The sequence below is a fragment of the Asticcacaulis sp. AC402 genome (assembly GCF_000495835.1).
In the GTDB taxonomy this organism is placed as follows: domain Bacteria; phylum Pseudomonadota; class Alphaproteobacteria; order Caulobacterales; family Caulobacteraceae; genus Asticcacaulis.
This window is the reverse complement of sequence record NZ_AWGC01000017.1, coordinates 1-56592: the sequence shown is the minus strand read 5'-3', so window position 1 is coordinate 56592 and position 56592 is coordinate 1. Positions and strand designations below refer to the sequence as shown.

The 56592-nt window shown below is 61.1% G+C and carries 52 protein-coding genes, 1 tRNA gene, 1 other RNA gene and 1 riboswitch (1 of these 55 only partly in view); of the genes, 25 read left to right on the top strand and 29 right to left on the bottom strand.

The features are described from left to right. Positions 1-1333, top strand: partial view of a serine hydrolase gene (locus tag ABAC402_RS31030; RefSeq protein ID WP_235079953.1) — the 3' portion only. The gene continues 1004 nt to the left of window position 1, outside the view; only the last 1333 of its 2337 coding nucleotides appear in the window; its start codon lies beyond the left edge, outside the window; the stop codon is at positions 1331-1333. Between the two features lie 25 nt (positions 1334-1358). On the opposite strand, the gene ABAC402_RS31025 is transcribed toward ABAC402_RS31030, so the two are convergent. The 6 genes from ABAC402_RS31025 to ABAC402_RS30995 all read right to left on the bottom strand — a co-directional run bounded on the left by ABAC402_RS31025 (position 1359) and on the right by ABAC402_RS30995 (position 6467). Then, positions 1359-1718, bottom strand: coding sequence for a RusA family crossover junction endodeoxyribonuclease (locus ABAC402_RS31025; RefSeq protein WP_023449673.1), 360 nt, complete (start codon positions 1716-1718; stop codon positions 1359-1361). Continuing rightward, the gene (locus ABAC402_RS31020; RefSeq protein WP_031235609.1) at positions 1715-2533 is read right to left on the bottom strand and encodes a peptidylprolyl isomerase; all 819 of its coding nucleotides are present in this window, start codon (positions 2531-2533) and stop codon (positions 1715-1717) included. The genes ABAC402_RS31025 and ABAC402_RS31020 overlap by 4 nt, the downstream gene beginning before the upstream one ends. Beyond that, positions 2530-4812: an ATP-dependent helicase gene (locus ABAC402_RS31015; protein WP_023449671.1), complete on the bottom strand. Its 2283-nt coding sequence runs from the start codon at positions 4810-4812 to the stop codon at positions 2530-2532. Before ABAC402_RS31015 ends, ABAC402_RS31020 begins: the two co-directional genes overlap by 4 nt. 508 nt (positions 4813-5320) lie before the next feature. Continuing rightward, entirely contained in the window at positions 5321-5737 is a 417-nt protein-coding gene (locus ABAC402_RS31005; RefSeq protein ID WP_155847379.1) for a hypothetical protein, read from the bottom strand. Between the two features lie 133 nt (positions 5738-5870). Continuing rightward, positions 5871-6107 (bottom strand): ribbon-helix-helix domain-containing protein, encoded by a 237-nt coding sequence (locus ABAC402_RS31000; protein ID WP_023449668.1) that lies wholly within the window; start codon positions 6105-6107, stop codon positions 5871-5873. A gap of 147 nt (positions 6108-6254) precedes the next feature. Then, positions 6255-6467: a DUF4169 family protein gene (locus ABAC402_RS30995; protein ID WP_023449667.1), complete on the bottom strand. Its 213-nt coding sequence runs from the start codon at positions 6465-6467 to the stop codon at positions 6255-6257. Between the two features lie 383 nt (positions 6468-6850). Between ABAC402_RS30995 and ABAC402_RS30990 the strand changes: the two genes are divergently transcribed. The 3 genes from ABAC402_RS30990 to ABAC402_RS30980 all read left to right on the top strand — a co-directional run bounded on the left by ABAC402_RS30990 (position 6851) and on the right by ABAC402_RS30980 (position 9454). Next, positions 6851-7249, top strand: a complete 399-nt coding sequence (locus tag ABAC402_RS30990; RefSeq protein ID WP_023449665.1) for a YccF domain-containing protein — start codon at positions 6851-6853, stop codon at positions 7247-7249. Between the two features lie 197 nt (positions 7250-7446). Continuing rightward, positions 7447-8493: a GIN domain-containing protein gene (locus ABAC402_RS30985; RefSeq protein ID WP_023449664.1), complete on the top strand. Its 1047-nt coding sequence runs from the start codon at positions 7447-7449 to the stop codon at positions 8491-8493. Between the two features lie 133 nt (positions 8494-8626). Next, positions 8627-9454, top strand: coding sequence for an SPFH domain-containing protein (locus tag ABAC402_RS30980; protein WP_023449663.1), 828 nt, complete (start codon positions 8627-8629; stop codon positions 9452-9454). Between the two features lie 412 nt (positions 9455-9866). Here ABAC402_RS30980 and uvrC read toward each other — a convergent pair whose 3' ends face one another. After that, positions 9867-11768 carry an excinuclease ABC subunit UvrC gene (uvrC, locus tag ABAC402_RS30975; protein ID WP_023449661.1) on the bottom strand — a complete coding sequence of 634 codons (1902 nt, stop codon included), beginning with the start codon at positions 11766-11768 and terminating at the stop codon, positions 9867-9869. Between the two features lie 261 nt (positions 11769-12029). Here uvrC and ABAC402_RS30970 point away from each other — a divergent pair, with 261 nt between their 5' ends. Then, positions 12030-13217, top strand: coding sequence for an acyltransferase (locus tag ABAC402_RS30970; RefSeq protein ID WP_023449660.1), 1188 nt, complete (start codon positions 12030-12032; stop codon positions 13215-13217). Between the two features lie 121 nt (positions 13218-13338). Here the strand turns inward: ABAC402_RS30970 and ABAC402_RS30965 are convergent, their stop codons facing one another. Next, a complete protein-coding gene (locus ABAC402_RS30965) occupies positions 13339-14598 on the bottom strand; it encodes an MFS transporter (protein ID WP_023449659.1) in 1260 nt (419 codons plus the stop codon). A 92-nt stretch (positions 14599-14690) separates the two neighbouring features. On the opposite strand from ABAC402_RS30965, the gene dapE reads away from it, so the two are divergent. After that, positions 14691-15860 (top strand): succinyl-diaminopimelate desuccinylase, encoded by a 1170-nt coding sequence (dapE, locus tag ABAC402_RS30960; RefSeq protein WP_023449658.1) that lies wholly within the window; start codon positions 14691-14693, stop codon positions 15858-15860. A 191-nt stretch (positions 15861-16051) separates the two neighbouring features. Here the strand turns inward: dapE and truA are convergent, their stop codons facing one another. From truA to ABAC402_RS30940, 4 genes are all read right to left on the bottom strand, one after another. Further along, positions 16052-16825 (bottom strand): tRNA pseudouridine(38-40) synthase TruA, encoded by a 774-nt coding sequence (gene truA, locus ABAC402_RS30955; RefSeq protein WP_023449657.1) that lies wholly within the window; start codon positions 16823-16825, stop codon positions 16052-16054. Between the two features lie 61 nt (positions 16826-16886). Then, positions 16887-17816, bottom strand: coding sequence for a methionyl-tRNA formyltransferase (gene fmt / locus ABAC402_RS30950; RefSeq protein WP_023449656.1), 930 nt, complete (start codon positions 17814-17816; stop codon positions 16887-16889). A gap of 63 nt (positions 17817-17879) precedes the next feature. Continuing rightward, positions 17880-18413 carry a peptide deformylase gene (gene def / locus ABAC402_RS30945; RefSeq protein WP_023449655.1) on the bottom strand — a complete coding sequence of 178 codons (534 nt, stop codon included), beginning with the start codon at positions 18411-18413 and terminating at the stop codon, positions 17880-17882. A gap of 344 nt (positions 18414-18757) precedes the next feature. Next, positions 18758-20050 (bottom strand): DNA recombination protein RmuC, encoded by a 1293-nt coding sequence (locus ABAC402_RS30940; RefSeq protein ID WP_031235607.1) that lies wholly within the window; start codon positions 20048-20050, stop codon positions 18758-18760. A 108-nt stretch (positions 20051-20158) separates the two neighbouring features. Here ABAC402_RS30940 and ABAC402_RS30935 point away from each other — a divergent pair, with 108 nt between their 5' ends. Further along, positions 20159-20713, top strand: coding sequence for a VUT family protein (locus ABAC402_RS30935; protein WP_023449653.1), 555 nt, complete (start codon positions 20159-20161; stop codon positions 20711-20713). Between the two features lie 46 nt (positions 20714-20759). On the opposite strand, the gene recR is transcribed toward ABAC402_RS30935, so the two are convergent. The 4 genes from recR to ffs form a co-directional block, all read right to left on the bottom strand. Beyond that, positions 20760-21362 (bottom strand): recombination mediator RecR, encoded by a 603-nt coding sequence (gene recR, locus ABAC402_RS30930; RefSeq protein ID WP_023449652.1) that lies wholly within the window; start codon positions 21360-21362, stop codon positions 20760-20762. A gap of 6 nt (positions 21363-21368) precedes the next feature. Then, positions 21369-21701, bottom strand: coding sequence for a YbaB/EbfC family nucleoid-associated protein (locus ABAC402_RS30925; protein WP_369751397.1), 333 nt, complete (start codon positions 21699-21701; stop codon positions 21369-21371). Next, entirely contained in the window at positions 21698-23512 is a 1815-nt protein-coding gene (locus ABAC402_RS30920) for a DNA polymerase III subunit gamma/tau (protein ID WP_023449650.1), read from the bottom strand. The genes ABAC402_RS30925 and ABAC402_RS30920 overlap by 4 nt, the downstream gene beginning before the upstream one ends. 101 nt (positions 23513-23613) lie before the next feature. Beyond that, an RNA gene (ffs, locus tag ABAC402_RS39710) (signal recognition particle sRNA small type) lies at positions 23614-23707 on the bottom strand. A 129-nt stretch (positions 23708-23836) separates the two neighbouring features. Between ffs and pelA the strand changes: the two genes are divergently transcribed. The 5 genes from pelA to ABAC402_RS30895 all read left to right on the top strand — a co-directional run bounded on the left by pelA (position 23837) and on the right by ABAC402_RS30895 (position 29005). Further along, positions 23837-25084, top strand: coding sequence for a pectate lyase (gene pelA / locus ABAC402_RS30915; protein WP_031235605.1), 1248 nt, complete (start codon positions 23837-23839; stop codon positions 25082-25084). Between the two features lie 173 nt (positions 25085-25257). Then, a complete protein-coding gene (locus ABAC402_RS30910) occupies positions 25258-26871 on the top strand; it encodes an alpha-glucosidase (RefSeq protein WP_023449648.1) in 1614 nt (537 codons plus the stop codon). Positions 26872-27006: 135 nt separating this feature from the next. Next, positions 27007-28017, top strand: a complete 1011-nt coding sequence (locus ABAC402_RS30905; protein ID WP_023449647.1) for a class I SAM-dependent methyltransferase — start codon at positions 27007-27009, stop codon at positions 28015-28017. Then, positions 28014-28715: a pseudouridine synthase gene (locus tag ABAC402_RS30900; RefSeq protein ID WP_023449646.1), complete on the top strand. Its 702-nt coding sequence runs from the start codon at positions 28014-28016 to the stop codon at positions 28713-28715. Before ABAC402_RS30905 ends, ABAC402_RS30900 begins: the two co-directional genes overlap by 4 nt. A gap of 2 nt (positions 28716-28717) precedes the next feature. Beyond that, positions 28718-29005 (top strand): hypothetical protein, encoded by a 288-nt coding sequence (locus tag ABAC402_RS30895; RefSeq protein WP_023449645.1) that lies wholly within the window; start codon positions 28718-28720, stop codon positions 29003-29005. Here the strand turns inward: ABAC402_RS30895 and ABAC402_RS30890 are convergent, their stop codons facing one another. The 6 genes from ABAC402_RS30890 to ABAC402_RS30865 all read right to left on the bottom strand — a co-directional run bounded on the left by ABAC402_RS30890 (position 29006) and on the right by ABAC402_RS30865 (position 36497). Next, the gene (locus ABAC402_RS30890; protein WP_023449644.1) at positions 29006-29467 is read right to left on the bottom strand and encodes a hypothetical protein; all 462 of its coding nucleotides are present in this window, start codon (positions 29465-29467) and stop codon (positions 29006-29008) included. A gap of 46 nt (positions 29468-29513) precedes the next feature. Continuing rightward, complete coding sequence (gene aguB, locus ABAC402_RS30885) at positions 29514-30395, bottom strand: N-carbamoylputrescine amidase (RefSeq protein WP_023449643.1); 882 nt, start codon at positions 30393-30395, stop codon at positions 29514-29516. A 56-nt stretch (positions 30396-30451) separates the two neighbouring features. Continuing rightward, a complete protein-coding gene (locus ABAC402_RS30880; protein ID WP_023449642.1) occupies positions 30452-30829 on the bottom strand; it encodes a GxxExxY protein in 378 nt (125 codons plus the stop codon). A 140-nt stretch (positions 30830-30969) separates the two neighbouring features. Continuing rightward, complete coding sequence (locus ABAC402_RS30875) at positions 30970-32001, bottom strand: agmatine deiminase family protein (RefSeq protein WP_031235604.1); 1032 nt, start codon at positions 31999-32001, stop codon at positions 30970-30972. A 130-nt stretch (positions 32002-32131) separates the two neighbouring features. Further along, positions 32132-34684: a TonB-dependent receptor gene (locus tag ABAC402_RS30870; protein ID WP_023449640.1), complete on the bottom strand. Its 2553-nt coding sequence runs from the start codon at positions 34682-34684 to the stop codon at positions 32132-32134. 547 nt (positions 34685-35231) lie between these two features. Continuing rightward, entirely contained in the window at positions 35232-36497 is a 1266-nt protein-coding gene (locus tag ABAC402_RS30865; protein WP_031235603.1) for an OmpA family protein, read from the bottom strand. Positions 36498-36915: 418 nt separating this feature from the next. Between ABAC402_RS30865 and ABAC402_RS30860 the strand changes: the two genes are divergently transcribed. After that, positions 36916-37005: transfer RNA gene (locus ABAC402_RS30860), tRNA-Ser, on the top strand. A gap of 339 nt (positions 37006-37344) precedes the next feature. Here ABAC402_RS30860 and ABAC402_RS30855 read toward each other — a convergent pair. The 3 genes from ABAC402_RS30855 to ABAC402_RS30845 all read right to left on the bottom strand — a co-directional run bounded on the left by ABAC402_RS30855 (position 37345) and on the right by ABAC402_RS30845 (position 41715). Then, positions 37345-38616, bottom strand: coding sequence for a hypothetical protein (locus tag ABAC402_RS30855; RefSeq protein ID WP_023449638.1), 1272 nt, complete (start codon positions 38614-38616; stop codon positions 37345-37347). After that, a complete protein-coding gene (locus tag ABAC402_RS30850; protein ID WP_023449637.1) occupies positions 38613-40982 on the bottom strand; it encodes an EAL domain-containing protein in 2370 nt (789 codons plus the stop codon). Before ABAC402_RS30850 ends, ABAC402_RS30855 begins: the two co-directional genes overlap by 4 nt. 106 nt (positions 40983-41088) lie before the next feature. Further along, positions 41089-41715 (bottom strand): hypothetical protein, encoded by a 627-nt coding sequence (locus ABAC402_RS30845; protein ID WP_023449636.1) that lies wholly within the window; start codon positions 41713-41715, stop codon positions 41089-41091. Positions 41716-41859: 144 nt separating this feature from the next. Between ABAC402_RS30845 and ABAC402_RS30840 the strand changes: the two genes are divergently transcribed. After that, complete coding sequence (locus ABAC402_RS30840; RefSeq protein ID WP_023449635.1) at positions 41860-42891, top strand: low specificity L-threonine aldolase; 1032 nt, start codon at positions 41860-41862, stop codon at positions 42889-42891. A 307-nt stretch (positions 42892-43198) separates the two neighbouring features. On the opposite strand, the gene ABAC402_RS30835 is transcribed toward ABAC402_RS30840, so the two are convergent. After that, on the bottom strand, positions 43199-44056 hold the full coding sequence (locus ABAC402_RS30835) for a 2-dehydropantoate 2-reductase (protein WP_023449634.1): 858 nt from the start codon (positions 44054-44056) through the stop codon (positions 43199-43201). 48 nt (positions 44057-44104) lie between these two features. Between ABAC402_RS30835 and ybaK the strand changes: the two genes are divergently transcribed. From ybaK to ABAC402_RS30805, 7 genes are all read left to right on the top strand, one after another. Then, positions 44105-44578, top strand: coding sequence for a Cys-tRNA(Pro) deacylase (gene ybaK / locus ABAC402_RS0120190; RefSeq protein ID WP_031235602.1), 474 nt, complete (start codon positions 44105-44107; stop codon positions 44576-44578). 97 nt (positions 44579-44675) lie between these two features. Further along, a complete protein-coding gene (locus tag ABAC402_RS30830; RefSeq protein ID WP_031235601.1) occupies positions 44676-45284 on the top strand; it encodes a YdeI family protein in 609 nt (202 codons plus the stop codon). Beyond that, on the top strand, positions 45277-46821 hold the full coding sequence (locus tag ABAC402_RS30825; RefSeq protein WP_031235600.1) for a cryptochrome/photolyase family protein: 1545 nt from the start codon (positions 45277-45279) through the stop codon (positions 46819-46821). Before ABAC402_RS30830 ends, ABAC402_RS30825 begins: the two co-directional genes overlap by 8 nt. Before the next feature lie 72 nt (positions 46822-46893). Beyond that, on the top strand, positions 46894-47400 hold the full coding sequence (locus ABAC402_RS30820) for a TspO/MBR family protein (protein ID WP_023449630.1): 507 nt from the start codon (positions 46894-46896) through the stop codon (positions 47398-47400). Positions 47401-47404: 4 nt separating this feature from the next. Next, positions 47405-48103: an SDR family NAD(P)-dependent oxidoreductase gene (locus ABAC402_RS30815; RefSeq protein WP_023449629.1), complete on the top strand. Its 699-nt coding sequence runs from the start codon at positions 47405-47407 to the stop codon at positions 48101-48103. A 324-nt stretch (positions 48104-48427) separates the two neighbouring features. Further along, positions 48428-49090 (top strand): maleylacetoacetate isomerase, encoded by a 663-nt coding sequence (gene maiA / locus ABAC402_RS30810; protein ID WP_023449628.1) that lies wholly within the window; start codon positions 48428-48430, stop codon positions 49088-49090. Next, on the top strand, positions 49087-49446 hold the full coding sequence (locus ABAC402_RS30805) for a Rieske (2Fe-2S) protein (protein WP_023449627.1): 360 nt from the start codon (positions 49087-49089) through the stop codon (positions 49444-49446). Before maiA ends, ABAC402_RS30805 begins: the two co-directional genes overlap by 4 nt. Positions 49447-49488: 42 nt before the next feature. Here the strand turns inward: ABAC402_RS30805 and ABAC402_RS30800 are convergent, their stop codons facing one another. Then, on the bottom strand, positions 49489-50364 hold the full coding sequence (locus ABAC402_RS30800) for a DMT family transporter (protein ID WP_023449626.1): 876 nt from the start codon (positions 50362-50364) through the stop codon (positions 49489-49491). A gap of 9 nt (positions 50365-50373) precedes the next feature. Continuing rightward, positions 50374-50443, bottom strand: a riboswitch (guanidine-III (ykkC-III) riboswitch). Positions 50444-50591: 148 nt separating this feature from the next. Here ABAC402_RS30800 and ABAC402_RS30795 point away from each other — a divergent pair. Continuing rightward, entirely contained in the window at positions 50592-51629 is a 1038-nt protein-coding gene (locus tag ABAC402_RS30795) for a glycosyl hydrolase family 18 protein (RefSeq protein ID WP_052025311.1), read from the top strand. 65 nt (positions 51630-51694) lie between these two features. Here ABAC402_RS30795 and ABAC402_RS40220 read toward each other — a convergent pair whose 3' ends face one another. Beyond that, on the bottom strand, positions 51695-52036 hold the full coding sequence (locus ABAC402_RS40220) for a hypothetical protein (protein ID WP_155847378.1): 342 nt from the start codon (positions 52034-52036) through the stop codon (positions 51695-51697). Between ABAC402_RS40220 and paaC the strand changes: the two genes are divergently transcribed. The 3 genes from paaC (at position 52035) to tdh (ending at position 55138) form a co-directional block, all read left to right on the top strand. Then, entirely contained in the window at positions 52035-52784 is a 750-nt protein-coding gene (gene paaC, locus ABAC402_RS30790) for a 1,2-phenylacetyl-CoA epoxidase subunit PaaC (RefSeq protein ID WP_023449624.1), read from the top strand. The two genes, ABAC402_RS40220 and paaC, sit on opposite strands and share 2 nt — an antisense overlap. 69 nt (positions 52785-52853) lie before the next feature. Then, a complete protein-coding gene (locus ABAC402_RS30785) occupies positions 52854-54050 on the top strand; it encodes a glycine C-acetyltransferase (RefSeq protein ID WP_023449623.1) in 1197 nt (398 codons plus the stop codon). 59 nt (positions 54051-54109) lie between these two features. Continuing rightward, positions 54110-55138 carry an L-threonine 3-dehydrogenase gene (gene tdh, locus ABAC402_RS30780; protein WP_200862131.1) on the top strand — a complete coding sequence of 343 codons (1029 nt, stop codon included), beginning with the start codon at positions 54110-54112 and terminating at the stop codon, positions 55136-55138. Between the two features lie 458 nt (positions 55139-55596). On the opposite strand, the gene ABAC402_RS30775 is transcribed toward tdh, so the two are convergent. Next, positions 55597-56517, bottom strand: a complete 921-nt coding sequence (locus ABAC402_RS30775) for an ornithine cyclodeaminase family protein (protein ID WP_023449621.1) — start codon at positions 56515-56517, stop codon at positions 55597-55599. Positions 56518-56592 lie beyond the last annotated feature (75 nt).

The following is a 56592-nucleotide window of genomic DNA, read 5'->3' as shown; positions in this document are numbered from 1 at the left end:
GCGTGAGCCCTATGTCATCGGTCCGGGTGACGTCCGCAACCTGCCGACGCCTCTGTCCCCCGCCCTGACCGATGCCCTGTCGTACGGCTACATCTGGGACGGTGCCACCTATCGAGCACGCGCCTTCGACCACGCCATAGCCATGTCCGGGGCCGTGGGCGGGTCAACAACGGCGCGCGATATGGCGCGGCTGATGTCGGTGATGCTGGCGGACGGTCAGGCTGACGGTATTTCGCTGTACAATGCCGACTCGGCGCGCGCCTTCCGCACGCCGATCCTGAAAATGCCCGAAGGCTATAACGGCTGGGCTTCGGGCCTGATGGTGCGCACGGCGCCGTCCGGCTTCGTTACCTATGGCCATAGCGGATCGACCTTGTGGTTCAATTCCAACCTCGTGATCGTGCCGAAAATGAACCTTGGTATCTTCATCACGACCAATACCCAGTCGGGCGCGGCCCTGGCGGAAGGCTTCCCCAACCTGCTGCTCGACCATCTCGAGGGCAACCTCGTGCGCGCCCCGCTGACGCCGACGCCCAACCAAGCCTTCGCTGGCAACAAACGCTACTACAACGCCATCCGCGGCCATTATGTTTCGACACGGCGGGCCTATGGTGGGCTGGAAGGGGCTGTCACCCGTCTCATCAACACGGCCGAGGTGACCATCGATCGCGATGGCCGACTGATCCTGGCGACCGAAGATGGCATTTCAGCCTTTGTCCCGGCCTCGGCACAGAACTTTTTCAACCCGCAGAACAGCGAAGGCAGCGGCCCTGCCGGTAAGCTGGGCGGCCTGCACTTCCTGATCCCCAAGGCGGGCAGCAAGGCCCAGGCGTTCGAAACGGCCAGCAACCAGATGCGGTTCGAGCGCGTCGGCTGGATCCATGAGCCGGGCACTTTGCGTTTTCTGACCATGATCATGATCGCCACCTGTATACTGGTGTGGATGGCCCAGGTCCGCGGCCTGACACGACACGAACGTCCGACCGAAGCCCAGGCGCGGGCATCGCTGATTTCAGCCGGCCTGTCCCTGGTCTGGCTGGTCGCCATCTTCACCTTCAATGCGTGGCAGTCGGGCCTGGCCGAAGATCCCGACCGGCTGTTCACAGCCTGGCCCAGCGGCCAGGTCCAGTTGGCATCGTGGCTGGCCATCCTCGGCGCAATAGGCACACTGACCCAGATCGGTATGTCCTGGTTCGTCTACAATGAGCCCCAGAGGTTCAGCGTCAGCGACGGCTGGGCTCTTTGGCAAAAGGTGGCGCACGGCTTGCTGCTGGCCTATTGGCTGTTCTACATCATCGTCCTGGCGTGGTGGGGCCTGTTGAAGCCGGTGTGAACGGCGCAGCAAACCCCATCTTGTGTCAGCGCTTCAACGGATAGACCTTGATCTTAATCTGCTCCCGCTCTCCCGGGAACCGTTCGACCAGCAGCCGCGCCACCTGGCTGTCGTCGTGAAACACGAACCCCTTGATGGCATCCAGCAGCGCCTTGGCCAGGTTGTCCAGATCCATCCAGGGCGGATCGCCGATATGTTCCATGCGGATATCGACCGCGTGGTCACCCCAGGCCGGCCGCGAACCGCGCCATTCCTTGCGGAAGAACTCATAGACCAAAGGCTTGTAGTACCGCCCCTGCGTCGTCAGGCCATCGATGACGATCTCCAGCCCCTCGGCCGTTTCCCGCGCCTTGACCTTGCCCGAGACCACCCAGTCGTCGCTCACGGCGTTATCCGGCCAGCTACCGGCACGTCGCACACCGAGAAATCCGCCCCGCGCGCCGTCCGCGTCGCAGCCACCTTCGCCGCAAACGCAGCCGCCGCCGTATCTTCGACCTCCAGCCGTCCGCCATCCCTGACATCCGCCAAAATCCGGACCGTCCGGATCACGTCCGGCGCCGCCGGCGGCTCGCCTTGCGGCAACCCGGCCAATATGTCCTGCCCCACCACCACCCGGCCAACCGGCGTGAACTCCCGGTCGATCCCGGGATAGGCGCCCGTCATGAAAAACACCTCGGCATTGGCCGAATCCCGCGCCGCATCGCGCCCCATCCCGACAACGCCGGTGCAGTAGCTGATCCAGGCTGAGCGGCTTCCGTCAGCCGCTTTCGGAGTCCCTGCCGAATTTTTCTCAACGGCGATGTACGGCATGGCGCCAATAAAGCCACTTTCCAGCCCCTGCGGCCGGGCGATTACCGTATGGGGCGCGTCCACGCCCAGCCGGAAACGGAATTCCGGCGGCAAATTCGGTAACTCGGTCTTGCCGCCCTCGACATTGCCGACATCGATCTGGACGACAAAGTTCGGCGCCACGCGCCAGAACTGCAAACCGTCATAGGTACCACGCCGGGTCAAAAGCTTGATGCGCTCGACCGCCTTGGGCGCCACTTCGGGATGGAGTTCGACGAAGATCCGCCCCTTGGCCGTATCGACCACCAGGACATTCTCCGGAGCAACAGTTTTCCATTGCGTGTCACCGGCCTGGGCCGCGCCCGCCGCCAGCGTCAAACCCAACACCCATGCCGTAGTTCTCATCCTCATGCCCGATCCACGAAACTGTCGATGACCTTCTTTTCGCCACTGGTCTCAAAATCCACAACCAGTTTGTTGCCTTCCACCTCGGTTATCCGGCCGTAGCCGAACTTGACGTGGAAGACCCGCTCGCCGACCTTCAAATTCTTGGCGTCCGGCTTGGCCGCCGCCGGCTGGCGATGCGGCACCGGCTTGCGTTCCAGGCGTGACATGTCGACCCCGCCGGGTTGCGACGGGTCGCGCTCGCGCCTGGCATGGTTCGGCTGATAGCCCGCACGGTCCCAGCGTGATTCCTGCGACGTCCAGCCGGCATTGCCATAGCCGGTTTGCGATGTTGCCTCGACATGCTCGATCGGCAATTCGTCGACGAAGCGCGACGGTATCTGGCTGGTCCAGCGGCCATAGACCTGGCGGTTAGCGACAAAACTCACCTTGACCTGTTCACGCGCCCGGGTCAGGCCGACATAGGCCAGCCGGCGCTCTTCTTCGAGGGATTTCAGACCGCCCTCGTCCATCGAGCGCTGAGAGGGGAAGATGCCTTCTTCCCAGCCCGGCAGGTAGACCACCGGGAACTCCAGCCCCTTGGCGGCGTGCAAGGTCATCAGCCGGACGCTATTGGCGCCGTTGTCGCGTTCCAGGTCCATCACCAGGGCGACATGCTCCAGGAAAGCCTGAAGGTTGTCGAAGGCGGCCATCGAATCGCCCAGTTCCTTCAGGTTGTCCAGCCGCGTCTGGCCCGAGGTCTTGTCGGCGCGCTGCATGTCGAAATAGCCGCTGTCGGTGAGGATGGTGTCCAGCACAGCCTCCGCCCGCGCCTCCCCGGCCATGGCGGCCCAGCGGTCATAGTCACGCAAAAACGCGATCAGCGGCGTCCTGGAGCGCCCCGGCAACTCGTCGGTAGTGACCAGATCGCGTACCGACGTCATGACGCTCTGACCCGACAGGCGCGCCTGTTGCAGCAGCTTTTGCACCGTAGCGTCGCCGATGCCACGCTTGGGGATATTGATGATGCGCTCGAAGGCAAGGTCGTCGTCCGGCGACTGAATCAGGCGCAAATAGGCGATGGCGTCGCGGATCTCAGCGCGTTCAAAGAACCGCGGCCCGCCAACAACGATGTAAGGAATCTGCAGCATGACGAAGCGCTCTTCGAACGCCCGCATCTGGAAAGACGCCCGCACCAGTATGGCCATGTCCGACCAGTTACGCCCGCCCTTCTTCAGCTTTTCCATATCTTCGGCGATGAACTGGGCCTCGGCGGCACCATCCCAAATCCCGTTGACGCGAACCTTGTCGCCGCCCTTCTGATCTGTGAACAGGGTCTTTCCCAGGCGCGCCGAATTGGCCTTGATCAGGCCCGACGCCGCGCCGAGGATATGCTGGGTCGAGCGGTAGTTGCGTTCCAGCCGGATGACCTTGGCACCGGGATAGTCGCGCTCGAACTTCAGGATGTTGTCGACCTCGGCGCCGCGCCAGCCATAGATCGACTGGTCGTCGTCACCGACGCAACACAGGTTGCGGTTCGCATTGGTCAGAAGGCGCAGCCAGAGATACTGGGCGATGTTGGTGTCCTGATACTCGTCGACCAGGACATATTTGAAGCGCTTGTGATAGTGCTCCAGAACGTCCTGATGCTGGGTCAGGATCGTCAGGTTGTGCAACAACAGGTCGCCGAAGTCGCAGGCGTTCAGGATGCGCAGCCGGTCCTGGTACATCTGGTAGAGCTTCTGCCCGCGGTTGCCGGCAAACTCGGTGCCATCGCCCTTTACCTTGTCCGGCGACAGCCCCTTGTTCTTCCATTGATCGAGGTGCCAGGCGAAAGATTTCGGCGTCCAGCGCTTCTGATCGATGCTCTCTGATTCGAAAATGCCCTTGATCAGCCGCACCTGATCGTCGTCGTCCAGAATGGTGAAGCTCGACTTCAAGCCCACCAGTTCGGCATGGCGGCGCAGTATCTGCGCGGCGATCGCGTGGAAGGTGCCCAGGTTCGACAAACCCTCCGCCGACAGACCAATCAGCCGCTCGGTCCGTTCGCGCATTTCGCGCGCCGCCTTGTTGGTAAAGGTGACACACAATATCTCCCACGGCCTGGCCAGACCCGTTTGCAGGATGTGGGCGATTCGGGTCGTGAGCACGCGCGTCTTGCCCGTGCCGGCGCCGGCCAGGACCAGAACCGGGCCTTCCGTGGCGCGGATGGCGGATTCCTGTTCGGGATTGAGGCCGGAAAACAGTTCCGGCCGGGCGGGTCGGACGGCGGCGAGGTCGCTGATGCGGGTGGTGACAGATTCCATCGGAACAATTTAGCAACCCCGGCGTCCAAGTCCAACCCCGAATACGTGATATCTACAGGCAGGCTTTTATAGGCAGCCAGCTTCGTGCGAGATGCCTTCTGCCTGGACCAGTCTGTCCGACGTGTCAAAAGCCACAAAAACGTTGAGGTCCTCGTTGCAGGCACCAACGACAAGGAGGGACCACGCCTCAGCCCCCGGAAAACCGAGAACAATTCTATCCTCTCGGCGATATCCCGCATGAGTCAGCTTCTGCTCGATGGCTTGGCGCGGCATTCCTCTCGCCAATGGCGCGTCCGTCAAAGTGGTTCGCTTCGCCAAAAGCATGTTTCGGGGTTGCCATCCCCCGCTACGCACAGCTTGAGATATCTCATCGCGCGGTGCATTCATCGCAGCAGTAGCTAATCCTGAACTCAGAGCCGGATCGAAGCTCTCGCAACCCGCGAGGACGAAAGCGACCAGCCCCAGAACCGCTGCATGAAAACAAAGAGTTCGCCTCTTCCGCATAAGCCTACAAACAGCCCGCATCTACCCACGACCCTTCTGCCGAGGCCAGCCTGTCGGCGGCGTCAAAATGGACGGTGATGTTGTAGCGTACCTGGCAGGGATCGACCTGATAGCCCTTGCCCATGCTCTTGCCATAGACGCCGAGACTGGGCTGACCGGGCTGCGGCGCGACGATGCCGGTGTTGAACCGGCTGTAGCCAGCCTTCGTCAACTGACCCTCGACATCGGCCTTGGCCGCACCCACGCGCAGCGGCGGGATAAGACCGACGCTGTCGCCTTCCGCCGATGCGGCGTCACGTAGGGTCGAGGTCAAGGCGTCGATATTGCCCTGACCGCCAACCGGCGCCATGGTTTGACAGGCGCCCAGGATGAGCGCCCCCAGGCCGAGAACCGGTAGGGAGCAGATTTTGGGAAAAGTCATAGCGTCGCCTCCATGTCGTTCCACCAGGATGGCGAAAAACATGGCCGAGTTAGGGCCGGCACGCTGCTGACATCGGCCCAACGCATAACATTGTTATGTGTTGGGCCGCAAAATTCCCCGGAAATTCGCTTCCTCAGGCCTTCTTTCGCTTGGCTATGCCCTTACCCTGAGCATAGGCCAAGGCGGACAGGCGGCAAAAGGAGGCAAGCAGACTTTCTCCCCGTTTCGAATCAAGCTCGGCAATCAAGGCCGCGAGGCTGATTCGACGTTCTTTGGCGATGGTTTCCAGCACCACCCAGAACTCGGGTTCAAGGGCAACCGAAGTGGCATGTCCCGCCAGGTTGACCGATCTTTTTTTTAGGCCAGGCATTTATTTTTCCTCCGGATCTTTGATGATCCGCGTTTGCAGTGTGCGCCGGTTTTGGCCGTCTCTCATACGCAACTGTAGCCCTTGTACTCTTCAGAACTCAGGTATTATCTAACCTTACACCCCCGATGGCTGGTAATCTGGGGTTTTTTATTGTTCCTCGTCAACAGATTTTTGATTTTCTACAGTTGTTGCCAGGCGGTGACCGTCCAGCCGCGCCGTCTGCTGGTCGCGGTTCAAACGGTCTGCCGCGCGCGCCTTGCCAGAAACGCCAAAACGAACGCGGTTTTCCGCTGCATTTTTCGCTTTGCTTTGTTTTAGCTTGGCTTTTCGTGCCTTGTTGAAATTGATAATGTCCGTCAATTGCAACGCCTTTCGTTCCGAGTCCGGCTGTTTTCAGCGCAGGTTCAGGTCGTGATCGCCCGGGCACAGCGACGAAAAAACCCGTCACAAATGCAAGTAGATAACGCGTGTTTTTTTAAGCTTCGACTGGACGCCCTCGCCCGTACTCAAGCAAAACGTTAAGCCGAAGCTGACCGCAACAGTTTTCGGTCAAGTATATACCCTGTTGCAACCGCCGTCCATCCTTGTGTCATAAAGCCGCAGTAACATCGGCCCGCAGTAACCTTGGCCCGCAGTCACCTCGGCCCACAGTGTGCGATCATCCGTCAAATAAATGAAAATTAAGGTGAAGCCGTTGTCGGGGCCCTTATAATGCCATTTCATCTGAAACGGACACCACAACCATGACCTTTCTGCTAAACATTCTCTGGCTGATTTTCGGCGGCTTTTTCTCAGGTTGCCTGTGGCTGTTGGGCGGCGCCATTCTGGCCGTGACCATTGTCGGCCTGCCCTGGACCATGGCGGCCTGGCGAATTGCCGGTTTCGTGTTCTGGCCTTTTGGTCGTGAGATTGTCGACCGCGCCGAGTACGAGGGCGGCCAGGACCTGGGTGGCGGGTGTGTCGGTACGGCTCTGAATATCATTTGGTTCGTCTTTGCAGGCTGGTACATTGCGCTCAGCCATGTCCTGATTGCCGCCGCCGAGGCCCTGACCATCATCGGCATTCCCTTTGCGTTCAAGGATATGCAACTGGCTGCCCTGGCCCTGGCGCCCATCGGCAAGAAAATTGTGGATAAACCATAGGGGGAGCCCCTGCGGCGAGCCCTGTGACGGTTAAGCCCACGAAAGAAACCAAAAATTCGACTCAGCCCTGTGTCGAATCCTTAGCGCGCGGCGGCGCGCCGCCGCCCCTGCGGCGTTCGAGCTCTAAACATAACTCGCTTGTAATTTGATTTCCCGGGTGTCAAGGGCCATTTTATAGCTGAGTTTCGGAGTGAGCTATGCGTAAGTCCTTGATCCCGTTTGCTGTCAGCGTCGCCGCCATTGCCATGGCCACAGGTGCCGCTGCGCAAATGCGCCTTATTTCCGACGGCCCGCAGATCGAACTGCGCGATCTGGCGGCGCGCGTTGTGGTGACGCCCGAGGATCGCAGCGATATCGACATCAAGGTCCGCTACGGCAAGGCCAAGGTTCCGGCCCTGATGATTTCCCAGCGCGGCAATGTTACTGTGCTCAACGGTCACCTGTCGGGCACCAGCCCGCGAACGTCGCTGACGATCCATTTCGATGAAGAAACTATCCAGAGCGGCCAGGTCTTTATTTCCGGCATGGGCAAGGTGAAGATCGACGATCTGCCGCTGGTTTTCGTGCGCGTGCCCAACAATGCTGTGGTTAAGGACAACGCCTATACCCTGGGCCACATGAAACCCAGCCGTAGCCTGGACATGATCATGCACGGCTCCGGTCAATGGACGGTCGAACCGGTATCGGGTCCGCTCAACATCATTAACAGCGGCGCCGGCGATATCAGCGTTTCTACGGCTGGCGACACGATCGTCGACAATATGGGTTCGGGCGATATCAACATTCAATCTGTGCGCCGGCTGAAACTGACCCAGACGGGTTCGGGCAGCTTCGCGGCGCAAAACGGTACCGATGTCGAGATCTTTAACCAGGGTTCGGGCGATGTCGGCCTGATCAACGCCCGCTCGGTCAAGGCCAAGATGAACGGTTCCGGCGATCTGTCACTCGGCAATGTCATGAATGGCCTGACCCTGGTCAATAATGGCTCAAGCGATGTGTCGGTGCAGAAAATTGCTGGCCCGGTGTCGCTCAGCCTGGCCGGATCGGGTGATGTCGACATTGCCGGTGGTCACATACCGGGCTTCGTCCTGAGGGGTTCGGGCTCTGGCGATGTCGCCTTTGGCGGTACCGCCGGCACGGTCAATATCGACGCCAATGGCCCCGGCGACATCAGCATCATGAAGGCCACGGGTCCCGTTATCACCAAGGTGAACGGTTCGGGCGAGATGTTTATAGGTCAATAGGATGTGGGGTCAATCAGATCTGGGTCATAAGATCTGGGGTCGTTAAGTTGCCGTCGAATGCCGTTGGCAAATGGTTAACGACAGTGTAGCCTGCACCGCAAACATCGCGCGCGCGGTTTGGAAGGGGGCTTTCATGGATCAGGTCATTTCGGTTTTCAACGCCATCGTTGGCGGAGTCGGCAGTGTCTGGGGCGCTTTGGGCGCCCTGGCCGTGCCAGTCCTTGTCGTGCTGATGGTCTTCGTCGCCATGGGCTTGAAGATCAATCAGGAATGGGAACGCGGCGTCGTCTACTTCCTTGGCCGTTATGCCTCGACACGTGGCCCCGGCCTGTACTGGATCATCCCGTTTATCGAGTATGTCAAACGGGTCGATGTCCGTATCCTGACCGTCAAGCTGGAGACCCAGGAAACCCTCAGCCGCGACGGCGTGGCGGTGCGGGTCAATGCCGTGGTCTGGTACAAGGTGATCGATCCGGCCAAGGCGCTGAATGCTGTCTTCGACCCGTACATGGCGGTGTTGCAGGCCTCGGAAACGGCCTTGCGCGACACGATCGGCCAGCATGGCCTGGACGAATTGCTCAAAAACCGCGAGATGGTCAATGCCAAGCTGATGGACATGCTGGAACGGTCAGCGTCCAAGTGGGGCGTCGACATCGACACGGTCGAGATGCGCGACCTCGACATTCCGGAACAGATGCAGCGTGCCCTGGCCCGTGAGGCCGAGGCGACGCGCGAAGCCAAGGCGCGCCTGATCAAGGCCCAGGGCGAGGCGGCGGCAGCAGAAACGCTGGTGGCGGCGGCGACGATGATTCAGAGCGCGCCGGCGGCGCTGGAACTGCGACGTTTGCAGACGCTGAGCGAAATCGGCACCGAGCAGAACACGACAATCGTCCTGGCTTTGCCGATGGAAATGACCCAGGCTGCATCCGGTCTGATCGATATGGTCAAGAACAGGACCTAAATGGTCGAGCGCAAGATTTAGGCAGCGAAATTCTGTGTTATACGAACGGCTTGAGGCTCTGACTCTTAAGGAAGAGCCCCGCCCGGCGCTTCGCGCCACCCTCCCCGTAAACGGGGTGGGCTAAAAAGGGTCAAGCCTAACCTCCATGGTATTATATGCCCCGGAAGGTTAGCTTGAAGTCTCCTTCAACGCACGTAATGCTATAAGAGTTGCCTCGGACGTCGATCACAAAGTTCCCACGGCATCGGGGGCACGTCTTTGCCGTGCTTCCGTTCTGCTCATATTCGGTGACTGCGGCGTCGGCAAAATCTGCTTCCGCTTCAGTGATTTTTGAATTTTTCGTATCTTTCATAATTTTGTTTCGCTCATGGGCCTTTCGGGCATAAGGATTGTATCAAGGTGAGATACATATCTACCCTTCCCCATGGAAGAAGTCGTAGATCTTCTGCGCCAGGGCGGCTGAGATGCCTTCAACCTTTTGCAATTCCTCGACCCGCGCACTGGCGACTTCGCGGCCTGAGCCAAAGGCCGCCAGCAAGGCGCGTTTGCGCCGGGCGCCGATGCCATCGATATCGTCCAGCGGATTCTGTGTGATCGCCTTGTCGCGCTTTTGCCGGTTGGCGCCGATGGCATAACGGTGGGCTTCGTCGCGCAGCCGTTGCAAATAGTACAAAACCGGCGACTTCGGCTCCATCATAAAGGGCAGCCGCCCCGGCATGAAGAAGCGCTCCAGGCCGGCGTCACGATCCGGCCCCTTGGCGACGCCGACAATGCGAACATCTGCCATACCCAACTCAGCCATCACGCCCAGCACCGCGTCCAATTGGCCCTGGCCGCCGTCGACCAGCACCAAATCAGGCTTGCCGAACGCCTTCTCGCCTTCCGGCAGATCCTTTTCCTTGATCAGACGCATAAAGCGGCGCCGGAACACCTCTGCCATCATGGCATAGTCGTCGCCCGGCTTGGTATCGAGATCGCGGATGGTAAACTTGCGGTACTGCCCCTTCATAAAGCCTTCCGGGCCGGCTACAACCATTCCTCCGACAGCATGGGTGCCGCCCAGGTGCGAATTGTCATAGACCTCGATGCGGATCGGGGGGGCGTCCAATCCAAACGCCTCCGCTACGCCCTGAAGCAGTTTCGACTGGGCCGAATGCTCGGCCAGCCGCCGGCCCAGCGCCGACTTGGCATTGTTCAGCGCGTGCTGGACGATCTCGCACTTGCCGCCCCGCATGGGCTTGCTGATCTGGACCTTGCGCCCGGCCTTGAGGCTTAACGCTTCCATCATGAGGTCGGGCTCATTCAGGTCATGCGACACCAGGATCAGCCGTGGCACCTGGCGGTCCTGATAGAATTGGCCAAGAAAGGCATCGAGGACAGTCCCTTCGGAATCCTCGCTGTCGACCCTCGGAAAATAGGCGCGATCGCCCCAGTTCTGGCCGGCACGGTAGAACACCGCCTGGACGCAGGCGCCCCCACCCTGGGCAAAGACCGAGAACACATCGGCCTCCTCTTCGTTCAGGTCCACCGAGGTTGACATGGCGACGTGGTTCAGTGCCCGCACCCGGTCGCGCAGGTGGGCGGCGCTTTCGAAATCCAAATTGTCGGAGGCCTGCATCATGTCTGTGCTCATGCGCTCGATGACCTTGCGACTCTTGCCGCGCAGGAAGTCATGGGCCTGGCCGACCAGGTTCTTGTAGTCCTCCAGCGAGATAACGCCCGTGCAGGGTGCGCTGCACCGCTTGATCTGATGCAGCATGCACGGCCGGGTGCGCGAGGCATAGACATTGTCGGTGCAGGTGCGCAGCAGAAAGGCCTTCTGCAGGGTATCGAGGGTGTTGTTGACGGCAAGGGTCGAGGCGAACGGGCCGAAATAATCGCCGGGGATCGAATGGGCGCCGCGGTGCTTGGTGATCTGGGGCGCCTCGTGGTCCTTGCGCACCAGGATCTCGGCGAACATCTTGTCATCGCGCAGCAGGACATTGTAGCGCGGCTTCAACGCCTTGATCAGGCGCGCTTCCAGCAGCAGCGCCTCGCCTTCGGTATCGGTGCGGATCAGCACCATTTCGCGCGTCAGAGCGACCATGCGCGCAATGCGCTGGGTGTGGAACCTTCCTTGCGCATATTGCAGCACGCGCTTTTTCAGCGACTTGGCCTTGCCGACATACAAGACCTCGCCGTCGTCGCCCAGCATGCGATAGACGCCTGGTTTGTCGGGCGCCAGCGCGGCCTCACGCCGGATCAGTTCCGCGCCCTTCAGCGGTTCTTCCGGTGCCGGACTGTCCGGCGTAGCGATGATGATCTCTTCGGTCATTTTACGTTCTGTGGCACGACTCAAACTTTACTCTGTCCCACGTCATTAAACGACAGGAGATAAGGTTTTGAAATCAGCATTCTTGGCTGATTTGGCAAGGGCGACTGCCCACCGCGCGTTCAGGAAGCGTTGAGCGAAGCGGCTTCCTGAACAGGTTGCGCGAGCCCGCGCGGCGCTTGAGCGCACATAATGTAACAATTCCTGTTCACGCGTCCGTGATATTGCACTTGCGAAAATCGGCGATTTTAGTATGCACGGTGTATGCGTTTTGTTTCGTCCGTTTTCCAGAGTCTGAAGACTGCTTCAGGGTCTTTCGCTGTTGCGCTGACAGCGGCAGCGCCGGGGTCGTCGCCGGCCGAGATCCGCTCGCTGACCGGCCTGCGCGGGCTGGCGGCGCTGTATGTTGTCCTGTTCCACGCCAATGGATTCTGGCGCTTTCCCGATCCGGTGCGGCCGTTCATCAATCACGGCTATATGGCGGTCGACCTGTTCTTCATTCTGAGCGGCTTTGTCATGGCCATGACCTACGCTCACATGTTCGAAGACGGCTTTTGCATCAAGAAATTCAAGCACTTCCTGCTGCTGCGCCTGGCGCGCATCTACCCGCTGTTTGCGCTGATGACGGTGCTGACCGCTATCCTGATCGTGACCGTCCTGGCGCCAACCTACCGTTTCGAAGACCTGCCCCTGGCCCTGCTGCCCAACTTCACCCTGACCCAGGTGTGGGGCCTTTCCAATTCGATTGTCCCGCCATCGTGGTCGATTTCCGCCGAGTGGGCGGCGTACCTGCTGTTCCCGCCCGGTGTATGGTTGGCCCTGAAAGTGTCGCGGCGCTGGACGCTGCTGGGTTTGCTGGTCAGTTTCGTGGTTCTGGCGGCCATCGCCTATGGCCCCCACTGGCTCGCCGAAAAGCCGTTGGGCCTGCGCCATGGTCCACTTGATATCGTCAGTTCCTACGCGCTCGGCACGACCCTGCGCTGTCTGGCCTCCTTCTATATCGGCCTGGTCGCCTGGCGATTCAAAGACCTGATCCCGGCGCGCGCCGCCGGCGTCCTGTTCGTGCTGGCCCTCGGCCTCCTGTGCGTCAAGGGTTCCGACATGTTCCTGATTGGCATCTTCGCCGTGATGATCATGGCTTTGAGCCACGACACCGGCTGGGTGGCGCGGCTGATGCAGGTGCGCTGGGTCTATTGGTTGGGCGGCATCTCCTTTGCCCTCTACCTGATCCACGACATCGTCCAGAAGATCATCTTCAAGGCCCTGCCCGCCTGGGGCCTGAGCGAAGGCCTGCCGAAATGGGGCTGGGTCATCGTCTCGGTCGCCGTATCGATCGCCCTGTCGGCGCTGTGCCACTACGGATTCGAACGGCCATCGCGAACCTGGTTCCGCGCTCTGATCAAGAACCCACCGCAGTCCAAGCCGCGCGAAGTCCTGACGCCGGCAGAATAAGAATTGACCACGAACCACACGAACAGACACGAACAATAGCTTTGAGGTTCGTGTCTGTTCGTGTGGTTCGTGGTCAAAAAAAACGACATTAAGGCTGCTTTGCGCATCAGATATACGCAGGCTACTCCAGCTTGTCCGCTTTGAAGAGCGCCGGGAAAAGCTTGATCCAGACGCCGGTAACCACCAACGAGCCGATCCCGCCGAACAGGGCCGCACCAACCGGGCCCAGTATGCGCGCGGCCACGCCGCTTTCGAATTCGCCCAGTTCGTTCGACGCCCCGATAAACAGGTAGGAAACAGACGCCACCCGGCCGCGCATATGGTCGGGCGTGACGATCTGGACCAGCGTGCCGCGAACATAGACGCTGATCATGTCGGCCGCGCCCAGCACGATCATGGCAAAAATCGACAACCAGACATTTTTCGACAAACCGAACACAATCGTTGCCAAGCCGAAGATGGCGACACCGCTGAACATCCACGGACCGGCGTGGCGGCGCAGGGGCCTGAACGACAGGTAAAACGACATCACCAGGGCGCCAATCGCCGGCGAGGCGCGCAGCAGGCCAAAGGCAATCGCCGCCGGCAACAAGGTATCCGCTACAATCACGTCACGGACGAACACCGGCATCAGCGCCGTTGCTCCCCCCAGCAGGACGGCGAACAAATCCAGCGAAATGGCGCCCAGGATGACCTTGTTGGTCCAGATGTAACGCCAGCCTTCCTTGATCATTTGAGTCTTGGAGGCGGTGACGGGCTCCGGCGCCGTCTTCGCCTTGATGGTGAAAACAAGGAGTGAGGCGACCGCCACAAGAACGGCGCAGAAGCCATAGGCGAGGTGGGTCGAGAACCCGATAAGTACCCCACCCAGGGCTGGTCCGACAATAAGTCCCGTCTGGAAGGCCATGGAGTTGACAGCTATTGCCTTGGGCAAGACGATTTTCGGCACCAACATCGGCCCTATCGCCGAACTGGCAGGGGCACTGAACGCCCGCAGCGCGCCCAGGAAGGCGCTCAGCGCAAAAAAGCCCCAGAACGGCGCAGCCGGCAGGAAGGAATACGTCAGAAACGCCAGCGACAGCAGTAATTGGCCCAACAGAACAAGGGAAATAATCTTCTTGCGATCGTAGCGGTCGGCGATGATCCCGGCCGGAATCGTAAAAGCGAACAGGGTAATGAACTGGGCCAGGCCAATCAGCCCGACATAGAGGGCGGACTCCAGCACATTCGATGTCTCACGCGCGATATCGTAGACCTGCCAGCCAATGGCGGCGCTTTGGGCCGATGTCCCCAAAACGCCGCACACACGCGAAAGCCAGAAGGCGCGGAAATCGGGAATCTGGAGAGGATGGCGCTCATCATCGGCCGGTTCAGGCGGCATCGGGGTCTCGCGTGGAGTCTTTGGCGTCACGGCAAAAGCCCTTGCACACAAATGAGTTGCAGGCACCCTATTTGAGTCTTACACCCGCCGCCATGCCGAATACAGAAAAAGACCCGCCAATAGATACCGTCGCCCTGACTCAAAGCCTGATACGGCGGGAGTCGGTCACGCCCGCCGACGGCGGCGCCATGGATGTGGTCCAGCGGGCTCTGGAAGGGCTGGGTTTCACCTGCACGCGCCTGAAGTTCGGCGAAATCGAAAACCTCTATGCCCGACGCGGGACAACGGGGCCGAACCTGTGTTTCGCCGGCCACACGGATGTCGTTCCCGGCGGGATGCGGTCGTTGTGGAAATACGATCCCTTCGGTGCCGAGATTCATGACGGCCAGATTATCGGCCGCGGCGCCGTCGATATGAAGGGCGCCCTTGCGGCCTGGATCGCCGCCGTGTCGCGGGTCGTGGAGGCCGACATTAGCCCGCGGGGCTCCCTTTCGTTTTTAATTACGGGTGACGAAGAAGGCGAAGCCACAAACGGCACGGTCCGCGTGGTCGAGTGGTTGCGTGAACGCGGTGAGGTCATCGACCATTGCGTCGTCGGTGAACCGTCCTCATCGCAAACCCTCGGCGACATGATCAAGGTCGGTCGGCGTGGTTCGATCAACGCGACCTTTACCGTTACTGGCAAGCAGGGCCATGTCGCCTATCCGCAGCGGGCGCGCAACCCGCTCCCCGTCCTTGTCGACCTGTTAGCGGCGTTGAAGTCCCGCCGTCTGGATGACGGCTATGAGGCGTTTCCGCCATCCAACCTGGAAATCACGACGATCGACACCGGCAATACGGCCACCAATGTCATCCCCCAATTGGCGACGGCGCGGGTCAATATCCGCTTCAATCCGAGCCATACGGGTGCGAGTTTGAAAGCCTGGTTCGAGCACCTGGCAGCGGAACATGCGCAAAGCTCGGGCGCAAAAATCGATGTCCGGATCATCATTTCGGGCGAGGCATTTCTTACCGAATCGGGGCCTTTCGTCGACCTGATCGCCGAGGTCGTTCGTGGCCAGTTCGGCATCGAGACCGATCGTTCGACATCCGGCGGGACGTCGGACGCGCGCTTTATCCGGGCCCTGTGTCCGGTTGTGGAATTTGGTCTGGTTGGCCAGGCCATGCACCAGATCAATGAGTGCGTGCCCGTGACGGAGCTGGAAGCCCTGACGGACGCCTATGCGGCTTTAATTGCAGCCTACTTCGCCCGTTTCAAATAGCGGTAAGGTCTTGTCCACAGATAAGCCAGATAAGCCAGATGAACAGTGGAGTTTGTAGGTAGCGGCGCTAACACGACAAAAAAATGACGAGCAAAGCTCGTCGAAAAACTATGTCTTTCAACAGATGTAGTGCAGTTAACGCTGTCCATCTGGCTTATCTGGCTTATCTGTGGACAACACCTTACGCGGGTTCAAATCGAGCTGTACCCGGCAAAATCAGGCTCGTCCTCATACGTCACCCGCGTCAGATACAAACCATCCGGTGGCGCAACCTGGCCACAGGCGGCGCGGTCACGCGCAGCAAGAGCATGCGCCACATCCGCAACATCCCACCGCCCGATGCCGGCTTCGACCAGGGTCCCGGTCATCGACCGGACTTGCCGATGCAGGAAAGATCTGGCCGCAAACACCAGGTGCACCTCGTCGCCGAAGCGTTTGACCCGGGCGATCTCGAGCGTCTTGACCGGCGACTTCGCCTGGCATTCGACATGGCGGAAGGTAGTAAAGTCATGTGAACCGACCAGCACCTTCGCCGCCTGCGCCATAACATCCGCATCCAGGGGCCGCCGGACATGCCAGACCCGGCCCCGGTCCAGCGCCGGCGGCGCCCGGCGGGTCAGGATACGGTACAGATACATCCGCCCGGTCGCCGAAAACCGGGCTGAAAAGTCGTCGCCGACCTCTTCGGCCGCCAGCACCACGATCGGCTCGCGCACCAGGCCGGCATTCAGGGCATCACGAACCGTGTCGGCGTTGAAAGCCTTGTGCAGGTCGAAGCTGATCACTTGGCCCGTCGCATGCACGCCGGTATCGGTGCGTCCCGCCGCGGTGATGCGCAGGGCTTCTCCGCTGAACGCCAGGATGGAGCGTTCGATTGCAGCCTGCACCGTTGCCAGCTTGCCCTGGGCCTGGAAACCCTTGTAGGGAAGGCCATCATATTCGATCAGGCAGCGGTAACGCGGCACAGGAGCACTTTCCGAAACGTGTGACGCACCTTTCGGTTAAAAAGTGCGAAAAAGCAAAAAATCAGATAAACCGGTCACCGGGCTGCAGATCCGTTCCGTTGAGGAAGTCCCACGCGTCCTGGACGGTCTTGCCTTCACGCTGCAACCGCAGAATCTGAACCACGCCTTCGCCCGTCGCCACCTTCAGACCGCCGAGCAGCAAGGTGCCCGGAGTCTCGACGGAGTGCTCGTCGGTCAGGCGTGACATCAGCATCTTGACTCGGACATCGCCCTTTTGGCCGGCCATGGTCGTCCAGGCACCGGGAAACGGCGAAAGGCCGCGAATATGACAGTCGAGTTCGCGCGCCGGCCGGTCCCAGTCGATACGGGCCTCTTCCGGCGTGATCTTGCGGGCATAGGTCGGCTCGCCGACCTGCGCCTGACCCTGGGCACCGCCACGCTCGATCGCCGCCAGGGCTATTGGCAGCAGCGATGCTCCCAGCGTCGCCAGCTTGTCGTGCACGCTCTGGGCGGTGTCGTCAGGCGTGATTTCGACCCGACCGGACAGGATGATCGGGCCTTCGTCCAGCCCTTCCGACATGCGCATCACCTCGACCCCGGTATGGCTGTCACCGGCCATGATGGCGCGCTGGATCGGCGCCGCACCGCGCCAGCGCGGCAGCAACGAAGCGTGCAGGTTGAAGCAGCCCAGCGGCGGGTGGTCCAGCACGGCCTTTTTCAGTATCTGGCCATAGGCGACGACAATACAGGCATCGATGTCCAGCGACTGGAATTCGGCAATGGCGTCGGCATCCTTCATCGATTTGGGCGTGCGTACCGGCAGGTCAAGGGACTCGGCGAAGGCGTGGACCGGCGACGGGCTCAGCACCTGGCCACGGCCTTTCGGTGCCGGCGGCTGGGAGTAGACGCAGACGATGTCATGGCCGGCAGCGACCAGCTCGGCCAGGGCCTTCACGGCGAATTCGGGGGTGCCCATAAAGGCCAGGCGCATGAAAAAGACCTCGCGACGGTTTCGCCGCGAGGTCTAATCATTATTGCCTGACGGGGCAAGCTGTTAAGCCGCGCGCGTCAGCTTCTTGACCTTGGTGATCGCGCGATCGCGTTTCAACTTCGACAGATGATCGATAAATAGCGTGCCTTCCAGATGGTCCATTTCATGCTGGATACAGACGGCGAACAGGCCATCGGCGTCTTCTTCGACTTCGTTGCCGTTGTAGTCGAGGTATTTCAGTCTCACCTTGGCCGGGCGCAAGACCTCGTCATAGATTTCCGGCACGCTGAGGCAGCCTTCTTCGTAGGGCGCCACCTCTTCCGACTTCCAGATGATCTCCGGATTGACGAAGTAGCGTGGCTTCTTGATGCCTTCGGCATCGGGCTCGGCGCCTTCGGGTTTCTCCTGCAAATCCATGACGATGACGCGGATCGGCTCACCGATCTGGACAGCCGCCAGGCCGATGCCCGGCGCGTCATACATGGTTTCCAGCATATCATCCATCAGGCGGCGCAGATCGTCGTCGACCTTGTCGACGGGCTTGGACACCTGTTTCAGGACGGGGTGGGGTACAGTCAGAATTTCACGAATAGCCATGGCGCAAATGTAGTCGTTTGCCCCGGAACAATCAAGATATACAAGAGCTTTGAACCACGGATGGACACGGATGAACGCGGATTTCCGGTTTATTCTGCCCCTGTCGCGCAGCGGCGTCTAACTTGATTTGAAACCGCGAATGGACGCGAATGAACGCGAATATCCAGGGTGATTTCAAACCACGGAATGTCTCAGACATTTTTTGAGCGCGCATGGCGCTCCCTCTATTCGCGTTCATTCGCGTCCATTCGCGGTTTCAATCCCCCAGATGCTTCCGCTGCGCACTTGTATCAGGCTTGATCGGAAATCCGTGTTTATCCGTGTCCATCTGTGGTTCAAAACCATTAAACCGTCTCGTCCTCGGCCGGTGAGAGGGCCTGGAGCTTGGTCGCAGCGCGCGGCTGGCTTTCGATCGACGGCAGGTCCGGGATCGACTTGCCCTGATGTTCCACCTGCAGATCCTCGAATCGACGCGCCTGGGTCAGCACCTTGGTTTCCAGCGATCCAACGAAAGCATTGTACTTGTCGACCGCGCGCGACAGGGATGAACCCAGGTCGCCGACATGCCCGCCCATCACCGACAGACGGCTGTAGAGTTCGCGCCCGAGATCGGCGATTTGGTTGGCGTTTTTCATCTGATCTTCAACCCGCCAGCCATAGGCCACCGCCTTGCACAGGGCGAACAGGGTGGTCGGCGTGACGATGATGACCTTGCGGTCCATAGCCTCGGTCATCAGGTTGGGCTCATGGTCCAGGGCTGTCGACAGCAGACCGTCGCCCGGAATAAACATGACGACGAAATCCGGCGAAACCTGATCCTTGAACTGATCCCAATAGGCTTTGGCCGACAGATCGCGAACGTGGGCGCGAAGGGCCTGGGCATGGCGTTTCAGATGCAGGTCGCGCGTGCCCTCGTCCCTCGCCTCGGCGGCTTCGAGATAGGCTGTCAGGTTGACCTTGGAATCGATGACGAACACCGCCTCGGCCGAGTTACCCGGCAGCTTCACCACCACATCGGGGCGGCGACGGCCTTCGTCGCTGTCCAGGCTTTGCTGTTCGATAAAGTCATAGCGCGCCGACAGACCAGCGGCCTGCAGTACGTTGCGCAGCACCTCCTCACCCCATCGCCCCTGAACCCCGGCGCCGCGGCGCAGGGCGCCGGCCAGTTTCTGGGTCACTTCGCGGGTCGCATTGGAGGCGGTCAAAAGGTCAGCGATCTGTTGCTTCAGGCCGCCGGTATCGCCCGCCCGCGCCTCTTCCATCGCCTTAACCTGGGCCTCGAAACGCGTCAGATGTTCGGCCACCGGCTTGAGGCTGGAGGTCATTTTTTCCATGGCCAGCTTTTCGCGGGCGACAAATGCCTCCTCTGCCCGCTTCAACAGCGAATCTGCCGAGGTCTGCATGGCTTGATGAGATACCAGTTGGAACTGCTCGCTCATGGTCGTCCGCGCCTCTTCCAGCGCCCGTGCCCGCTCGCGAAGTTGCGCCACCTCGACCTCGCTCCGGCGCAGGCTATCCGCCATTTCGTCCTTTTGGGCCCTGAGCCGGCGGCCTTCGGCAAAGGCCAGATACCAGGCGCCGGCGAAGACCAGGGCCAGGACAAGAAACCCGAGGGACATAGGGTCGAGTGCGTTCATGGATTGTTCTTTAGCGAGATTCCCCGAATATGGCCAGTCCAATCTCTCCCCTTGCGCGCACGCGCTTTCGCTGACAGTCTCAGCCTTGGCACGTTTCGGGGATATGCAATGAACGTCAGGACGTTGGCTGGCAAGGTGTTCACGGGCAAGACGCCGTGGACCTATCTCTACCTGTTCCTGATTCCGTTTATCAATTGGTGCTTCGCAGCCGTTCCGCAGATCGCCTTGCCCGACGGCGGGTCCTGGACGCCGATGGCGATTGTTACGGGCTTCGTTCTTGTTGTGCGTGACTTTGCCCAGCGCGAAATCAATCACTGGATTATCGGCGCCCTGGGTGTCGGCCTGGCTCTGTCGTTCCTGACGTCCGATCCGGCCGTCGCCCTGGCCAGCACCTGTGCCTTTGCCGTCAGCGAACTGATCGACTGGGCTGTCTACACGTTTATCCGGCGGCCCTTGTCACAACGCGTTGCCATTTCGACAGCGATCAGCGCCCCCCTGGACTCCGTGGTGTTTTACGCCATCGCGAGCACGTCTATTTCCGGGATCTTCAACATCTGGTCGCTGGCTTCGTCGGTCATTTCGAAGCTTATCGGTGTTCTGGTCGTCTACCTGATCCTGCGGCGCCGCGAACAACGAGCGGCCCTTGCTGAAAAAGCCATCTAGAGTGCAATTTTTCTAAAAACTGGCAGCCACTTTATCGGATTGCGCTCTACCGTCGGGTTTTCAGCGCGTGAGCAATCGTGCCGTCATCCAGCCAGTCGAGGTCACCACCGACCGGCACGCCGCGCGCCAGGTAGGTGACGGTTGCCTGATTTTGCAGTCCCTTAAGGCGATCGGCGATGTAATGCGCCGTGGTCTGGCCCTCGACCGTTGCCGGCAGGGCCATGATGATTTCGTGCACACCGCCGTCGCGGACGCGGGCAACCAGGCGATCCAGACGCAGGTCTTCCGGTCGCACCCCGTCCAGGGCCGAAAGCAGTCCGCCCAGGACATGATAGCGGCCGCCGTAGGTGCCAACACGCTCCATGGCCCACAAGGCGCCGTCTTCTTCGACGACGCAGATCATGGTGGTGTCGCGCGCCGGATCGGAACAGGTGGCGCAAGGGTTCCGTGTCGACAGGGCGCCGCAGACGCCGCAGGACACAACCTTGTCAGCAGCGTCCTGCATGGCGGCAGTCAGCGGGATCAGCAATTGTTCGCGCCGCTTTAGCAGGGCCAAGGCTGCGCGCCGGGCCGAACGCGGCCCCAGGCCCGGCAGCTTGGACAGCAGGGCCATCAGGCTTTCGATTTCAGGACCGGCACCCAAGGCCATGATATATCAGAAGAACTTCGGCATCTTGGGCAAGCCGCCCAACGGGCCCAGATCGCCGGCAGCTTCCTGCAAGTACTGCTTGTTCAACGCTTCAAGCTTGCGGCGCGCCTCGGCATAGGCGGCACGGATCAGGTCGGCCAGGACCTCGCCCTCGCCCGGCGTCAGCAGGCTTGGGTCGATGTTCAGCACCGACATCTCACCGGTCCCCTTCAGGTCCAATGTGACCAGGCCACCGCCGGATGACCCGCTAACCGTGCTCTGGGTCATCTTTTCATCGGCCTCATGGAGCTTTTGCTGCACCATCTGGGCCTGTTTCATCATCTGCGCAAAATCCATCAGTCTTCATCCTTGTCGATGCGCTCGTCTTCGGGCACGGCGGGCGCGCTGTCGGTAACGGCGGGTTGCGGTTTGGCGCGAACGGAAGTGATCTCCGCACCGGGAAAGGTTTCCAGCAATCTGGCGACGAAGGGGTCGGCTTTCAAGCGTGCTCTTGCAACATCTGTCTCGCGCCGGTCGCGTTCGTAGACGCTTTCGGCCCCGCCGCCGCCCTCGGTGGCAATCAGCCAGCGCTCACCCGTCCATTCGCGCAGGCGCAGCGACAGGCGGCGAACCAGGTCGGCCGGGGCGCGCGGCGCCAGTTCGAAGGTAATGGCACCGGGCTTGAACGCAATCAGGCGGACAAATTGTTCGACGTCGGTGCGCAGGCCAATGTCGCGGCGTTCGGCGATCAGGGTCAGAACCTGGTCAAAGGTCTGGGGCTTTGGCGCCACCTGCTGGACTTGCGGACGCATGGCCTGGGCGGCACCGCCCGACACCGACTGGCCGCCACCCGGACCGCCTCCCCCAGGACCTCCATTTGGACCAGGCACGAGCGGTTCGCCGCTTTGCAGACGCTTCATCAGCACTTCCGGTCCCGGGAGGTCGGCAGCATAACAGAGCCGGACCAGGGCCATTTCGAAAGCAGCCGGCGCGTCGGGGGCGCGACGCAGTTCCTCGAACGCCTTCAGCATCAGCGTCCACAGCCGCGACAGGGTGCCGGCCGACAGTTGCGCTCCCAGGGCCGTGACGCGCATGGCCTGAGCCTTGGGCATCCGCGTCGCATCGGCGCCCAGCACCTTGGCCACCGACGTCGCGTGGCAATATTCCAGCAGGTCGCCCATGATCTGGGACGGATCGGCCCCGTAGCCATAGAGCGTCCGGAAGCCCAGAAGCGCTTCGCTCATCTGGCCGGAAATGATGTTTTCAAACAGGGCCAGGGTCGCCGACCGGTCGGCCAGCCCCAGCATGTCGCGGACCACCTCGGCGCCAACGACTTCGCCGGCCTCGCCCTGGACCAGGGCCTGGTCAAGCAGACTCAAGCCGTCGCGCACCGAACCTTCGGCGGCGCGGGCGATTAGGGCCACGGCATCGGCATCGATACGCACGCCTTCCAGGCCGCAGATCTTTTCCAGATGCGGCGTCAGGGTTTCCGGTTCGACACGGCGCAGGTCGAAGCGCTGGCAACGCGACAGGATGGTCACCGGCACCTTGCGGATCTCGGTGGTAGCGAAGATGAACTTGGCGTGGGGCGGCGGTTCTTCCAGCGTCTTCAGCAGGGCGTTGAACGCCCCCGTCGACAGCATGTGGACTTCGTCGATGACATAGACCTTGTAACGCGCTTCGACCGGCGCATAGCGCACGCTTTCCAGCAGGTCGCGCATGGCATCTACCCCGGTGCGCGAGGCAGCGTCCAGTTCCAGCACGTCGATATGGCGGCCATCGATGATCGCCCGGCAATGGACGCCCATGACGGACAGATCGACACTTGGGCCCTCTCTTTTGCCTGAAGACTCCCCCGTACTGGATTCATAATTCAGCGCCCGGGCCAGCAGGCGCGCCGTCGTGGTCTTGCCGACGCCACGGACGCCGGTCAGCATGAAGGCATGGGCGATACGGCCAGCGGTAAAGGCATTGGTCAGTGTACGGACCATTGCCTCCTGGCCGATCAGGTCCTCGAAAGTGCGCGGGCGGTATTTGCGCGCCAGCACCGTATAGGCTTGTGATTTCTCGATCGGCTTGGCGGCAGGCAGGGACGCACCGAACATGTCGTCAGTGTCTTCGTCCCGTTCGGGAGCGGCGAAGACGTCGTCAAGGTCGGCGGAGTCGGACATGGCGGATTTTATAACGGCAATTTGCGCAAGCGTCTCTTATAAAGCGCGATTCCCGCGCCGCCAGAACGACGGATTCTTGTGGGAAAGGTGAGACGTTTTGGGAGGGTGAGGCGACCGACCCGAAGGTGAATTCGTTGTGGCTGCTGCCTTCCGGCCCTGACCAGGTTGGCGAGGCCTTCGCCCGGCCGCCTCGACGCCTATATGCGCAATCTTGGCCGCGGATGCAAGAGCTGTGGTGACGATTCTATGACACCGGTATCATTTCTATTGCGAAGCGTCAGACGTGGTGGCATGGTCGTGCCAAAAAGTACCGGAGAAACATCCTTGAAGCTCCCTGCCCTGTTGCTCGCCGCGTGTCTGGCTATGCCCGGTTTCGTCCAGGCTGAGGTCATCGGCACGACGGTCCCGGCCCTGCCGTTGACGGCAGAACGCATTGCCGAGGCGCCCGAAGCTTCGCGCACGGCCTGGGCCGACTATCTTGCCTGGTCAAAGGCGCAAAGCCTTGCCGATCAGGCGGTTCTGACAGCCGAACGGATGGGCCTGAGTCCCCTTCCCGCCCCCGCGCCGGGTGGCGACGGCGCCAAGACCATGCCGCTGAACCGCGAGACGGCCTGGTATGCTTCGCCCGAAGCGCGCCACGTCGCCGATGTCATCGTCAGCTTCCAGACCCCGGCCGGCGGCTGGGGCAAGAACGCGCCACGCGACGGCGCCATCCGGCAGCGGGGCCAGAGTTGGGTCGCCGGCAAGGACGAAGCCTGGCACTATGTCGGCACCTTCGACAATGGCGCCACAACGACCGAGTTGCAGTTCCTGGCACGCGTCGCCGCCCAGGCGCCGGGCGCTGAAGGCGACAGTTATCGCGCGTCTTTCCTGCGCGGTGTCGCCTATGTGCTGTGGGCACAATATCCCAATGGCGGCTGGCCTCAGGTGTGGCCGCTGGAAGGCGGCTACCATGACGCCGTTACCTTCAACGACAATACTCTGAGCGATATCGTTGCTGTGCTGCACCTGACCGCAGCAGGCCAGGGCGACTATGCCTTCGTGCCACCGGCTGTGCGCGACCAGGCAGCCGAAGCGCTGGACCGCGCCATCGCGGTCATCCTGGCGTCGCAGGTCCGCATCGAGGGCCGCCTGACGGCCTGGGGCCAGCAGCACGACACCCTGACCCTGAGGCCGGTCGGCGCGCGCAATTTCGAACCGGCTTCTCTGTCGTCGAGCGAAAGCGCCGGATTGTTGCTGGAACTGATGAAGATCGAACAGCCGGCGCCCGCCGTGGTGGCGTCGGTCCATGCCGGCGCAGCCTGGCTGAAGAGCAAGGCCATGACCGGTGTCGCCTGGGTCAGGGTCGGCAACGACAAGGCCCTGGTTCCGGACGCCCAGGCCAAGCCGCTGTGGGCGCGTTACTACAGTCTGGAGACGGGCCAACCGATCTTCGGGGACCGTGATCTCACCATCCATGACGATGTCGCCGGGATCAGCACCGAACGCCGTAACGGCTATGCCTGGTACGGCACCTCGCCGCAAAAGGCGCTGGATGTTTATGCCGAATGGGGTCAAAAGCACCCGCAATAGGCTATAATTTACCTCTCCCCGTTTACGGGGAGAGGACGAGAGCCGAACGAAGTGAAGGCGATCGGGTGAGGGGCCTTCCGACGACGATTGTGCGCCGAACGGTATGGTTTGCCCCTCACCCTAACCTCTCCCCGTGAAGAACGGGGAGAGGGGTTTAAGGAAGGAACCTCTCCGTGAACGGCTACACGCGCGCCTGGTGGAAGGAAGCCGTCTTTTACCAGATCTACCCCCGCTCCTTTTTCGACAGTAATGGCGACGGCATCGGCGACCTCAACGGCATCCGTCAAAAACTCAGCTACATCAGAGGCCTTGGTGTCGACTGTCTCTGGTTGGGGCCGCATTTCGACAGCCCCAATGCCGACAACGGCTACGACATACGCGACTATCGCAAAGTCATGGCCGAATTCGGCACCATGGCCGATTTCGATGCCCTGCTGGCCGAGGTCAAGGCCGCCGGCATGCGGCTCATCCTCGACCTGGTCGTCAACCATACCAGCGACGAGCACGCCTGGTTCGTCGAGAGCCGCACGTCCGCAGACAATCCCTTTCGCGACTATTACATCTGGCAAAAAGAACCACCCAACACTTGGACCTCGATTTTTCGCGGCCCGGCCTGGCAGCATGACGAGGCGACGGGCGACTATTACCTGCACCTCTTCCACGTCAAACAGCCGGATCTGAACTGGGACAACCCGAAGGTCCGCCACGAGGTCTATGATGTGATGCGGTTCTGGCTGGATAAGGGAGTCGACGGCTTCCGCATGGATGTCATCCCGTTCGTTTCGAAAGATCGGAGTTGGCCGGAACTCGCTGGCCGGCCCCAGGATACCTATGCTAACGGCCCCAACCGCGACGCCTACCTGCAGGAAATGCGGCGCGAGGTTCTGGAACCTTTCCAGGCCGTTTCGGTCGGTGAGGCCTTCGGCGTGTCGCTGGACGAGACGCCCAGGCTAATCGACGAACGCCGTGGCGAACTCGACATGGTGTTTCAGTTCGACACGGTCGATATCGATCGCGGGCCGGATGGGTGGCGTCCGTGGAGCTTGCCCGAGTTGAAAGCCATCTTCACCCGCCACGACGCCGCTTTCGACCGTCATTGCTGGCCGACCGTCTTTTTTTCCAACCACGACAATCCGCGCATTGTCTCTCGCTATGGCGACGACCATCCCGACTGGCGCGTGCGTTCTGCCCAAGTCATGGCGACCTTGCTGCTGACCATGAAAGGTACCCCCTTCATCTATCAGGGCGACGAACTGGGCATGACCAATGTCACCTTTAGCGATATCGCCCAGTTCGACGATATCTGGACGAAGAATGCTTGGCGCGAAGAGGTCGAAGGCGGCCGCACGACAGCGGAGGCCTTTATCGCCAACCAGAACAAGGTCAGCCGCGACCATGCCCGTACGCCGATGCCGTGGACAGCGGACGGCGGGTTCACCTCTGGCAAGCCGTGGTTCGCGCTCAATCCCAACTTCACCGACATCAATGCCGAAGCCGCCGGGGCCGATCCAAACTCGGTTTATCATTGGTACGCCCGGCTAATCGCCTTGCGCCACGACAATTCGGTTCTGGTCTATGGCGACTATAGCGATGTCCTGCCGGACGATGAACGCCTGTTCGTTTACGAGCGCACCCTCGACGACGAAGGCTGGATGATCGTGCTGAACTTTTCGCGCGAAGAGTCTATGTTCTCAACGCCCACCGATTTCGACCTTGTGCTGAGCAGTTACGGCGGCGCCGATACCCATCTTCGTGGCTGGGAAGCGCGGGTCTATCGGAAGTTATAGCATCCGGGCAGGGTCTGTGGCATAGAGCGCGCTTTCGATCTGATGGCATCAGATCGGCGCTCTATGCTTTTGTTTGACGCGCATCTTTATCCGAAAAATGCGCGACATTTTTCGGGATGCGCTTGGGGCCCCACCATGGCTTTTGATCCCGTTTTAGAAACCCTGTGCCTCGCGCTGAGCGAGGATGTTTCCGCGCCGGCCAATGGCCCCGCCCTGTTCCTGCGCGCCCGCTACGGCAGCGATCTCGACGTTCTGCCGCGCGAGGCCTGGCTTTGCGACCAGAGTTTCAAACCCGACTATGACCTTCTGGTCCGTCAGGGTTTTGCTCTGCGCGAAGCTGATGACGGTACGCAATACGGCCTAGTCTGCGTGCTGCCACCGCGCCAGCGCGACGAGTACCGCGCCCTGCTGGCTCGTGCTGTGACCGATGCCCGGCCGGGTGGGATTGTCCTGGCCGCCGTCAGCAATCTGGAAGGCGCCAAAACGGTCGAAAATGATCTGAAAGCGCTATGCGGCAATATCACCAGCCTATCGAAGAACAAGTGCCGCGCCTTCTGGGGCCGGGTCGGCGATGATGTCGACCGCGACCTTGTGGCAGCCTGGTCGCAACTGGACGCGTCGCGTGAGGTCGAGGGCGGTCTGATAGGTCGCCCGGGCCTGTTCGCCTGGGACCGTATCGACGCCGGATCGCGGCTACTGGCCGAGAACCTGCCGATGCTGTCGGGCAAAGGCGCGGATCTCGGCGCCGGCAACGGCTTTCTCAGCCGCGAAGTGTTGAAGCTTTGTCCCGCCGTCACGCACCTGACCCTGTTCGAGGCCGAGGCGCGCGCCCTGCCCCTGGCACGCGAGAATCTGGGAGAGTTCGGCGATCGCTGCGACTTTCACTGGCACGACGTCACCAAGGGGATTACCGGACCGTTCGACTTTATTGTGATGAACCCGCCCTTCCACACCGGCCGCGCCGATCGCAACGATCTGGGCCAGGGATTTATCCGGTCCGCCGCCGGGGCGCTGAACAAGGGCGGCGTCCTGTGGATGGTGGCCAACCGCCACCTGCCCTACGAAGAGACGCTGAAGGCCGCGTTCAAGACCGTTATCACCATCACCGATACGCCGTATTACAAGGTCTTCAAGGCGGTCAAATGAAGCTGATCAAATTGCTGGCCAATCTCGGCTACGGCAGCCGCAAGGAGATGCAGCGTCTGGTCCGGATGGGCGCCGTCACCGATGCTGCTGGCAACCCGCTTGACGACGACTCCGCCGCCGCCCACCACGACATTCGCTTGCGCGGCAAGCCGCTGGATCCCGCCCACGGCATGATCCTGCTGTTGCATAAACCGACCGGCTATGTCTGTTCGACCAAGGATCGCGGCCGGCTGGTCTATGAACTCTTGCCGGAGCGGTTTTCGCTGCGAAAGCCGGTGATTTCGACGGTGGGGCGGCTCGATTCCGATACGTCAGGCCTGTTGCTGATGACGGATGACGGCGATTTCCTGCACAAGGTCATCTCGCCGAAGAACCATGTCGCCAAGATCTATGAGGTCACCACCGCGCGCCCGATTTCACCGACCTATGTGCCGGTTTTTGCGTCAGGCGAACTCATGCTGGAGTGCGAAAAAGAACCGCTGAAGCCGGCGCTGATGGAGATCACGGGTGAGAAAGCCGCCCGGCTTACCCTGTATGAGGGCCGCTACCATCAGGTCCGTCGGATGTTCGCGGCGGTCGGCAACCATGTCGAAGCTTTGCACCGCGCGCAGATGGGCGAGTTGACCTTGGACGGTCTCGCGCCGGGCCAGTGGCGCCTGATGAGGCCAGATGATATTGCCAAGGTCCTGAAGGCTTAGCCATGACGCCACGTGTAACCGTTTGTATACGCCCCGACGGCAGTTTCGAATTGTTGTGCAACGAGGCAGGACGCGATCTTCTGGTCGAGAATTTGCAACAACTGGATCGGCGCAACGACCATTTTCATCTGGATTACTACGCCGATCCAGATGTTGCGGGTGCCACGGACGTGATCCTGGGCGCTGTGCCTTATCACGCCGCCGATACGGTTGTGGAGAACGGAAAGGTTCTCTTGCGCCCCGACGACTGGGACCGTGAATTCTATCCGCACGTCATGACGGAAACCTGATCAGGAAATCCAAGTCTGGTGGCGCTTGACGATCTTCCAGCCGCCGTCCTGCAGCCGTATCGTGACTTCTTCGCCATGGCCGCACAGACCGCGACAAAGGAAGTCCATTTGAATGACGGCTTCGGTGTCGTCGGTGAAGCGCGGTTCATGAAACACCCAGCCGCGGTCCTGAACTGAGATCTGTACATTCGGCGCGTTCATCCGGCTGGCTGGGAAGATGGCCAGACCGGCGGCCTTGAGTTGCGCGCTGCAGTCGATGCCACGGCTCCCCTCGCGCTTGATGTCGGCATCGAACGGCCCCTCGCCCACCTGTTTGGCGACCTGGACGATCATATCGCAGGTTTCGGCTTCGGTCAGAGGCCAACGGCGCGCACCATCGGAGGCCGAGGCATGTGGAGCCGGCGCCGAAGCGCAGGCAGCCAGCCCCAGCAACAGGGCGGCAGTCAAGATACGAGCGGTCATGAGGTATCTCCTTGAAGGCCGAGTCTGGGCTCGCATTGCGGCGAAATCATGCCGGACGTGGCGAGGCCAGCGCCGTATACAGGTCGGGACGGCGATCGCGGAAGAAGCCCCAGGCGGCGCGGTGGGTGTTGAGGTAACTCAGGTCGAATTCGGCAACCAGGACGCCCTCTTCTGTCTTGCCAAACGACTGGACCAGGTCGCCGCGGTTGTTGGCGATAAAGCTATGGCCATAGAAGGTCTGACCGGCGCCGTTTTGCGGCGAGATCAGGCTTTCGGTGCCGATGCGGTTGGACGCCACCACCGGAATGACATTGGCCACCGCATGGCCCTGCATGACGCGCTGCCACGGGGCGGCGGTATCCAGCGAATCGTCATGCGGCTCCGAGCCGATTGCGGTCGGATAGAACAAAACCTCGGCGCCCAGCAGCGCCATGGCGCGGGCGGCTTCCGGATACCACTGGTCCCAACAGATGCCGACGCCGATGCGCGCGAACTTCGTGTCCCACACCTTGAAGCCGGTATCGCCCGGACGGAAATAGTACTTCTCCTGATAGCCTGGCCCGTCGGGGATGTGGGACTTGCGATAGACGCCCAGCAGTTCACCGCCGGCATCGATCACCACCAGCGAATTGAAATAGTGCGGCCCCTCCTTCTCGTAGATCGAGGTCGGAATGACGACATTGAGTTCCGCCGCCAGTTTCTGCATGGCCAGGACGCACGGATGGGCGCGCCACGGAAAGGCGGTAGCGAACCAGCGTTCTTCCTGGGTGACGCAGAAATACTCACCCTGGAACAGTTCCGACGGCAGGATGATCTGGGCGCCCTGCGCCGCGGCCTCGCGCACCAGCGCCTCGGTTTTGGCGATATTGGCGGCCATGTCGGCGCCGTAGGCCGTCTGGAGGGCGGCCACGGAAACTTTGCGCGTCATAACTTACTCCAATAAGAAAGTATTTTTACCACGAACCACACGAACCGACACGAACATCAGAGAACAAATCTTTCTATCTGCGCCTTGGGATGTGTTCCGAAATTTACGAGTAAGCCGAGCCGGAGTTTGGTAGCCTTCAGATAGTTCAATATTTGCGCGCGATGCGCGCTTGAAAAGTCCGGGCAAACTTTCAACTCAACGATGACGGTTTCGTAGCAAATGAAGTCGGGTTGGTAGATTTGGGTGAGAGGTTCGCCCTTATAAGTGATGCCAACGGATTTGTGTTGCGAGAAAGGAATTTCTCGAAGTTCAAACTCCCTCGCCAGGCACTCCTGGTAAACCGCCTCAAGGAAACCAGACCCCATTTCTCGATTTACTTCGAAGATAGCGCCTTGAATGGCAAACACTTCGTCTCTGAAAAGTACATCCGTCATGTTCGTGTCTGTTCGTGTGGTTCGTGGTCAAAAACCTTTACTTAAGGTCCGAGGCAAAATGGACGAATCCTGCGGGCCCAAGAATTGATCCCATTCGCGATATGCCCATCAGAGGCGTAGCGGTCCTTCCGCGTCGGCCCCTAAGCCTTCACTAAAGGCACTTGCTGGCTGATGCAGTGGAAACTGCCGCCGCCGGTCAGGAGGGCGCGCGACGAAAGGCCCAGAACCTGGCGTTCGGGGAAGAGGCTTTGCAGGGCCTCCACCGCCAGTTCGCCGGGACGGTCTTCATAGATTGGCACCACCACGCAGTCATTGGCGATCAGGAAGTTCATATGCGAGGCCGGGACAATTTCGCCATCCTCGTCGAGGACCTTTCCCGGCGACGGAATGCGCACCACCTGAATCGGCCGGCCGCGCGCGTCGGTCTGAGACGCCAGCAATTTGGCCGTCGAATCATAGACGTTGGCATTGGGATCGTCGCGGCCAAACGCCACCGGACAGGCAACCACCCCGGGCGCCACAAACCGGGCCAGGTTGTCGACATGTCCGTCGGTGTGGTCGTTGAGCATGCCGTCATCCAGCCAGATCACCTTGCGCACACCCAGGGTCCGGAACAGGGCCTGTTCAGCCAGGGACTGAGTCCAGCCTGGATTGCGGTTGGGATTGAGCAGGCATTGCCGCGTTGTCAGCACAGTCCCATGACCGTCGTGATCCAGCGCCCCGCCTTCAAGAACAAAGTCCTCGGTCGTGCTGGCGAAACCGTCGGCCTCGCTGATCTGGCGAGCGACCTCGTCGTCGAACTTCAGATGATACTTGCCACCCCAACCGTTGTTGAGAAAACCCACCGGCAGGGCCTGATGCAGGTCGTCGTCATCGGCGTCGTCGGCAACATAGATCGGACCGGTATCGCGGAACCAGATATCGCCGAAGCGGCCGTCAACGATCTCGACCCTGGTCACATCGCCGAGCAGATCCTGCGCTGCGGCGCGGGCGTCTTCGCCCATGACCATAAGCTTGACGTTTTCGTCACCCATCTCGGCCAGAACGCGCACCAGGGCAGCGACCTCGGCCTGAGCCGGGATAAGGTCCTCTTGCCATAAGGTTTCATGGCTTGGAAACCCCAGCCAGATCGCCTTATGCGCTTCCCATTCCGCCGGAACAATTCGAGTCATATCGCTGTCCAAAACTGATAAGCGCCGCCTCTTAGCACCGCCCAGCCCGTTTTGCCACGACAATCCGCCGTAAAAAAAGCGGCTCCGGACAATCCGGAGCCGCTTCAATTTAATCGTCGTCAGGCTTGGCTTAGAAAGCGGCGCGCAGCGACAGAACGAAGGTGCGCGGAGCGCCCACGTTCATGAACGGGAAGGTACCCGACTTGGGAGTGCCCAAGCCATCTGCATATGGCAAGGCGTTGTTCTGCGAAGAGAAGCTGCCCAGGTACTGTTCGTCGAACAGGTTGATAACGTTCAGTTGCAGATAGGTGCCTTCCTTCAGGACCGGAAGGTCGTAACGCAGCGAACCGTTCCACACGAAGTAGTTCTCAGCGACGTCGTCGTTGATATCGGTGGTGAAGCGATCGCCGACATATTTGCCGTTCAGGTTCAGCAACAGCGACGGCGTGATTTCATAGTCGAGACCGACGGTCCACATCCATTCCGGCATTTCCACCAGCTTCTTGCCAGCGGTCGGCAGATAACGGATAGCGCCGCCCGTACCGGTGCCGAAGGCCAGATTGTTCTGAAGCTCGGTGTCGGTATAGGTCAGGCTGCCGTTCAGGGTCAAAGTCTCAACCGGCGTAAAGGCCGCTGACCCTTCAAAGCCATTGCGCTTAACGCCGCCGATGTTGCGGTCGTAGAAGACGCCATCTTCCGGATCGAAGGAAGAAACGATGCGGTTCTCGTCCTCGGCCGAGAACACAGTGGCGGAAGCCACGAAGTTCGGCGAACGGAAGCGATAGCCCAGTTCCATCGTCTTGCTGGTTTCCGGCTCAGGATTGGCCACGCTCAGAGTGCGCGACTGAACCGCTGTCAGGTTGGTCGTGGACAGATTGGCCGAGGTCAGGCCCGCTACCGGGGTATCGAACACAACCGCGTAGTAGCTGTCCGTACGCGGCGAGGACATAGATTCCGCATAGGTGGCGAAGACTTGATTGCTGCTGTTGAAGGTCCAGGTCGCACCCATGTTCGGAAGTAGCTTGTCAAACGATACCTTGCGCTTGAACGGGGTGAAGTACAGGTTCGTGGAACCTTCGAGCTGGACCACCTTGTTACCGCCCTGCATGTCGACCGACTGAACAACCTTTTGGGTCGAGCAGTAAGGGGCAGAAGAGCCGGTGCCGTTGATAGGCGAATAGCAGTACTGGTTCAGCTCGCGTTCCATCTTCTGGCTGCGCAGGCCCAGGTCCAGAGCCAGCTTTTCGTCAAAGTGACGGCCGCGATACTGGAAGGAGAGGACGTCGACATTGGCAAACGAAAGACGGTCACGGCGGCGCCAGTAGGATCCGTCGCCATCGGCCGTCTTCAGACGGAGGTCATGATTGGTGCGGCCACCGAAAACATCGATCGGTGCACTGTTGCCGTCCAGCAGGGTAGCTTCACCGGTTTGACGGTGACGGGCGCGGTCGGCAGAGTAGCCGACACGGATCGTCTGCGTGTCGGTCAGGGCATAGATCAGGTTGGTGTTGAGACCGTAGCGGTGGGTATTGGTCGTGTTCGGACGATAGATCGCAACCGTGTCGACCGTATCGCCGTCGCCATTAAGATCGACGCCGGTTACCGTAGAGACCTTCGAACCACGAATCTGCAGGCTGGTCTCGGCCAGGGTCGAGTTGCCGCCGCCATTGGCCAGGACGTATTGGAACTGCGGGTCGATCGTCAGGGTCAGCTTGTCGCTGAACACCCACTTCGACTGACCGCGGATGTTCCCGGTGTTCGAAGGGTTGATGTTGCCGGCGTTGATGCTGTTGTAGTCATAGCCGCAGGTCGGCGCGACGTTACCAGCATTGCCACCGGCACCCGTTGTCTGGCAATAGATTTGCGGCTTGGTCGGGCCAAACATGAAGTGGTTGCGGTTTTCGTTCCAGTGTGCCGACAGGCTCATGAACGAACCGTCATCGCCAACCGGTTGATAGATACGGGCGTTGTACTGGTTCTTTTGCAGGCGGGCGTTGATGTCCGGGTCGAGGTTCGGCTCGCGCGTCCACGCGTCGTAGGACTGACCCGTATAGGCGAAGAAGGCCGACGTGCCGAAGGGGCCGAAGGTGCCGGAGTCGAGGCGAACGAAGACGTTCTGGAAGTTGTCCGAACCAGCGCTCAGCTTCACGACGCCGCCGAATTCGGCTTCAGGCTTGCAGGTCGTATAGTTGATGGTGCCGCCGGTGGCCGAGGCTGTCATCGAGTCGACGTCGGTGGCGCCGCCCTGAACCGAAGCCGAGCAGATCAGTTCCGGCTCGAGTTGCTGGTTGGTATAGATGGCGTAGTTGCCGGAGTCGTTCAGCTGCATACCGTCAAAGGTCAGCGAGACGCGCGTGCCGTCCAGGCCGCGCATGACGACGTTACCACCCGACGAACCGTAAGCATCGTTGTTGGTAAAGTTGTAACCCGGAAGCTGGTTCAGCGTGTCGGCGATCGTCTGGCCGGCCGAACCCTTGGAGATGGTGTCCTGACCGATAGTCGACTTGGCCTTGGTGCCGCTTTCGCGACGGACCGGACCCGTCGCGCGGACGCCGCGGACGATGACTTCGGTGGTCTTTTCTTCGACCTGTTGAGTCGCGGTCGACTGGGCGAAAGCGCCCGATGTCGAGACCAGGGACGCCAGCGCGGTGCCGGCGAGGATGATGGACTTATTGAGTTTCATTCGGAGGATCCCCTCTCCAATGGGTTACACGAAAAAAGCAAACCGTACCGGCAGACCGATGACAACAAATGAGCAGCCTGGGCATGCCCAGGTTGTCCTATCGAGACGCCGCAAGAATTGTGCTGTTAATTCTTTAGTAGGTTTCTCGCTGCTTTTTGAGCGAAAAGTGCAAACCTTTTGTGACGCTTGTGACATGCGTAACGGGTTGCAGCCTTATTGCCACACAATGTTGCTGTGCAGCAGGCATGATTTTGCCACGCTGGCGCCGCCGAGCGCCTGCCCTTCGGGGGAAAGCCCCCACATATAGCCGTCGAAATCCGTTCAGCGCCCAGATATGCCGCACACGCTACCGACTCTCACAATGATGCGGCGATTATTTCAAACCATTGCCGTGACGTGATAATCGTATGGCAACGCCCTGTGTTCGCTGCAGCGCACCATGGTCAATCTGACCAACGACCACGTCCTCCGACAAACGAAAACCCGGCCTGCACAAGCAGACCGGGTTTCCATTTTTTAGGTTGCGACAAACGCCGCGTTCTCAGTCTTAGAACGTGATGTCGATCGTCGAACGACGGTTCAGAGGTTCCTTGACGCCGTCGCCGGTGGCGACTGCCGGTTGGGATTCACCCTTCCAGTCGACTGCCAGCTTGGAGCCGTCAGCACCGAGGCCAACCAGGGCATCGGCAACGGTCTTGGCGCGGCGTTCCGACAGGCGGATGTTGTAGGCGGCCGAACCGGAGGTGTCGGCGTGACCGACGACCACGACGCGAGCAGCGCCGCCGGCCTTGGCGTAATCGGCAGCGGCCGAAACCACAGCCTGAGCATCAGCCGTCAGGTCGGACTTGTCGAACTCGAAGTACACGATGAACGTGCGATCTTCGTACTTCGCCGCTTCCGGAACGATCGGCGGAGGCGGAGGAGGCGTTTCGATGACCGGGGGCGGCGGAGGAGCAGGCGGCGTTTCGATGACCGGAGCCGGCGCAACACCGAAGGCCCAACGCAGGCCGACCGAGATCGACTGATCGTTGAACTTGCCGGAGAACTCACCCGGCTGTTCCCAGCCAAGGCCGCTGTTCGGTCCAGGCATCATGTTCGCTGCGCTCAGCGGAGCGACCATGCCGTCAAAAGTGGCTTCACCGGACGCCAGATAGCGGTAGGTGACGTCCAGGCTCAGGCGGTCGGACAGGGCCCAGGCGATACCAGCCAGGAACTGTGCGGCCGGAACCGTGTCGTTACCGGTGATGCTGAGGTCGGAAACCCCACCCGCCGGGCTGGTCGACATTTGACCGATCAGCTTTGCCTTGACATGGTTGAGACCGACGCCAACACCAACGAACGGGTGCAGCGAAGATTCCGGCAGGATGTCATAGTAGAGGTTGACCATAAAGGTGGTCTGGTCGAACGAACCGCGCGGACCGCCGCAGGGATCGTTGGCGCCACGGATGACACCGACGGTGCACAGCGCCGTGTCGACGGCCGTCGTGCCGGGAATGGTCGGATAGTCGCGCGGGAACGGCGCGGTAGCCGTGGTCACGTCGCCGGGGCGGTAGCCGCCTTCGAATTCAACGCGCCAGTTGGGGTTATAGCGATAACCGAGACGGGCGAAACCCGCCCAGTCTTCGTCGGTCGCAACGTCATACATGTAGGCGCCACCGTCGGCCATCTTGCCGGTCGACACGCCTTCATAGTCACCCTTGGCATGATAGCCGAGGTCAACCCCGCCGTACCAACCCGGATATTGTTCAGCAGCAGCGCCGGTCGCTACTGCCATCGCAGCGAGAGCGACGCCCGCCAGCAAATTGAGTTTCATAATAGTTGCCCTCTCTTGGCCATCGAACGAACAGTCGATCATCTCGACTGAAACTTCATAGTACGCGACTTCCATAACTTTCTGAAGCCGTTTTGCATAGCACCCAAATGCGCATTTGGTTAAGAATCTGCACTTTTGGCTCCGCTTTGACGCGAACTGACACCAGAAAGACACGCTTATGGGACACAAACGTACGGGTGGTCAAATCGGCCCAAAGCGGCGGTAAAAAATCTATAGGCCCGCCAGATGGGCACATAAAAATATCATATGCGCCGGAAAAAGGCTTGCGAATTCTTCGGCCTTTGCGTAGAGACACGCCCTCTGATCGACCCCAAAGCGTTGATACGCTTGCGGACTGGCTCAATTCGCAGATTTACTTGCTTGTAAACCAAGGCGTTTTTTCTGGTCTTCCTCTGACGGAGAGGTGGCTGAGTGGTCGAAAGCACCGCACTCGAAATGCGGCATAGGGGCAACTCTATCGTGGGTTCGAATCCCACCCTCTCCGCCATTCCCTGGATCAGGAACGCCCCTTCAAGAGGGCGCATTTACGCCTTCGCGATGCCGCAACAGGTTAACGGCCCGCCTCGCCTCCGCCCCCCCAAGGCACCTGTTTGGCCCTGGTCCCGCCGCATATATCGCATCGCAACATGGAAAACCGCAGTCGCAACCGCGCGTGTATACCAAGCCTCATAAAGAATGACTCTTGGTATTCGCATTTTTTCAGCTCAAACGCCCCATGCCTCCTCGCAAAAGCTCGGGCGGCCAGTCGGCCTTGCCAACCCGCGGTGTGTCAAGAATTACGCGGGTTGGTATTTTTTCCAAGAGACATATAGAATGACGCCTGGTTTTACAGGTGAAGTTTCAGGGCGATCTGGACCTGGGTCTGTTCCTGCCGGGGGTCCAGCCCCTGGCTGACCCGGGCCGGCCGAAAACTGCGCACATGCAGCGCTTCCGTGGCCAGGGCGAGATGATCGCTCAGGGGACGCATCCAGGCCAAGGTAACGGCGTGACCCTTTTCGGTATTATCGTCGCGCGAGCGTCGCGATTGATCCTTGACGGCAAAGTGGTCGAAGCGGCCGCTCAGACGGGCACCGTCGTCGAAGCGCCGGGTCAGCAAAAGATATGCCGAATCATACTTGATGTCGTAGGCCCAGAAGCCATTGCCGACCTGCCACCCCATGAGCGACTGGCCGGTCATGTACTGGCCGAGCATCTCCCAGCCTGGCGCCGGCTGGTACTGAACGCCGACATTATAGAATCGTGTCGCCCAGCCCCACTGGCCGTTGCGCTCGATCTGCGGATCGCCCTGGTTGTCGTAGAACTCGGCATCGACGGCAAACGACGCCGGCGGTCGCCAGTCGAACCGAACATAGTAACCCAGGCGGCCATCGACCTCGGCCAGCGGCCTGGTGCGCGGCGCCTGGCTGAACGGCAAGCCGGTAAGCCCCTGGGGCAGCGGCATGGCTGAGCTCTCCGAAGCGGCAACATCATGGAGGGCCCAGCCGCGCCAGGTCAGCAGAGTCGCCGAAGTATCGTTCCTGGTAAAGCCGGCCAGGGTCGCACCGAAGACATGCTCGGCCACCTGAGTCTGGACTGTGGCCTCAAGGCCCTGGACCAGGACCTCCTCGCCGATCCAGCTGTTTATCGCCGAAGGCGTCAGGGTCCGCGTCGTGGTCCAGCCGGCACCGTCGTGCTCCAGCGATACCGGCGGAAAGAACTGACCCGCGCGCAGACTGTAGCGAATCGCCGAGGTCGGGACAGGCTTCCATTTGACAAAGGCCTCCTCGATGCCGAAGGACTCTTCTAACTCTGGCACATACTGGGCGATGACATAGGCCGTCACTGTGTCGGCGAGGCGTGGCTGCCATACCACGGCTACCTGTGCCAGGCGCGGGCCGTCATCGTTACCGCCATAACGGGTCTTGCCAAAACCCCGATCCAGCCAACCGCGTTCTCCGTCCGAAGCGGTCAGGCGCAGATCGACCCAGGCCTTGGCGTTTTCCGGGGCGAACAGTTGCGCCTGTGCCAGGCACGGCGAAGCCGCCAGTCCGGCCAGTCCTGCCAGTCCTGCCAGGGCGGCGACGCAGATCGCTGGGAGAGGCGAGCGGACCCGGGTCATGAATTGGCTTTGCGGGGGCGGAATTCGGGCATGCGCGCGCGGGCATCGGCGACCTGACGGAAGTCCTCAAGGAAGGGCACGAGAGCATCGAACGGCATCGGCCTGGCAATACCATAGCCCTGGGCAATGTCGCAGCCCATGGCTTGCAGCAGGGTAAAGGACGTGGCGGTTTCGACGCCCTCGGCGGTCACCTTCATGCCAAGACCGTGGGCCAGGTCGATCGTCGAGCGCACCAGCAAAGCGTCGCGCTGGCCCTGCTCGATTTCCATGATGAAGGCGCGGTCGATCTTCAGTTCATGGGCCGGGATCAGCTTGAGGTAGGACAGGGACGACAGGCCGGTGCCGAAGTCATCGATTGAAATTTCGACGCCGTGCTCGACAAAGGTATTGATGGCGGCCAGGCCGATTTTCGGATCTTCGATGACCGCTGTCTCGGTGATTTCCAGGCAGATATGGCCGACCGCCGTGTCGACCAGGCTGACTGTCTTGGCGTTAAAGGCTTCGTCGGACAACAGGCGGCCGGAATAGTTGACGCTGACGTCGAGGTCGAATCCAGCCTCCTTCAGGCGGCGCTGATCGGTCAGGACCGTGTCGAAGACGTGCAGGGTCAGGTCGCGGATGGCGCCGGTTTCCTCGGCGATGGCGACGAAGCGCTGGGGCGAGACATAGCCGCGCTCGGGGTGGTTCCACCGGACCAGGGCCTCAACCCCGGTGATTCGGCCTTCGCGGTAGCTGAACTTGGGCTGGTACCACACGGTCAGCGCCCTGGACTGCAGGGCGGCGTATAGCTGATCGGTGAGCAGAAGCGTGTCGGCCAGTTCCGAATAGATCCGCGGATCGAACTGGGCAATGCCGGTCTTGGCGGCGCGGGCCTGGTCCAGAGCGATCAGAGAGCGTTCGACCACCTCGTCGGCGGTCGGGCGGACATGGCCCACATGATAGACACCCTGGCACACATTGACGTCCAGGCTCTGATCGTCGGTGACCTTGATGCGCTTGATCAGACGCGCTGCGATGGCGCGTGCCAGCGGCATGGCCTGTTCGGCATCGCACGGCGACAGGCACAGGCCCAGGGTGTCGGCCGACAGGCGCGCGATAAAGGCCTTGTCGAACAGGCGCGCCAGAATGCTCTGCAGTCGTGACACCAGCGTATGGGCATAGGCACCGCCCCATACGGCGCGGATATGGGCGTAGCGCTCGATACCGATGGCGACGACGACCATTCCGGTGTCTGACCTGTCCTTCACTTCGGCGATATGATCCTCAAAAGCCGAGCGGTTAGGCATGTTGGTGGCGATATCAGTCTTGGCCAGCCGCGTGATGTCGCGCTCGCGATCTTCGATCGATATGGCCATGTCGTTGAAGGCATGGGCCAGGTCGGCCATCTCGTCGGTGGTCGAGATCGTCACCTGGCTCGAACGGCCGTCGCGCAAGGCGCTGGCAGCCTCCTTCAGCAGCAGGATCGGCTTGGTCAGGGAGCGCGCCAGATAGAGGCTGGCCATGATGACGAAGGTCAGACCCAGGGCGCCAATGGCAAACAGCACAGACAGCAGGGGCTGATAGGCCTTCAGGGCCGCGCTTAGGGGGTAGCTGAGCAGCAGCACGCTGCGCTGGTCGTTCTCAAGGTTAGGCAGGGAAGTGGCGACCGCGATCACGGTCCCGTTAAGGCTCTCCACCATGCTGGCTGCCTTAGTGTCCAGGCTCTGATCGATGAAGAAGCTCAGGGAGCTGGGCTTGTAATCCTGGGTCTGGTCCGCCGGCCCCTGCCACAGACCACCGCGAGTCTGGGTCAGGATCGACGCCTTGATCGGAATCGAAGCCAGCCCCTGCAGGCTCTGCATTTCAGTGTCGTCCAGGCGCGACGCAAAGACGACCCAGCCCAGACGATCCGGTGCCATGACCGGAGCGGCGACAGCCTGATAGGGGTGGCTGTCGACGGAAATGATGCCAATTTGCGAGTCGAGTTGGTCGCGCGCCGCCAGGGCGTGGGCCAGGTTGTTGGCCAGTGGCGAGGTGTCGCCGAACATCGGCCGGCCATCGCGGCCAATGACCATGCCCGCGTCGGTTTTCAGGCGGCTCTGCAGGTTCAGGAAGGCCGATTCGACAGTCGCCGTGTCCTCGGTGGCCAGGGCCTGCTTGAAACCAAAGTCACGCGACAGCAGCATGGCATTGGTCTGCAGGGCGTCGGATTTTAGCGTCCAGATACGTTTGAACACGCTGGCCGAGGCCTGCAGTTCCTTCTGTACGGAATCGCGCGCATAGGACAGCACAGCCACATAACAGGCAAGCGCGATCACCAGCAGGGCCAGCGAAAACAGCCCGCCATACATGACCGTCAGTTTGGTGCTGAGACGCTTGAAAATCATCTACTGTCCTGGTGTGTGTTGAAAAACAACGGCTTCATCTCTCGGTCATGGTCGCAAAATCGCTTGATGTGGGGGTGAGAACCGATTCAGTTATGTTTCAACGGGCTTAATACGACCCATTCTGGGTCATTCGTGCGCGCACCTTGACCGAGAAGGCCTGGGGCGCGTTGGTCTTGCCAGCCGTAAGCGAGCGGGCGATTTCGTGATCCGGCGCGTCCATCAGCGGATACCAGACCCTGAGCGACCCGGCGCCTTCAGGAACGCCCTTGAGGACGGTCTTTCCGTCGGCGCCGGTGGTTGCGAAATAAGGGGTATTGACGATGCGGATATAGGCCGACATCGAATCGTGGATGTTACAGCCCAGGGCGTCGGTACCGGCCTTGGTGAAGGTGACAGTCCGGGTCTGGCCCTTGCCGTAAAGCGGAAGTTGGAACGGCTGGGTTGGCGAAAACGAATAGACGTGATGGTTGACCCGGTCCTGATTGGGAAAGCTGACGGTTGCGCCAACAGGCACCACCAGGACGAAGGGGGTAAACTGGACATTTTTCTGCGTCATGACGTAGGACGCAGATTTCACGGCCGCTGGAATCGCCGCGCCATTTTTCGGCGTCCAGGTCACGACAGCGAAGGGCACGGGCTTGCCTCCCGTGTCACTGACGGTGACATCGAGATCGGCAGCCTGCGCCGCAGACGCGGCCATCAGAACGAAAAGACTCAGAAAATGGGTTTTCATACCTCTCGGATATCACAACAGACTGAAAACCCGGTTAATTGCCCCCCGGCGCGTGGTTTTTGTCTGAATGCCGAGATGTCCGCAAATTTCAGACTTGCCCTTTGCGCCCTGGCGCGAATAGGAAAGGCTTTTCGCGAGGACTTCATGGCCAGTTTCGCCAGCGACAACACCGCTCCGGTCCACCCTTTGGTCCTGGCTGCCCTGGCTGCTGTCAACCACGGCACGGCGCCGGCCTACGGTCATGATCCGGTCACGAAGAGGCTGCGCGAGACCATGGCTGAGGTCTTCAAAGCACCGGATGTCAGCGTCTTTCCGGTGTTTAACGGCTCGGCCTGCAACGGCCTGGCGCTGGCGCGCATGATCCGCCCCTATGAGTCGATCCTGTGCCACCGCCAGGCGCACATTAACAATGACGAGTGCGGCCTGCCGGAGTTTTTCACCGGCGGCAAGATCGTGGCCATCGACGGAATCGGTGCCAAGCTGACCGTGACGGCCCTTGGCGACACCGTCGAACGCGCCCTGCAGCACGCTCCGCACACCTCGCGGCCGCGCGCCATAAGCCTGACTCAGAGCACCGAGCTGGGCACGGTCTACAGTCTGGAGGAACTCGCGGCGCTGACCGCCTTTGCCCGCGCCCATCGCCTTTACGTCCATATGGACGGCGCGCGCATCGCCAATGCCGTGGCTTCCCTGGGGTGTGCACCGCACGAGGTGATGGCAGGCGTTGATATCCTGTCGTTCGGCGGTACCAAGAACGGTGCCATGCTGGCCGAGGCTGCGGTGATCTTCAACCCTGCCCTGGCCGAGGACTTCGCCTATGTCCACAAGCGCGGCGGCCAGCTCCCGTCCAAGGCGCGCTTCGTCTCGGCCCAACTCCAGGCCCTGGTCGAGGACGGGTTATGGCTGGAACTGGCCCGCCACGCCAATGCCATGGCAGCGCTTCTGGCTGACGGTTTGAAAGGGAATGACGGCGTGACTGTCCTCTATCCGGTTGAGGCCAATGAGCTGTTCGTCACCCTCTCCCGCCCGGTGGCCCAGACCTTGTTCGACCGCGGCCACCAGTTCTATCCGTGGCCGGCTGAAGGCCCCGACGCCTATCGCCTGGTGACCAGCTTCGCGACCACCGAGGCCGAGGTGAAGAACTTCCTGGCAGATATACAGGCAAGGCCATCGTAGAAGGCATGTAACGCCAGCGATGACGGGGACCTCGCATGGCTTGACAGCGCCGCGCAGCGGCTTTCGATAGCAAAGATGTTGAAACCGCGAATGAACGCGAATTGACGCGAATGAAGGAAGAATAGTGACAGCTTAATGTCATGTCCTGAACGCCGCTACCGTCTTATACCAAGCCTCATTCTTTGTGGGGCTTGGTATTCGCGTTTATTCGCGTTCATTCGCGGTTTCACCCCTCCCAGGGTAAACAGGGCCGCTTCGCGGTATAAGAACGATTCCGTGACCCCTGGAAAAAGCGATCGCCCCGTCCCTATAACCCTGCCAGCAGCGGCACCACAATCTCGCTGACGGGCGTTGCTATGCCGTGTTTGCGGCCCTTGCGGATCAGGACGCCATTGCGGGCATCCCATTCGCATTCGCGCCCGGCGCGGACGTCTTCCAGCATCGAATTGGTCTCGTCGGCCGGACAGGCCAGCCAGCTCGCCATCTGCTCTTCGAGAACCGAATCGGGCAAATCAGCGCCCTCGGCCCGGCCGACGGCGAGGGTTTCGGCCAGAATGGCGCGGGCCAGATCGGCAAGGCCCGGCTTGTGAAACACCCCCATCGGCTGACGTGTCAGGGCCAGGACTGCGCCCGATCCGGCATTGACGCACAGCTTGCGCCACATCCGTGTGGTCAGGTCGGAAACGGCGGCGGGCGTGGCGAAACTGCCGGCAAACAGGTCGCAGAACGCCTGACCGTCGCCATTGTCCTGAACCAGCATCCCCGCCCGGCCATGCCAGACGACATCCCCTGGTGCCCGGCGCACGGCCGGCACATCGACCACCACCGGCACCACGGGTGCGCCGCCGGAAAATGCCTCTACGCGCTCCCTGTGTTCGACGCCGTTCTGCAGTACGGCGATGCGGGTCCGCGGTCCGATAGCGGCGCGGATCGCTTCGCCCGCCGAAGCCGTCTGGTGCGCCTTGGTGCACAGCAGAACCCAGTCCGACGGCACTGCGGGACCAATATGGGCGGAATGACGACGAAAAGGGCCTTCGGCTGTGTCTACTGCCAGCTCGTCGAAAATCTGACGCGAGACCAAGGTGACGTCATGACCGGCGTCGATCAAAGCCGCGCCGACGGTCAGGCCGACAGCACCGGGACCGATCAGGGCAATCGAAGTCATGTTGGCTCCTTGTCAGACGCTAAACGCCGCCTTATCACACGTTCCACCATGTCCAAAACCACCCCTGCCACACTTTTCCTGACGAGGGCCGGTATCGCCTTCGACCTGCACCCGTACGACTACGACCCGGAGGCGCCGCGGGTCGGATTGCAAGCCGCCGAAGCCTTGGGCGTCGATCCCGACCAGACCTTCAAGACCCTGATGGCCGAGGCCGATGGCAAGCCGGTTTGCGTCGTCGTTCCGTCACCGCAGGAGGTCAGCATGAAGAAGCTGGCCGCCCATTTCGGCGCCAAGACGGCCCACATGATGAGGGTCCCCGACGCCGAACGGCTGACCGGCTTCAAGGTCGGCGGCATCTCGCCGTTCGGCCAGCGCAAACGGGTTGCGACAGCGATCGATGAGACGGCGCAGGTGTTCGACGTAGTCTATATCAATGCCGGCCAGCGCGGCCTGCTGCTCAGTTTGGCGCCCGATGACGCTGCGCGTGTGCTTGGGGCCGGGTTCGTCGACCTGATGGCGTGAATCTGATCCACAGGCGTCTTCATCGCGTACTCAGTCAACGGCAAAAACAGCAGATCAAAACCGCCGGACATCCGCCGGCCGACAGGAATCGTCCACCATGGTGAAACGTCCCGCAGAGACAGCGCCGCAGGTTGAGATGGGCTCCGCTGAAATGCTGCGCGCCTGGCTGGTGCAACATAACACCCAAACGACCGGTATCTGGCTGGTAAGCGCCCGGGCCCATGCAACGGGTTACATCGGTTACGACCGGATTGTCGAAGAATTGCTCTGCTTTGGCTGGATCGACAGCCTCCCGCGCAAGCTCGACGAGAACCGTACCATGCTCTACATCGCCCCGCGCAAACCCGGAAGCAACTGGTCTCGCCTGAACAAGGACCGCGTGGACAAGCTCATAGCGGCGGGGCGCATGACCGATGTCGGCCTGGCCTGCGTGAGCGCCGCGAAACTGGATGGAAGCTGGACGGCGCTTGACGATGTCGAGGCCGGCGTTATTCCTCCCGATTTGCAGGCTGCGCTGGAGCAGCATGGTGACGCACTCAGCCATTTTTCGGCGTTTCCGAAATCCGTCAAACGCGGCATCCTGGAATGGATACAAAATGCCCGCACACCGCAGACTCGTCTTCGACGCATAACCGAAACCGCAGAACAGGCGGCCGTCAACCGGCGCGCCAATCAATACCAACAACCGGCCGACCGGCATGTCTGAGCCTGTATTGCGGCTTGTCCTTGGTGACCAGTTGTCGACCCGCCTGGGGGTCATTGCAAAAGCCGACCGCGCACGAGATGTCATCCTGATGGCGGAGGTGATGCGCGAAGCCACCTATGTCCGTCACCACGTCAAAAAGATCGCCTTCCTGTTTTCGGCCATGCGCCATTTCGCCGAGGCCATGCGCGAAGCGGGCTTTCAGGTCCGCTATGTCCGCCTCGACGACGGCGAAAACTCCCAAAGCCTCGAAGGCGAAGTGTTGCGGGCCGTCGCGGAATTGGGCGTCCGTCGCGTCGTCGTCACAGAACCCGGGGAATGGCGCCTGCGCGAAAGCTTTGAGGCCTTGCGCCTGGCCCTGCCCGTCCCGCTCGATATCCTGCCCGACGATCGCTTTCTGTGCAGCCATGAGGCGTTCAATACCTGGGCGGAAGGCCGCACGACCCTCCGTCTGGAGCACTTTTACCGCGACATGCGGCGGCGGCACGGCCTGCTGGTGGAGCCCGACGGCAAGCCCTGCGGCGGTCAGTGGAATTTCGACAAGGACAACCGCAAAGTCGCCCCGGCTGATCTGAAGGCGCGACCAAGGATCAGTTTTCGCAAGGATGCCATCACCCGGGAGGTCCTGGACCTGGTCCGGACGCGTTTTCCCGATGGCTTCGGGCGACTTGAGCCCTTCCATTTCGCTGTCACCCGTCGCCAGGCCCTGCGCGAGCTGGACCATTTTATAGCGCATATTCTTTCGCACTTTGGCGATTACCAGGACGCCATGGTCAAGGGTGAGCCCTACCTCTACCATTCCCTCCTTTCGACCTATATCAATGCCGGCCTGCTGTATCCCCTCGAGGTCTGCCGCCGCGCCGAAGCCGCCTGGCGAGACGGCCTGGCGCCAATCAATGCCGTCGAAGGCTTCATCCGGCAGATCCTGGGTTGGCGCGAATACATCCGCGGTATCTACTGGCGCTTCATGCCGGATTACCTCGACCGCAATGCGCTGAACGCCAACCGTCCGCTGCCCGGGTTCTTCTGGGACGGCGAAACCCGCATGGCCTGTGTCGCCGAAGCTGTCCACCATACCATCGACCACGCCTATTCCCACCATATCCAGCGCCTCATGATCACCGGCAACTTTGCCCTGCTGGCGGGCCTCGATCCCATGGCCGTGCACGCATGGTATCTGGCCGTCTATGCCGACGCCTATGAGTGGGTCGAACTGCCCAACACCCTGGGCATGGCCCTGCACGCCGACGGCGGCCTTCTCGCCTCCAAGCCCTACGCCGCCAGCGGAAACTATATCCATCGTATGAGCAATTATTGCTCCGGCTGCGCCTACGATCCGAAGGTTGTGACCGGCGACAGGGCCTGTCCCTTTAATGCGCTCTACTGGGACTTTATTGACCGGCATCGCGACCGGTTCGCCGGCAATGCCCGCATGCCCTTTGTCTACAGCACCTGGGACAAGATGGGGCCAGAGCGCCAGAGCGCGGTACGCGCCCAGGCGGCTCTGCATTTCGATGCCATGACACGTGGACACTTGTGAACCAAGTCATGACTGAATACGTAGACCCCAGAGCTATTCGAAAGATCGCCCAAAGCTATCCGAAAGATCGCAATGTCCCCCACCGAACCCGCCAAACCAGCCCACATGAATCCATTCTTCGCTGCAATCCTGGCTGCGTTCGTCGTCCTGTCGGCGGCTGCGGTGGGCAATGTGGCGACCTTCGCGGGTTTGCAGCCTTGGTATGGTAGTCTGAGCAAGCCCTTCTTCACGCCGCCCAACTGGGTCTTCGGCCCGGCCTGGTCCGTTCTGTACCTGCTGATGACAATAGCTTTCTGGCGCGTACTGACGCGACCGCGCGGGTTTTCGGGCCGGGGCGTTGCCATCATGTGGTTCGTTGTGCAGATGGTCCTCAATGGCGCGTGGTCGGTAGCCTTTTTTGGACTGCAGTCACCCTTGCTGGGGCTGTTCACAATCGGGGCGCTCATCCTGGCGCTTGTCGCGACCATCTTCACATTCTTGAAAGTCGACCGGCCTGCGGGCCTCATCCTTGTCCCCTACCTGGCCTGGGTGGCCTTCGCGACCGCCCTCAACGCCGGCGTCTGGTGGCTGAACAGGTAATATCATGGCACATTTTCTTATCCTCGCCGCCGCCAGCGCCATAGGCCAGGCGACGGCCAGCCAACTCCGCGCCGCCGGCCACACAGTGGTCACGACGGCGCGCGACCGATCGCGGATCGACGCTGATCTATTGCTCGACGCACGCGACTTCGATGCGGTCGACCGGGTCGTGCGCGACGCCGGTCAACTCGATGGTATCGTGAACTGCGCCGGCTCCCTGATGCTGCGCGCGGCGCACCTGACGACCCGCGCCCAATACGATGAAACCATCGCAGCTTCGCTCACAACCGCCTTCGCGACCGTTCGCGCGGCCGGGCGCCATATGACCCAGGGTGGCTCGGTTGTGCTTATCTCGTCGGCGGCGGCACGAACGGGGCTGGCCAATCACGAAGCCATCGCCGCTGCCAAGGCCGGAATTATAGGGCTCACCCTGTCCGCAGCGGCGACCTATGCGGGCTCCGGCCTCCGGGTCAACGCCATAGCGCCGGGACTGATTGCGTCACCTTTGACCGCGGCTCTGACAGGGTCAGAGACGTCCTTGCGGGTGTCCGAAGCCATGCATGCCCTGGGCCGGATCGGGCAGCCGCAGGACGCCGCACGCGCCATCGTCTTCCTGCTCGATCCGGCCAATGACTGGATCACCGGTCAGGTTCTGGGGGTCGACGGCGGCCTGGGCAGCGTACGGCCAAAGATGAAGATGTAATACCAATCCTCGATGACATTGACTCATCGCGGGTTGGCAAGCGCGCCAGTTTACGTTTCTGGGGCGCCCGAGCTTTTGCGAGGAGCCATGCGGCGTTTGAGCTGAAGAAAATGCGAATACCAAGCGTCAATCTATATGAGGCTTGGTATAAGGTCACACCCTTGTGAGCGGTTTGCGCCTTCTCCCTGCCTCCTGGCTTCGCTATCTTTAGGGTATCCGGATTGCATTCGTCGCAACCCGGCAAGGGCGACTGCCCGTCGCCGCCAATGCGGCGAGCCATGCGGCGTTTGAGCTCCTCTAAAGAGCGCCGACAGGAGACCTGAGATGTTGAAACTGCACGGCTACTGGCGCTCCAGCGCCGCCTATCGCGTCCGCATCGCGCTGAATCTCAAAAGCCTGCCCTATGAGCAGGTGGCACACGACCTGCGCAGCGGTGAGCACTACTCGCCGGCGTACAGGGCGCTGAACCCGCAGGGCCTGATTCCGGCCCTGGAACATGACGGGGAGGTCATCACCCAGAGCGTCGCCATTCTCGAATGGCTGGACGAGCGTTTCCCCGAGCCGTCGCTGATGCCGGCAACGCCGCAAGCCCGGGCGATGGTGCGCGCCATGTGCGGACTGATCGCCTGCGACATCCATCCGCTCAACAATCTGCGCGTGCTCAAGGCGTTGAAAACCGACCTGATGGCGGATGAGAACGCCATCAAGCGCTGGACCAAGGGCTGGATCGGCGAGGGCTTTGCCGCCCTCGACCAACTCATCTCGCACCACGGCACCGGCTATTGCTTCGGCGCCACGCCCAGCCTGGCCGACTGCTTGCTGATCCCGCAGATGTTCTCGGCTCAGCGCTTCGACGTCGACCTCAAGCCCTACCCCAATATCCGCGCGGTCGGTGAACACTGCGCCGACCATCCGGCCTTCAACCGCGCCCACCCGCGCCACCAGCCCGACGCCGATACGGTCGACGCCAATACGGTCAAAGCTTGATTAACCCGCGCGTCTTTTCCTGCCCGGCAGGGGTCAATCTGGGCCCGCTCGATCAGATCGCACCGGGACGTGCGCGCAACTTCGTGCTCGAAATCGGCGAGGCCCATTTTCACGGCTTCGTTGTCCGCCAGGACGACCGAGTCTATGGCTATGTCGACCGCTGTCCCCATGCCGGCATGCCGTTGGCGCAGGAACTGGATGACTACCTGACGCCCCAGGGCGACCTGATCGTCTGTTCCTGGCACGGCGCCCTGTTTCGTATTTCCAGCGGCCTGTGTATCGGCGGGCCGTGCGGCGGTCAGTCGCTCACCGCCTGGCCGGTGAAGGTTCAGGACGGCCATATAGTCACGGCATAGAGCGCAATCCGATAAAGTGCGTCGCACTTTTTGGGATGCGCTCTAATTCGGCGTCTCGGTCATGGAGACCCGTTTCGACGTCAGGCTGCTGCCGGCCGAGGCGACAATCACCAGGCCGATGGCCAGCCATTGCGGACCAGTCAGCCATTCCGACAGCAGCACCAGGGCCGCCAAAGCGGCGGCGGCTGGCTCCAGGCTCATCATCAGGCCGAAGGTCTTGGCCGGAATATGCTTCAGCGCCAGCATCTCAAGCGTGTAGGGAATGGCGCCAGACAGAATAGCGACGCCCAAGCCCCACAAGAGTATCTGCGGATCAAATAACTGGATACCGGCATGCGCAAAACCGATGGGCACGGTAAACAGCATCGAAAACGCCATGCCGATCGCCACGGCCTTGCCGGCATGGACCCTGTCGCTGACCTTTTGCCCCACGATTATGTAAAGCCCCCAGCACACCCCGGCGATTGAGGCATAAAGTACGCCCAGAGGATCCAGCGCTCCGGCCCCGCCATGAAACGGCAACAGAATCGCCAGACCGGCAATGGCAAACGCAACCCACACCGTATCCAACCACCTTCGCGAGCCCAGGATGGCCACGGTCAAAGGCCCGGCAAATTCGATAGCAACGGCGATACCCAGCGGCAGACGTTGAACCGACATGTAGAAGACCAGGTTCATAGTTCCAAGGAGCCCGCCATAGAGCGCGACCAGCCCCCAGTCTGCGCGGGTTTTGGGTCCACCCCTCCACGGCTGGAACAGGGCCACCAGGATGATGGCTGAGAAGGCCTGACGCAGGGCGGTCGTGCCTTCGGCGCCGATCATGGGGAACAGGTGTTTGGCCAGGGACGCCCCGATCTGCACCGAAACGATGGCGATCAGAACGGCCGGTATCGGCCAGGTTTTGGCATTTACGGACATGACAGGTCTCCGGCGTCGTCTTGTCTTGACCGGGTACGACGCCCCTCGTCCGGATTTGCCCGATCCATAGCCAAACCCCGTCAGCATCTCAAGGATCAGGAAAATAAAATTGGTCTTGTTGATTATGACCAAAGGCGGTGACACTCTGCGACAAAACACCAGCCTCATTCCCAAAAGTGGTTGCCACTTTTGGGATAAATATGAGGCGTCAAATCAAGGGAAACGTCATGTTCAGAACCATCGTCGCCGCCGTATTGGCGCTGACCGTCACCGCCATTCCCGTCGCCGCCAAACCGGTTAAGCCCGTGGTGATCGGCTATATCCCGACCTTCAAGGACTATCGCCCGACGCTGGACGTCATCGACATGTCCAAGCTGACCCACATCAATATTTCCTTCGTCAATCCGGATGCCCAGGGCCGGTTCGTCAATGGCGACCTGCTGGCCTGTTCCGACGGCTATGCACCCGACGGCGGCATGACGCCGGCGGCGGATATCCGCAACATCGTCGCCAAGGCGCACAAGCACGGCGTCAAGGTGCTGGTGTCCCTGGGTGGCGGGACACTGCCGAAATGCACAGGCGATTGGCTGGACCTGTTGTCGGACGAGAAGCGCGCCACCACCGTCGCCAGCCTGGTCAAGTTCGCCGAAGACTTCGACCTGGACGGCATAGATGTCGACCTCGAATGGGAGACCCTGACGGCCATCGACAAGGCCGGGCGCTATGTCCCGTTCACCGAGGAACTGAACAAGGCGCTGGATAAGCGCGGGCTGCTGCTGACCTGCGCCACCGCCTCGAATCCGGGCGGCATGATCCCGATCGGCTCGATCCCGCATTTCGACTACATCAACATCATGTCCTATGACGGCGTCGGCGCGACCTGGGGACCGCCGGGCGGTGAGAACGCGTCAATGGACATGGCGCGCAAGGACATTGCGACCTGGCTGGCCCGCGGTGCGCCGAAGGAGAAGATCGTCCTGGGCGTGCCCTTTTACGGCCGCGGCTTTGGCACCTATGCCGGGCAGTATACCGACTACCGCAGCATCCTGGAGCGTCATGGCGAAAAGGCGGCCTATAGTGACGTCATTGGCGAGCGCTGCGGTGGCTGTTCCTACATAACCTACAGCGGCCGCCCGACGACGCGGGCGAAGGCACGCCTGGCGGCGGAACAAACTGCCGGCGTGATGATCTGGGAACTGACCGAAGACGTCCAGGGCCCCTACAGCCTGCTCGATGCGCTGCATGACTCGCTGCATAATGAGTAGGTAGTTATACCAATCCACGATGAGTCAAGGTCATCGTGGATGGGTATAAGATGCGCGGGGAGGTATCAGACGGGGGCGATCCGTAACCTTAACCCGCACAATAGCCGCAGCAAAATATACGATTTATAAGCCGACTCATTCGGAAATTTTTGCAAATTTGCACGCCCCTCGCAACAATTGACATAAATGTCAATTTCCGGTTTGACCGCTGGAGCGTTTTTTTGTATCAATAAAATCAATAACAAGAGAAACGCCAGTATGCCCGCCCCCCCTAACCTGACTGCCGACAGGGCAAAAATGCTGCACCCATTACCTGCAGCAAAAATGGTTAAGGTCCGAGCCGGCGTTTCGGAAAACCACGCCCATAATCGACAAAAATAAAAAAGTTCCAGGAAGGCCACAGCCATGCGCGATCCCCTATTCGACTACACGCTTCGTCTCGGTGACGATGCGCTTATTCTGGGCCAAAAGCTCAGCACCTGGTGCGGTCATGCCCCGTGCCTGGAGGTAGATCTCGGTCTGTCCAGCCTGGCTCTGGACCTGGTCGGTCAGGGCACCGACTGGCTGGAGCTGGCGGGTCGCGTCGAGGGCGCCGGTCGCGATGCCGATGCGCTGGCGTTCAAGCGCACGGCCGATCAGTTTCAGAACTGCCTGCTCGTCGAACAGGCCAATGGAGATTTCGCCCAGACCCTGGCGCGGCAATTCCTGTTCTCCAACTGGCAATATCTGATGCTCGAGGCCTTGAGCGCTGCGGCCGACAAGCAGATCGCCGGGATTGCCGGCCGCAGCGTCCGCGATGTCGCCTATCATGTCGATTTCAGCCGCGACTGGATGATCCGGCTGGGCGACGGGGCGTGTCTCAGCCACCAGCGGCTGGTCAAGAGCCTGGAGATGATGTCGCGCTATGTCGACGAACTGTTCTTTATGGACGAAGTCGACGAAGCGATGCAGAGCCGCGGTGTCGGGGTCGACAAGGCGACCTTGCGTCCGGACTATGACGCCCGGATTGCCGCCGTTTTAGACGAAGCCGGCCTGACCGTCCCGCAGCCGCAGACGCCGCTGATCGGCAAGCGCCGCGTCCACGGTGACGATGTACGGCAACTCGAAGAAATGCAGTTCAATACCCGCAACGGCGATGTTCGCTGGGGCTTCTAAGGGTAATTTCAATTGAAACTAAAAGCGTAAACGTGTAGTGGCGGGGGTCTGTTCTGACAGGAATACCCCATGCGCACCGCCTTTTACGACCGGGTCGACACTACGCTGGCGGATATCGCCAATCTCGGCCTGACCAAGCCTGAACACGTCATCGCCTCAAAGCAACGCCCGGCCCTGACTCTGGCGGACGGCCGCCAGGTTATCAACTTCTGCGCCAACAACTATCTCGGCCTGGCCGACCACCCGGACATCATCGAGGCCGGCCGCCAAGCCCTCCTCACCCATGGCGCCGGTATGGCCAGCGTCCGCTTTATCTGCGGCACCCAGGACCTGCACAAGCAACTGGAATCGCGCATTGCGGCCTATCTCGGCAAGGATGACGCCCTCCTCTATGCCGCCTGTTTTGACGCCAATGGCGGTGTCTTCGAACCCTTGTTGGGCGATGAAGACGCCATTGTCTCGGACTCGCTCAACCACGCCTCAATTATCGACGGCGTTCGATTGACCAAGGCCAAGAAGTACCGCTTCAAAAACGCCGACCTGAACGACCTGGAAGACCAGCTCAAGGCCGCCCGCGCCGCCGCCGCCCGCACGGTGCTGATCGCCACCGATGGCGTCTTTTCCATGGACGGCTATTTCGCGCCGCTGGACGGTATTGCCGAACTGGCTGACCGCTATGACGCCCTGATCATGGTTGACGATTGCCACGCCACCGGCTTTGTCGGCCCCAAGGGTGCGGGCACGCCCCACCGCCTTAACGTCACCGACCGGGTCGATATCCTGACCGGCACCTTCGGCAAGGCGCTCGGCGGCGCCATGGGCGGCTATGTCGCCGCGAAAAAGTCCGTCATCGACCTGCTGCGGCAAAGGTCGCGGCCCTACCTGTTTTCCAATGCCCTGGCCCCCGCCGTCACCGCCGCCTCGCTCAAGGCCATAGACCTGGCCGAGGCCGGCGACGATCTGCGCGACCGCCTCACTGCCAATGCCCAGCGTTTCCGCACAGGTCTCAGCGAGGCCGGCTTCAAGCTGCTGCCGGGTTCACACCCGATTATCCCGGTCATGCTGGGCGACGCCAAGCTGGCGCAGAGCATGGCGGCCAGACTGCTCGACCACGGCGTCTATGTTATCGGCTTCTCCTATCCGGTCGTGCCCGACGGCCAGGCGCGCATCCGCACCCAGATGTCCGCCGCCCACAGCTTCGACCAGATTGATGGCGCCATCGCCGCCTTCACCCGGGTCGGCCAGGAACTGGGAGTCGTCCAATGAGCGACGATCCCAAACCCCTGACAAGCCCCCGCATCCATCCGACAACGATGCCAGAAACAATGAACGCGCTAAGCAAGCTGAAGCCCGAGCCCGGCCTGTGGCAGACGACCGTGCCTGTACCCGCTTGCAACCCCGATGAGGTGCTGATCCATATCACGCACACTGCCATCTGCGGCACCGACATCCACATCTATAACTGGGACGACTGGGCCGCGAAGACCATCCCTGTCCCCATGGTCACCGGCCACGAATTCGCCGGTGAGATCGTCGAGATCGGCGCCCGCGTCACGCGCAACCTGCACCTCGGCCAGCGCGTCTCGGGCGAGGGCCACGTCATCAGCCTGGACAGCGAAGCCGCCCGCATGGGCCGTTTCCACCTCGACCCCGACACGCAAGGCATCGGCGTAAACCGGCCCGGCGCCTTTGCGCAATACCTCGCCCTGCCCGCCTTCAACGTCGTGCCCCTGCCCGAACGCGTGCCTAACGAAGTCGGCGCCCTGCTCGACCCTTTCGGCAACGCCATCCACACCCTGCAACAGACCGATGTCGTGGGCGCCAATGTGCTGGTCACCGGTGCCGGACCGATCGGCATCATGGCCGCAGCGGCGGCGAAATTCGTCGGCGCCCGCAGCGTCACCATCACCGACATCAATCCTTACCGCCTTGACCTGGCCGGACGGATGGCCGATGTCCGCACGGTCGATGTCTCAAAGGAAGACCTGCACGATGTCCGTCGGGAACTGAACATCGCCAACGGCTACGATGTGGCGCTGGAAATGTCAGGCGCCAGGCCGGCCATCCCGCAGGCTTTGGAGCATCTGCGCATGGGTGGGGCTTTGACCCTGCTGGGCATCCCGTCGGGCGAGGCGACAGTGAACTGGTCCGACGTCATCATGAAGGCGATCACCATTCGCGGGGTCTATGGCCGAGAGATGTTCGAGACCTGGCGCAAGATGCTGGGCCTGATCGAGGCCGGCTTCCCGATCGAGCGGATCATCACCCACCGGCTTCCGGCATCGGATTTCCAGGCGGGCTTCGATGCCATGCGCTCAGGCCAGTCCGGCAAGGTCGTCCTGGCGTGGGATTAAGGTTTGGGGCCGTCTTGCATTCGCCGCGTATCGGTCCTTAAAAGTAAGTGGGTCCACAGATTTCACAGATTAAGAGGGAATTCTTTCGAGCGTGACCGGTGCCCCGGAGCCATTCACCTTAATCCCTCTACGAAAAGATTGATACATCGACAGTAGGTAGACCCCTCCGCCTCGACGCGCTTCGCCCTTTGGGCTCGCTTGCTCGGCACCTCCCCATTTGAAATGGGGAGGAGAAGAAACTATTGAACATATTTTTTTCTCCTCCCCATCCCTTCGATGGGGAGGTGGCGAGCAAGCGGAGATCGAAGATCGTAGCGCTGCCTGCCGGCGAGGCTCGAGACGGAGGGGGCCCCTTGCGGAAAGAATGTCAAAGTCAAAGTGGGTTGGTATAATTTGTGGACCACTTAACGTAAACTGCCGCTTCGCCGCGATATCAGAACGCGCCGCGACCAAGGGGCCTATCTTAGCGCTATCGCCGCCGCTGCAAGATCCTGGGAGGCCTCGCCAACGCTCTTGAACAGGGTTACCACGTCTTCACGCCCGTCGACCTGAGCGTGACGGCACAGGTCCGGTAAGGTGCCGCGGATATCCTCGTACCGTATAATTCCATGCGACAAAGGGCCGGCCAGGTCGCCGGCCTCGCTCAGCGCCGCATGACTGTCGACCCAGATGCTGGCTCGCGCCATGGCGGCATCGTTGGCCTCGCGCATGTCGTGGGTGTAGCCGCCGATCAGCGCCACATGTTGCCCCGGCGCCAGCCATTCGCCCTTGACCAGAGGCGTGTGGCTCAGGGTGGCGCACGCGACGATATCGGCACGCTGGACGGCATAGCCCAGGTCCTCGGTCGCCGTCGCGGCAAAGCCGTGGTCACGCAACCGGTGGGCCAGTTTTTCGGCATTGGCGTGAGTCGGGCTATAGACCTCGACCGTACGGATATCGCGGATGGCCCGATAGGCAAACGCAAGCTCACCGGCGATCCGCCCGGATCCGATCAGCAGCAGCCGATGGGCATGGCTCAAGGCCAGCCGGTCGGCGGCAATGGCGGCGACAGCGGCCGTGCGACGGGCGGTCAGTTCGCCACCATCCAGCAGGGCGCGGTGTTCGCCGGTGACGGCATCGAACAAAAGGTAGCTGGCGGTGACGGCGGGCAGGCTGCGTTGGGCGTTGCCGGGGGTGACATTGACAATCTTGACCCCGCCGAAACCCTCGGTCCAGGCCGGCATCATCAGCAGAGTAGCATCGGGTTCGCCAGCCTGGTGGACGGTATGAACATGGCGCTGGGGGCTGTCAGTTTTGCGCAGCAAAAGCGCGGGTAGGTCGCGCACCAGGATATCGTAGGGCAGGCGTTCGATCAGGTCACGGGCGCTGAGGATCTGCATGGTGTGGCTCCCTTTTTGCGCAGTGTTAGACCTGGTCCCGGAACAGCGCAAGCCACCTTTCTTATACCTCCCCGC

What these genes read in the sequence shown, in the direction of transcription:
- ABAC402_RS31020 (WP_031235609.1), bottom strand. Translation starts at nt 2,533, where the DNA reads ATGAGGATGAGAACTACGGCATGGGTGTTGGGTTTGACGCTGGCGGCG.
- ABAC402_RS31015 (WP_023449671.1), bottom strand. Translation starts at nt 4,812, where the DNA reads ATGGAATCTGTCACCACCCGCATCAGCGACCTCGCCGCCGTCCGACCC.
- ABAC402_RS31005 (WP_155847379.1), bottom strand. Translation starts at nt 5,737, where the DNA reads ATGACTTTTCCCAAAATCTGCTCCCTACCGGTTCTCGGCCTGGGGGCG.
- ABAC402_RS31000 (WP_023449668.1), bottom strand. Translation starts at nt 6,107, where the DNA reads ATGCCTGGCCTAAAAAAAAGATCGGTCAACCTGGCGGGACATGCCACT.
- ABAC402_RS30990 (WP_023449665.1), top strand. Translation starts at nt 6,851, where the DNA reads ATGACCTTTCTGCTAAACATTCTCTGGCTGATTTTCGGCGGCTTTTTC.
- ABAC402_RS30985 (WP_023449664.1), top strand. Translation starts at nt 7,447, where the DNA reads ATGCGTAAGTCCTTGATCCCGTTTGCTGTCAGCGTCGCCGCCATTGCC.
- ABAC402_RS30980 (WP_023449663.1), top strand. Translation starts at nt 8,627, where the DNA reads ATGGATCAGGTCATTTCGGTTTTCAACGCCATCGTTGGCGGAGTCGGC.
- uvrC (WP_023449661.1), bottom strand. Translation starts at nt 11,768, where the DNA reads ATGACCGAAGAGATCATCATCGCTACGCCGGACAGTCCGGCACCGGAA.
- ABAC402_RS30970 (WP_023449660.1), top strand. Translation starts at nt 12,030, where the DNA reads ATGCGTTTTGTTTCGTCCGTTTTCCAGAGTCTGAAGACTGCTTCAGGG.
- ABAC402_RS30965 (WP_023449659.1), bottom strand. Translation starts at nt 14,598, where the DNA reads ATGCCGCCTGAACCGGCCGATGATGAGCGCCATCCTCTCCAGATTCCC.
- dapE (WP_023449658.1), top strand. Translation starts at nt 14,691, where the DNA reads ATGCCGAATACAGAAAAAGACCCGCCAATAGATACCGTCGCCCTGACT.
- fmt (WP_023449656.1), bottom strand. Translation starts at nt 17,816, where the DNA reads ATGCGCCTGGCCTTTATGGGCACCCCCGAATTCGCCGTGAAGGCCCTG.
- def (WP_023449655.1), bottom strand. Translation starts at nt 18,413, where the DNA reads ATGGCTATTCGTGAAATTCTGACTGTACCCCACCCCGTCCTGAAACAG.
- ABAC402_RS30940 (WP_031235607.1), bottom strand. Translation starts at nt 20,050, where the DNA reads ATGAACGCACTCGACCCTATGTCCCTCGGGTTTCTTGTCCTGGCCCTG.
- ABAC402_RS30935 (WP_023449653.1), top strand. Translation starts at nt 20,159, where the DNA reads ATGAACGTCAGGACGTTGGCTGGCAAGGTGTTCACGGGCAAGACGCCG.
- recR (WP_023449652.1), bottom strand. Translation starts at nt 21,362, where the DNA reads ATGGCCTTGGGTGCCGGTCCTGAAATCGAAAGCCTGATGGCCCTGCTG.
- ABAC402_RS30920 (WP_023449650.1), bottom strand. Translation starts at nt 23,512, where the DNA reads ATGTCCGACTCCGCCGACCTTGACGACGTCTTCGCCGCTCCCGAACGG.
- ABAC402_RS30905 (WP_023449647.1), top strand. Translation starts at nt 27,007, where the DNA reads ATGGCTTTTGATCCCGTTTTAGAAACCCTGTGCCTCGCGCTGAGCGAG.
- ABAC402_RS30900 (WP_023449646.1), top strand. Translation starts at nt 28,014, where the DNA reads ATGAAGCTGATCAAATTGCTGGCCAATCTCGGCTACGGCAGCCGCAAG.
- ABAC402_RS30895 (WP_023449645.1), top strand. Translation starts at nt 28,718, where the DNA reads ATGACGCCACGTGTAACCGTTTGTATACGCCCCGACGGCAGTTTCGAA.
- ABAC402_RS30890 (WP_023449644.1), bottom strand. Translation starts at nt 29,467, where the DNA reads ATGACCGCTCGTATCTTGACTGCCGCCCTGTTGCTGGGGCTGGCTGCC.
- aguB (WP_023449643.1), bottom strand. Translation starts at nt 30,395, where the DNA reads ATGACGCGCAAAGTTTCCGTGGCCGCCCTCCAGACGGCCTACGGCGCC.
- ABAC402_RS30880 (WP_023449642.1), bottom strand. Translation starts at nt 30,829, where the DNA reads ATGACGGATGTACTTTTCAGAGACGAAGTGTTTGCCATTCAAGGCGCT.
- ABAC402_RS30875 (WP_031235604.1), bottom strand. Translation starts at nt 32,001, where the DNA reads ATGACTCGAATTGTTCCGGCGGAATGGGAAGCGCATAAGGCGATCTGG.
- ABAC402_RS30870 (WP_023449640.1), bottom strand. Translation starts at nt 34,684, where the DNA reads ATGAAACTCAATAAGTCCATCATCCTCGCCGGCACCGCGCTGGCGTCC.
- ABAC402_RS30865 (WP_031235603.1), bottom strand. Translation starts at nt 36,497, where the DNA reads ATGAAACTCAATTTGCTGGCGGGCGTCGCTCTCGCTGCGATGGCAGTA.
- ABAC402_RS30855 (WP_023449638.1), bottom strand. Translation starts at nt 38,616, where the DNA reads ATGACCCGGGTCCGCTCGCCTCTCCCAGCGATCTGCGTCGCCGCCCTG.
- ABAC402_RS30850 (WP_023449637.1), bottom strand. Translation starts at nt 40,982, where the DNA reads ATGATTTTCAAGCGTCTCAGCACCAAACTGACGGTCATGTATGGCGGG.
- ABAC402_RS30845 (WP_023449636.1), bottom strand. Translation starts at nt 41,715, where the DNA reads ATGAAAACCCATTTTCTGAGTCTTTTCGTTCTGATGGCCGCGTCTGCG.
- ABAC402_RS30840 (WP_023449635.1), top strand. Translation starts at nt 41,860, where the DNA reads ATGGCCAGTTTCGCCAGCGACAACACCGCTCCGGTCCACCCTTTGGTC.
- ABAC402_RS30835 (WP_023449634.1), bottom strand. Translation starts at nt 44,056, where the DNA reads ATGACTTCGATTGCCCTGATCGGTCCCGGTGCTGTCGGCCTGACCGTC.
- ybaK (WP_031235602.1), top strand. Translation starts at nt 44,105, where the DNA reads ATGTCCAAAACCACCCCTGCCACACTTTTCCTGACGAGGGCCGGTATC.
- ABAC402_RS30830 (WP_031235601.1), top strand. Translation starts at nt 44,676, where the DNA reads ATGGTGAAACGTCCCGCAGAGACAGCGCCGCAGGTTGAGATGGGCTCC.
- ABAC402_RS30825 (WP_031235600.1), top strand. Translation starts at nt 45,277, where the DNA reads ATGTCTGAGCCTGTATTGCGGCTTGTCCTTGGTGACCAGTTGTCGACC.
- ABAC402_RS30820 (WP_023449630.1), top strand. Translation starts at nt 46,894, where the DNA reads ATGTCCCCCACCGAACCCGCCAAACCAGCCCACATGAATCCATTCTTC.
- ABAC402_RS30815 (WP_023449629.1), top strand. Translation starts at nt 47,405, where the DNA reads ATGGCACATTTTCTTATCCTCGCCGCCGCCAGCGCCATAGGCCAGGCG.
- maiA (WP_023449628.1), top strand. Translation starts at nt 48,428, where the DNA reads ATGTTGAAACTGCACGGCTACTGGCGCTCCAGCGCCGCCTATCGCGTC.
- ABAC402_RS30800 (WP_023449626.1), bottom strand. Translation starts at nt 50,364, where the DNA reads ATGTCCGTAAATGCCAAAACCTGGCCGATACCGGCCGTTCTGATCGCC.
- ABAC402_RS30795 (WP_052025311.1), top strand. Translation starts at nt 50,592, where the DNA reads ATGTTCAGAACCATCGTCGCCGCCGTATTGGCGCTGACCGTCACCGCC.
- paaC (WP_023449624.1), top strand. Translation starts at nt 52,035, where the DNA reads ATGCGCGATCCCCTATTCGACTACACGCTTCGTCTCGGTGACGATGCG.
- ABAC402_RS40220 (WP_155847378.1), bottom strand. Translation starts at nt 52,036, where the DNA reads ATGGCTGTGGCCTTCCTGGAACTTTTTTATTTTTGTCGATTATGGGCG.
- ABAC402_RS30785 (WP_023449623.1), top strand. Translation starts at nt 52,854, where the DNA reads ATGCGCACCGCCTTTTACGACCGGGTCGACACTACGCTGGCGGATATC.
- tdh (WP_200862131.1), top strand. Translation starts at nt 54,110, where the DNA reads ATGAACGCGCTAAGCAAGCTGAAGCCCGAGCCCGGCCTGTGGCAGACG.
- ABAC402_RS30775 (WP_023449621.1), bottom strand. Translation starts at nt 56,517, where the DNA reads ATGCAGATCCTCAGCGCCCGTGACCTGATCGAACGCCTGCCCTACGAT.